Raw genomic sequence first — 57,671 nt, forward strand, 5'->3', positions numbered from 1 at the left:
ACTCTATACTCTATACTCTATACTCTATACTCTATACTCTATACTCTATACTCTATACTCTATACTCTATACTCTATACTCTATTATTTACTTTTCTCTTCTTTTTTTCTCAAAAACAAACTCTCTTTTATACTTTTTAACCTGGTAAATGCCTTGCCGTTCATTTCTTTGGATTCTTCAACTTTCTTCTTAGAGGTACCATCATAAAGCATACCTGTACATAAGCACATTTTTTGCTCTGTTCTTGTAAGAATATCGAAATTTTTGCAAGTTTGGCAACCTTTCCAGAATTCTGGGTCATCTGTAAGTTCAGAGAATGTAACAGGTTTGTAACCAAGGTCATTATTAATTTTCATGACAGCCAAACCGGTAGTAATTCCAAATATTTTAGCATCTGGAAATTTCTCTCTACTCAAATCAAAAATCTTAGCTTTAATTCGCTTCGCCAGTCCCTGACCTCTGTAGTCTGGGTGTACTATGAGTCCAGAATTGGCTACAAATTTCTCATGTCCCCAAACTTCAATATAGCAGAAGCCCGCAAATTTATCTCCGTCCAAAGCTAGAACAGCATTGCCATTAGCTAGTTTTTTCTGTATGTATTCTGGAGTGCGTTTTGCAATTCCGGTACCACGAACCTTAGCAGAATCAGCGATAGTATCGCAAATGTCATGGGCGTATTTAAAATGTGACTCGTTAGCAACAATTAAGTTCATTGCCAGTTAAATTTAAAAGTGTAAAAAAAAATGTTTTGATGTTCTGTGCGGAAATGGACTCACCTAATTCCATAAATATATATAACCCTTACGGGCGGCGGCGGCGAGCTATGAACGGACGCGTAAGAGCAGGAATGCTCTTATTGCTAAGTAATATGTAGTTGTTTTCGTTCATTACGGGGTAAATGTACAAATAATATTTATTTGACATCACTCAAGGCGAAATTTTTACAAAAACTTCACTTTTTGTTATTATGTGATACAATTTCATAAAACAAATAGCCATACACTGAAATATATTCAATGCTCAAGAGCCAAAGATTCTCTTTGAAATCGGCTTGAGAATAAGCAAAGTAGCTTAATACAATAGCTGCAGACCAAATAATTGCATATCTGTAGGTGGTGAAAATAGAAAGTAACACCAAGAATATTGGATACCACGGGTGTACCGTTGTAGATATGAAGTAATATATGGTCAAAACCCACATCATAGACCAAAGCACTCTGTTCAGGTCATATTTTTTAGGTAAAAATGTAAAGAGACCTACTGTTGCAATAGTGAGTATAGGCGTAATTTTTCCGTATTCTATAATAAACTCCCATGGCTTTGCATCAAAATTTAGCGCTATTTTTTTAGCGATGTTGTAGATGCTAGAATTAAACTCAAAATTCGAGAACCAAAGTTTTATGGTTTTTGAATAATTGTCAATGAATTCGGGTGTGTTAAAAGGTAGAAAAAGCAGAACGGATGCTATACCCACCAAGGCATAAAAAGCAACGCTTTTTTTCCAGCCAAAATATTTGAAGAATAATGGTAGAAATAGTAGTGGTACCAGTTTTATTGATATGGAACATGCAAGAGCAATTGCCGCAATTTTCCATTTGTTTATAGATAATAAAAACATGGCTAAAATGAAGAAAAATAGCATAACACCTTCAAAATGGAGGTTACCTGTGAGTTCTACAATTACCAAGGGATTTAAGAAATACCAGAATATTAAATGCGGCGATCTGTTTAAATTTTTAAGCAATTTTCTGCCAAAATAGAATATACCGATATCTGCAAGAATTATGATGCCACGCATGGCAAATAAAGATCCGAAAATACTCTTACCGCCCAGTAACGCCGCCAAAGCAAAAATCAGCTGGTTCAACGGTGGGTAGTTACTATAATGCCTTGCACTTAGACTACCCATGCCCTGGTATAGTTCACTAGCATTTGGTATAATAGATACCATGTTTTGCATTAATTCATCTGGGGTATGCAAATAGGGGTTTACACCGCTTGAAACCAAATTACCATCCCAAATGAACCGATAAAAATCTTGAGACAGATTGGGTTCTGTAAATAGAAAAATTAGCCTAAAAATAATTCCGACACCTAATAAGAACCTGAAATTCAGTTTTTCAAACTGTATCAGTTTAAAACAGAAAAAGAAAAGTGCTACAAAAAGGGAGAGCAATTTTATAAAATCTGTACGGTCTAAATGATATGCGAAAGTGTAGTAAAATACAAAACTTAATACTGCCAATATCAAGGAAACTTTGTGGAGTTTCACGTAATTTTTAAAGGTAATCGGCATTAGGGGTTTGGTTTTAGTAACAGGTCAATTTAATGGTTTTTATTGAAATATGATTTCAATTGCCCATCAATTTTCCTAGAAGCTCTTTCATCATTTTTGCAGCTAGGTAAGCGGTCATATCATGAAAGTCTCGGTCAGGGTTGTATTCTACAATGTCTGCGCCCACTACTTCGGTATCTATACTTTGAATTAAGTCTAAAACTTGTCGTGATGAGAGTCCGCCAGGCTCGTGATGAGAAACACCTGGTGCAAAGGCGGGATCAAAGCCATCCATATCTAGAGAAATGTAAAGCGGGTTCTCAAATTTTGGGATAGCTTTTAAATCAAGATTTCGCATTTCATGAACATCCACATTATATTTTTTTGCCTGATCAGCTTGGTGCGGATTTAATGTTCTAATTCCAACTTGAACAAGTTTTACCGCAAATTCGTTTTCCATAATACGGGCGAAGGGGCATGCATGAGAATAAGGGTCTCCTTCATAATCGTGGTATAGATCTGCGTGAGCATCAATATGTAAAATATCTAGTTTTGGGTAGTGTTCATGAAAAGCTTTTATAATAGGAAATGTTACGGAATGGTCACCACCTAAAGAAAGTAATTTTGAACCAGTTTCAATATTCTTTTTGGTAATGGTTTCAATATCAAAATATTCATTGATGATAAAATCACCCTTGTCTGTAACAGCATCATTTTCTATAGATGTGCCTAATTCGGTATATAGGTTCATAGAGTCGCTGTACAATGCCTTTCTAATTAGGTCTGGAGCTTTTGCCGGACCTTGTTGAAAAGACGATTTAGAATCCCAATTTATTCCTTGAATTACAATATCCTTCATAATAACGCTTTCGGTTTTAATGTAAAATTAATACATCGTATTTGGGTTTTCAGACTTCTCAGGAATTTGCTGAATGGAATCCCAATGTTCGCATATTTTTCCTTCTTCATCAAACCTAAAAAAATCCATCGTAACATATTGGTCATTTCCAGGCCAGATTTGGTGCGTATGCAGTGAAACTAAATCGCCCTCTGCAATACAGCGTACAAATTCAATAGATTTTTCTGGGTATTCTGCCTGCATACGTTCAAAATAATCGATAAAACCTTGTGTACCATTTGCAACTGCCGGGTTGTGCTGAATATATTCTTTGCCAACATATTTCTCTATAGCAAGTTTGGGTTTCCCTAAATATGCTGTTCTATAAAATGCTATGGCATTTTCTTTGTTTTGCTTCAGGTTCATGGTTGTTTGGCTAAGGATTTAATGAGCATATAATTTTCTGAATTCAGTTGGTGTTTTACCTGTATGCGATTTAAAAAACTTTGAAAAATAAGCATAAGCAGAAAACTCAAGGGTATGGGCAATACCGGCCAAATTGTCATCTGAATGGACGATTAATCTTTTAGCCTCTAATGTTATGCGTTCAGAGATGAGGTCGCTAGTGGTTTTATTGATGGTTTTACGTACCACTCGGTTTAAGTGTTTGGTTGTTATATTGAGTTCGTTGGCATAGAATTTAGGTAATTTTTCTGTGTAAAAATACTCGTTTATCAATTTTTCTAAGTGTTCAAGTATTTTTGAATAATTACTTGAGCTCAATTTTTCAATAGTACTGTCTGCTGTATACGTACGAGTGAGTTCAATATAGATGTAATTTATGAGCCCGGTTATTTTGGCTTCACGTAATACATTGTTCTCGCAATATTCGGTAAATAATTCTTTAAAAACACCAGTTAGCTTATTTGTTTTTTCTGAAGGTAATTGTAAAAGCGGCGGGTTTTGGTTTGAGTAATAAAATGGAAAAGAACTTAGTTGGTGATCTAAATATTTTAGCTCGTAGAACTCTTGTGAATGAAAAAAGATATACCCCTCTGGTTGCGAGCTGAATTTCCAGAAATGTGTTTGTCCTGGTTTTAAGAAAAAGACTTTTCCCGGTTCAATGGAGTAGGTGTCGAAATCAATTTCATGCGTACCAGTACCTTTTGTGAAAATTACACACAAGTAAAAATTATGGCTGTGAGGTTTACTTATTAGATGCTTATTAATTTGAATATGGTGAGCAAAAGAGTTTACATAAAGACTATCTAGAGGCTTGTTTTTTAAAAACTGATTAATATGTAAAACAGGAAATTTCATGAAAATGTCCTAAAATTACAAATTTTGGGGCTAATAATACCACTTTATCATTACTTACATGTCTTAATTTTGCAGTAATTAAATTATGGTCATGAATAAAGTGTTAGATGTTATAAAATGCAAATGTCCTAATTGTAAAGAAGGCAAGGTGTTTAGTGATCAGGGTAATATTCTATTATTAAGAATGCCTAAAATGAATGAGAGGTGCACCGAATGTAACTTTAAGTTTGAGCGCGAAACAGGGTTCTTTTTTGGGGCAATGTTTGTCAGTTATGCGCTAGCTGTGGCACAAATGATAGTATGTTTAGTTTTGTTTTGGCATTTTGTAGACTTGTCTCCTATTCGTGTTTATGCCATTATAGCTACTACTACAGTATTGTTGAGCACAGTAAATTTTAGACTTTCTAGAGCTATTTGGATTTATATTTTTTATAAAAATTAATTGTTTTGCTAATTAAGGAAAGTCAATTCTTTTGCGATTTTGAGATTCCTTTTGGTGATTTTTATCCGTTATTTTTTAAAACCATACGAAGGGCTATGCCCAAACAAGTAGACTATTCACAAACTTGAAGAAATAGTATATATCTATAGGTTTTAAAATAGCTGCCACTAAATAGCAGAAAATATATAGGGTTTTATTACCGCCGATGTTCTAGGTGTAACAGTCTAGGTAATCATGAATAGGGATGCTTGTATGCAAACTGTTTTTTTGTTCGGTGTTTTGATGGTGATATTTAATTTATATTAACTTATTTTGAACTTCTAAGTATGATTGAAATTATATGCAGGAGGATAAGAAAAGGATTGCAAGAAAAAAAACACCATGGCCAACAAAAGATGCTATGCAACAAGTCTATGAAAAGAAACTTTGGGGTAGTGGTGGTGAGGATTTTTATTCTGGTGAAGGTTCTCATAAATTAGAAATTGTAAAACCTTATATCAACACATTAATTGCGTTTTTAACCTCATTTGAAAATCCCATTTCTGTATGTGATTTGGGTTGCGGAGATTTTAATGTGGGCAAAGAATTAGTGTCGTACACCAAGAACTATATAGCTGTAGATATTGTTCCAGAACTGATGGAGCGCAACAAGGAAATGTATAATATATCTAATTTAGAATTTCAATGTTTAGATATCGCTAAAGATGCATTGCCTATTGCAGATTGTGCCATTCTTCGTCAAGTGCTGCAACATATTTCTAATGACGAGGTAAAGCAAGTTGTGGCTAAGCTTGTTAATTATAAGTATGTAATAGTTACAGAGCATTTGCCAACTACAGATTTTACACCCAATTTAGATATTATCTCTGGTCAAGGTACTCGTTTAAAAAAGCAGAGTGGGATTAAACTTTTGTTAGCGCCATTTAATTTGAAAGTTGTGGAAGAACGTGAACTATTGACGGTAGTAGATGCGCACGGTATTATTGTAACTACATTGTATAGGATGAATTGATTTATTAATCCTGATAAATATCATATTATAAATTCATGCTGTTATCTAGCTTTGATGGTATCATAAAAACAAAAATAGATGAGCAAAATAGAAATAAACCAGGGAGAGATAAAAGTAAAATTCAATGAGCCAACTTCAGGTAAATTATCTTTTGAACAATTAGGGATTTCTAATGATGGTGCAAAATTAGAAGGCGGATTGCTTCGTTTAGTTTTTGATTTAGAAGGGATAGGTGAGCATGATTATTATCAAGTACCTACTATAGAGTTGTTTTACGAAGAGAATATGTCCGAGACGCATTGGGTATGTGAATTTAACGGAAAAACAATACTTGATAAATTAGATCATTATGGTCATTCTACCATATTGTTGTTAAATAGAAAGGTGTTGAGTGAACTAGAGCAGCATCATGAAAATGTATTAATAGTTCATGCCGAATTTCCTCAACCGGCGAAATTAAATTTAAAAGAATCTTCTATTCGTTTATTTAAATAAGCGAGAATAAATTTTTGAAAAAGGGTAGCGAAAGGTTTGTTGGTTTTATAGTGGTAGTTCAACGCAAGCAGACCTGTTAGATTGTTGTTTAGTTCACAGGTCGTTTTCGCTATCCTTTCTTTACTTACTTCGAGATGCGATTTATTATTTTTTGATAAGAAAAAATAATAAACCTCCAATGATAAACGTAAGCACAAAAGGTAGATAGGTAAGCGATTTCTTAGTGCTTTTAGAGTTGTTGTCAATCCATTTTCCGTCTTCTAACGACACATTTATTGTATTTAGGTTTTCCTTGTTTAAAGTGTATTTTGTTTTTGGAAATTCATTAAGAGAAAAAATAACTGCGGATTGGCTATTATAGAGGTCGTAAAAGATTTCATTCCGTAGCTCTATACTTTTAGTTTTTAAAGGAAGACCAATTAACTCTGTAACAATTTTGGTTTGGTGACCTAAAATGACTTTTGGGTTTTTAAATTGAGGAGTGTCTTTATTATTAAGTATAATTGAAAATCTTGATTTAAAAAGCTGAAGCACTAAATCTTGAAATTCTTCTGGAGATTTATAAGCACCTTCTCCATGAATAAAATTCACCTCTTGTTGAAAAGCTGTTAATGAGCTATTTAACTGTAGAACAATTTGTCCATTTTCGGTTTTTGAAATTATGATACTCGAAAATTCTGGATTATGTGCCCACAGTAAATTGCTAAAGACAAGAGAAGCAGTAACTAATAGTAGTAAAATCGATTTTTTACTTAACATATACCCCGCGTAGTCCGTCAATAAAATTGTTGCTTCCAGCTTTATCTACATGGTAATGATAACCTCTTATCTCGTCATATTGACCTCTAAATTCATCTAAATCTGTTGCTTCGTTACCATCGGCATCCGTATTTGCGAAAATTGGATATCCGTCCATGGCATAGCCTATCATTGGTGCATGATTATCATCTTGTTCTATTTTTTTGGAAACACCTGTAGCTGCATGGTAATGATACCCTTCGTGTAAATTTATATGTCCGCCGGCATCATCAAAAGGAGCAATGGTGTAAGCTGCCAGGATATTATCTACAGGAGCAGGTGCATTAAAAACAACACCGTTAAAAGCTAAACCTCTGTTTGAAGGTCCAATTCCTTCACCACCTGGTGGTGGTCCCTTAGGTCTTTCACCATCTTTTGGACGTTCTGGTCTTTCATGAACATCTTCGCCGCCGTTTGGAGGTCCAGATCTAAAAGCATATCCCTCAGGTGCTTTTTTAGGAGTAACCGGTATATAATAGGTGTGGGTCATTCCAGTTATATAGGAAGGTAAGCATTCAACACAAAAATTTTTGTACTCTTCACCAACATTTGGATCTGCGGCATCATTACATTCTGCTTTTGTTTTTGTTTTGGTGATTTCACCTGTTGTTTTGTCATAAAGCATCCAAGTGTCATCATTGAACAACGTGCCTAAATTTTTGATGAATTCGCCATCAATGTCATATATCTCACCCTCTACGGCCCATACACCGCCTTTGCTAGCGTCATCTGAAATATTATCTGGACACCATGGTCCCATATCGTGCTCTGAAGGTATACCAGAGGTTATAATTTTATAACAATCTGCAGTAGTGCCATCAGACATTTCTTTACTAACAATAGTGATTGGTTCAACTAAACTTCCTGTAAGGAAATTTTCTTTTTTAACAGAAATGGTTACTTCATTTGAAGCTGTTGAATTGCTAGACTTGGCATTTTTGCAACCTGTGAAGCTTACAAGAAATATAGCTATAAGAAAGCCTGTGTATAGATTTTTGCACATAATGTTAATGTAATAATTACTACTTAAAGTTAAGCACTTCTAGGCTTATAGCGTCATATTACGACTGTTTTAATTTTTTTGAACAGCCGTTTATTAATAGTCTCGGTATAATTCAATTCTGATAAAGTTGCTTTTATAAATTATAATTTTAGAAAAGTTAGGCGCGAAATTATATAGTATAGCATTAATTTTAATAGTATCAGTTAGTGTTATTTATAACTGGTAGGTGAATTATAAATGTAGTCCCTTGTTCTAAAACACTTTCAATTTGTATAGTTCCATTTAACTTTTCAACCAATGTTTTAATAATTGCTAAACCTAAACCATTAGAAGTTTCGCCGTCGGTTGGTTTTGCAGAGAGTTTTTGAAACATTTTAAATGCCTTTTTCTTATCATCGTTAGACATACCAGGACCATAATCTTTAAAAAAAATAAGAACTGATTCTTTGTTTAATGCCACGTTTAAATCAATAGTACTTCCTCTATCGGAAAACTTCATGGCATTGGTCATTAAATTATCAAAAATACGGGTCAATAATTTTTGATCGGAATATATAAGTATCGGTTTGTTTTCTATTTTTTTTCTTAATTTTTGGTTCTTATCTTCTAACCTGCTTAGATAACTTTTTTCCCATTCTTCTATGAAGATTGAAAGGTTAAATTTATTTAGTTCAATAGTTTTTTCAGGATGATTGATATTGCTCATTAGAAGCAAGTCTGTAATTAAGCTATTTCCACTTTTAATAGATTTATTGATGTAATCTATATAAGTACGCTGTTTTTCATCTAAATTCTCGTCGTCTTTTAATAGATGAATAAGACCGTCAATACTATTTAGCGGACTTCGTAGGTCATGCGCTATTACACCTATAATTCCATCTTTTTCTCTATGTAAATCTTTTAATTTTTTATTGTTCTCTACTAATTCTTTTGTTTGCACAGCTACTTCCTTTTGAAGTATTTTTTTGGTTTTCTTCAATGTATTTAATCGTATATAATAAATAGAAAAAAGTATACCAATAATCAACAATAAACTTAGCATTCTAAACCACCAAGTTTTCCACCAAGGAGAACTTATTTGAATGGTCAAAGAAGTTTCATTCTCGTTCCAAACATTTTCGTTATTGGATCCTTTAATTTTCAGCTTGTATGTATTTGGATCTAAATTGGTAAAGGTCAAATCATGTTTGGTACCGTAATCTATCCAATCTGTATTAAAACCTTCCAATTTATATTTATACTTGTTTATTTTGGAATTGGTAAATTCTAAAGCTGAAAATTTAAAAGTTAAATTGTTTTGATCGTAGGGTAAATCAATAGTCTTTATTTGATCTATGTTTTCATAGAACTGCATAGATTTGTTATTGACTTTAATGTCGGTTAAAACAACGTTTGGAACGTGTAGGTTGTCTTTAATGTCATTAGGGTTAAATATGGTAAAGCCAGATGTACCCCCTACTAATAAATTTTCATCAGTACCTTGAGAATGACCACCCATATCCAATATACTATTGCCAGGTATAGAGATATTACAAAAGTGGATTTTACCTTGTTCTGTTTTAGATAAACCGTTAGGGGTAGTCAGCCAAATATTATCATCTGCCCCGGATAGGATACCAAATATGATATCACTAGGCAAGCCATCTTCCACTTTGTACTGTTCAAATTCTTCGGTTTTAGGATTAAAGATAGCTAGTCCGCTTCTTGTTCCGATCCATAATTGTTTTGAGTCATCTAAAAATAATGATCTAATCTTATTACCTACAATACAGTTTTTACAATTTTCCTTGTAGTTCCATAGTGAGAATTCAAAAGTATTGGTGTTCAATAAAACTAATCCTCTATCGCTGCCGATCCACACTTCAGAATCAGATGCGCGCAGCATACAGTTAGCTGAAAGATCGCTTAATATATTATTTGGGTCATTAGTAGTTCGTACAGCGGTAATTTCACTGGTAGTAGTATTATAGATTAGTAAACCGGACCCTGTTGTACCAATAAGCAGACTGTCATTGCCCAGTTCATAAATACTTTTGATATGACGTATTTTAGTTGTTAAAGGGTTTGAGACGAAATCTAATGCTAAATTAAATCTATCAGTTTTTGCATTATAAGAATACAGGCCTCCGCCTTGCGTACCTACCCAAAGTACATTGTTTTTGCTACGGTAAATGGTTCTGATTTTTGGGGTATTGGTATCTCCGCGATAATTAAAATCTTTAGTATAATTTTTAAATAGACGTCTTTTAGAATTGAATCTACTTAATCCGTTATTGGTTCCTATCCATATAGTTCCATCTAGATCTTGGAACATGGCGCGCACATTATTATTGACCAATGAATTGTTATAGTTGTCGTCTTTTTCCCAATGGTTGAAAATTAGATTTTTAAGGTTGAACTTGTTTAGTCCATTTCCCGTGGTCGCCATCCAAATATTTTCAGATTTGTCAACCAGCACATCTTCTATAGAATTATTGTCAATATTATAAGCGGTGTTACCGTCTGATCTGTATACTTTAAGTTCTTCTGTTGCTAAATCATAATTTACCAAACCACTACCATTGGTACATAGCCAAAAACTACCTTGGTGTTCATTATAAATTTTCCATATATAAACATCGCTAATAGAATTACCATGGGTAGTAATAAGCTTCGTTTTTTTATAGGTGTTCGTTAAGGTGTTTAAAGTGGCCAAACCATTGTCTGTAGCTACCCAAAGCTTATGGTTTGTAAGATATAGGTCATTTATGAATTCTGAAGGATGTTCCTCTTCTGAAACATAATTAGGTTTCACTTTTTTAAAGGTGCCATCGGAAGGTAAAAAATAGTAAAGACCTTGAAATTCATCACCTATAAACAGATTTCCTTTTTGGTCCTCTATGATAGTTTTTATGGAATGTTTGCAATTTTGGCATTCATTTGGTTGCATATAACGCTGAAAAGAAAGACTATTTTCATTAAATAAATTCAAACCGCTTTTTGTCCCTACCCAAAGCCTCTGCTGACTGTCTTCGTATATTTTTAATACATCATTACTGCTTATGGAAGTAGGTTCGTTATAATTATATTCAAATCTCGTTATATTACCCGTTTTTGTATTGTAAAGATTTAGACCGCCGCCCTCTGTGCCGATCCATATGTTGCCATTGGAATCTTCTAGCAAACAGGTGATCCAATTATCTGAAATGGAGTTTTTATCATTGGGGTCGTAATTGAATACTTTAGACTCATAACCATCATATCTGTTAAGTCCGTTGTTGGTACCTATCCAAATGTAACCTGTTGAATCTTGAAGAATACTTGTGGGATAATTGGATGAAAGCCCATTTTCAATACCTATTCTCTCTAAAAACTGATTGTTAGACTGGGCATTTAATTTCAGTATTGTTAAGATAAAAAGTACTGATAGTAGAGATTTTCTTATTAAAGGGGATTTGATTAACAATTGATTTATTTTCAAATAATTATAGTGTACTGTCAAAAATAAACAGGAATAGTCTTGTTATTAAATGTAGGTCAATTCTTTATAAAAATCTATTTTTTTGTCTTTTAAAACTGAATATTCTTAAAAAAGGAGTGTCGATAGTCGGTTTAGGTTAATAAAGAAATAAGAATTACTAAATTGTTTTTAAATAATTAATTGCTGTTGTTGGGACAATTACTCTGACCAGTATGCTTGATTGTTAGTTTGAAGATATTATAATTGTATTAATGTAGAAAGGGAATCAAATCATTGAAGCAGATATAAGTTGATTTCGTCTCATAGATTTACATATTGATAAACATATTGAATTGCTTACAGGACAGTAGGTGATATTAAAAAGGGATAACCAACGGTTATCCCTTTTTAATATCTTACTTAAAGCTGTTTAAGCCCTTGAGGTCAATGATTTAAAGAATACAAAGCCAAAGCCCAAGAACAGCATAAAGTGAAACGGAAACAACCCAAAATCATTTAATGGTATAGCGCTGTACATACCAAACATGAAATAAATCATTAAGGCAAATTCCAAAATCATATTCGGCGATAATTTTTTAGCTAAGTATTTATTGCCTTTCCAACTTTGCTTTAAGGTGCTAATGTTGAATTTTGGTGTACGTACAAATTCACTTCGTTTACCCATATGCCCTTCTATAACGGCAATGGTATTATGTAAAGAGAAACCTAGTGCTACAGAGAAAAAGGTAAAGAATATACGTATGTAGTCTACAAAGTTGTTAAAACCGCTGCCTTGTATACTCTTATAGGTAAACCAATAGCACACGAATAAGATAATTGTACTAACGGTGAACAAGCTTAATAGTGAGAATACCCAGTCTAAATGACCGTATGTGTTTTTTATATAAAGCGAGGGAATACTAAGTAATGCCACTAAGAATACACATAAGAACATAGAACTGTTCAATAAGTGCATTACTCCGTGAAACTTCGTTTTAAAAGGTATATTCTTTGCTGCAACAACACTCCAAACTGTTTTTCTAAAGTTCTCTGCACCACCCTTGTTCCAACGAAATTGTTGAGAACGTGCAGCACTAATAACTACAGGAAGCTCTGCAGGAGTCTCTACATTTTCTAAATACTTGAATTTCCAGTTTTTCAGCTGTGCACGGTAACTTAAATCTAGATCTTCGGTAAGCGTGTCACCTTCCCAGTTGCCAGCGTCAATAATGCACTCTTTACGCCAAATACCTGCGGTACCGTTGAAATTTATGAAATGCCCTTTACTGTTTCTTCCAACCTGTTCTAGGGTAAAATGTGCATCAAGAGCAAATGCCTGTATTTTTGTTAAGGTTGAGTAATCGCGGTTTAGGTGTCCCCAACGGGTCTGTACCACACCAATTTCTTCATCTTTAAAATAAATTACGGTTTTTTTCAACCAATCTGAAGCCGGTAAAAAATCTGCATCAAAAATGGCAATGAATTCACCCTTTGCTACTTCAAGTCCTTCTTTTAAGGCACCTGCCTTAAAACCGGAACGGTCAGTTCTGGTAATATGTTTAATATCTAAACCGGTCTCTTGTAATTTTGCAATACTGGCTGCCGTAGTAATTACGGTGTCGTCAGTAGAGTCATCTAAAACCTGTATCTCTAATTTACTTTTTGGGTATTCTATTTTTGCAATGTTTTCCAATAAACGGTCCATTACATATTCTTCATTAAATACAGGAAGCTGAATGGTTACGAACGGAATTTCCTTTGGGTCTAATAAGTTAAACTTAGGTGCCGTTTGGTTTTGTCTTTTTTGAGATAAGTAGTTGATCAACAGATTAAGCTGCGCCAAGCTATAAAAGAAAATTAATAGTAATGAGATACTATAAATTATGATAATAAAATAAGCTAGAGCTAGTGCCATATTATTTAATACTGTATTTGAAGATCCACCCCAAAATTTTTATGCCTGCAAATATACTACCTTTTACGGTTCCTGAAACTTTAGAGATGCCAATTCTTCGTTTGTAACGTACTGGTACTTCGGTATATGTCATTTTTTTCTTAAGAATTTTCAGTTGCATTTCAACCGTCCACCCATAAGTCTTGTCTTCCATGTTCAATTCTTTGAGCTTTTCGTATTTAATTGCCCTAAAAGGACCTAAATCCGTAAATTTTGCACCAAAAAACAAACGCATTAAAAATGTTGCCAGCCAGTTGCCAAAAACCTGTTGTGGGGTCATAGAACCTTCTTCTCGTAAAGCTTTAGTTCTTGCGCCAACCACAAAATCAATGTCATTTTCTAAAATAGGAGCAACTACCTTATCCAGTTCCTCAGGATAATCAGAATAGTCTCCATCAATAAATACGATAATATCCGGTTGTTTAGATGTAGTTGCAACATAATCTAAACCTTTAAGGCAGGCAAAGCCATATCCTTTTTTGGTCTCTGTAAGTACTGTGGCACCTGCAGCTTCGGCATTTTTTACGGTATCATCTGTAGAATTATTGTTCACAACGATTACCTCAGATACCGTTTTTGGTAATTCTTTGATGACATGGGCAATAGAGTTTGCTTCGTTAAAAGCTGGTATAATTACTTTAATGTCTGTCATTATTTTAAATCTGATAAACTATTTTCACTGGTAAAGGCACGAAAAGATGTCCATTCTTTAATCTTTTCACCTTTACTGTATTTCTCTGCAGATATCAACTTTGTATCCTTATACTTTAAGCAATACCCGTCTTTTATTCCTTTTGTTAGCTGACATTTATGGTTAATACGACCTTTTTTATCGTAAAAAAGCCACCAGCCAATTTCTTTGTTATCGGCAAATTTGCCTTCTTTGATTCTAATCCGGTCTTCATTGTAAAAAAACCAATACTTTTCTCTTTTTCCATAAGCGTAAAAACCTTGCTCAGATTTATGTCCGTTTGGATGGTAAAAGGTCCAATGATCCGTTCTTGTGCTGTAACGCATCCATCCTTCACTTTCTAAGGTGCCATCTTCATAATAGGTACGTTCATAGCGTTTGTCTTCAGGATTAATAAAAGCTAACAATCCTAAACAAATAAGAGCGGGCAAAAAGAGTTTAAATAGCTTCATTTTTTTAAAATTTTAGATTAACATTTAAGTTTTTACTATACCAAAGACTACACCGTTATTTTCTACTTCTTATGGTATAGGTATGTTTTCCTTTTTTAAGAGGAATTTCAGTTCCTTGCCAATTTAAGTTGCCTTTCATTGTTTGGGGAATTGTTATTTCTGCGGATAATTTATTCTTGTTTTTCTTTAGTTCAAATTCAATATTTCCTTTTGATGTAGGAAGCAAACCTGCCATCTCATTTAGTTTGCCAAAGGCCGGGCTAATCTGCACTTCCTCAAAATCATTCCGTACCGATTGGATGCCTGCCAGATAATTAAAATAAAAATATGCCGGCGATGCACTCCAAGGGTGAACTTCTGATCTGGTTGGTTTCTCAACACTTTCAAATCGTTCTAATGTTGTGGTCATATGGTCGTTGATCATTTGTTCCCAAGGTTTTTGGGCAACATCGAACAACTCAGGAGCATCTACCTTTTTAATCGCTTCAAAAAGATAAAAACGATAATAATAGGTAGCTTGTAGTAAGTCTTTTTCGTTTAGAATTTTATCTAAAAGTGCTCTTTGCTCATTTTGTGGGATTGCATCTGTCAATATGGCCATGATATTGGTATGCTGATCATAAATGGTTTTATCAGGCCGCTCAGCAAATAAATTTCTTTCATCGTCATAACAAAGTTCGTAAACAGATGTAATAATTTCTTGAGCTCTGGTCTTATATTTTATTGCCGTTTGTTTATCACCTATAACGTCAAAAAGATATGATGCATTTTGTAAAGCATGAACATAATGTAAACTTACAACAGCAGAATTAAGTCCGTCATTTTTGGTAGCGGTTCCACTACCATTATTAGGTCCTGTATACCAGTCTACAAAATAGCGATAAGGCGTTTTGTTGACTAAATTAAGGTCGTTCATGTTTTTTTCGAATCCGGCAAGAGTATTAATGATGCCGTCTTTGTAGGTTTCAACAAATTCTTTGTCGTTAGAAGTGTTGTAATAATCTGCAATCATATCAACCCAAACCAAAGAGTAGGTAGGGTAAATAAAGGAAGAGCGAAGCGGGTAGGCTCCTAATATGTTGCCGTCAGAGTCTCTACTATGATCAAATTGACGAATGGCGTTTTTGGTATGCTCTGCATTACCACTTAACGCTTCCCAAATTAAACCTTGTATTTTAGTATCGCCCACATACTGCATAGTTTCGTAATAGGCATCACTTAAAAAATAATCTTGTGTACAGATGTCAATGGTGCGCTTACAAATATCAAAAATGTCATTGTACATTTTGTCATCAGTAGAGAACTTTGCAATAGATGGTATGGTAGTTCTAGACCTATGGTTTACAAATTTTTCTAGAACAAGTTCCTGATCTTTGGTTTCAATTTCAAATTCAATGAAACGAAAGGTGCGCATCCAATTTGCGATAAATTTTTGGTTCGCTTCTCCGTTAGATATTACTTCGTCGTAATAACCCAAAAGCTTTTTATTTTCTAAGTCGTTACGGTCTCCTTTTTCGTTGTTTGCACCAAAAAGATTCTCGGCATATTTAATGGCAATAATTGCAGATTTCCCTTTGCTGAATAGCAGTTCTGGAAATCCGTTGGTGACATACTGCTGGTCTAAAAGAAAAGTAGTTTTTGTATTGGGGGCAAGTGTCAACGTACCCAATACAGGAAACTCTGTGTTTAGGTCAGAAGAGGAACGAACAATGCTTGCAACTCTTTCCTCATCCCAAGAAAGTAAAGGTAAATTACGGGGCTCTAATAAGTAGGCAATAGATCCGCCCATACTACTGGCATTTTCAAAGAACTCTACTTTTACCCAATCGCTATCATCAAAATCTAACGTTTCCCAATGGCTAGGATAAAGGTTCATATCAACAATGTCTGTAGGGTTATTGGCATAGAATCCGCCGACAATGGCTTTTTTGCCATTACCTCTCCAAACTACTTCATTTGCTTTGTACGACTCGTCAATGGTGGTTAGCCAAGTATCATTAAAGCCGCTAGTATTAATAATTTTAGCATTTTCGGTAACACCGTTTACCATGACGCTGGTAAATATGGATTGCATGCCCAAAAATCTCCTTTTTCCAAAATTAATGACCTTAACTGCAATAACGTTTTTACCCTTGTTTAGGTAATCTTTTAAGTTTAAGGTTTCAAATTTATAGTGCTGAATGTCGCTCAATTGCGGACCATGGGTAATAAATTCACCATTTACATATAGAAAGTAATGGTTGTCTGCAGAAATATTAATTATAAAATCTGCCTTTGCATCAGTAACGTTAAATGTATTACGAAACAAAACCGCTGTGTCTTCACCTCCTTTTAGTTTTGGGTGACTAACCCAACTGGCACTGATATTTTCTTTACCAAAAATAACCTCAGGGTAATTAAGCTCTGTCTGAGATTGCGTAGATAGTGACAGTAAAAAAAGTAAGTATAAAAAGCGATTCATGTACCGTTTAAGTTGTGGTTAATAGGTTGTAAAGATCATGAAAGATTAGTGAAAACCTATCTTTCACGATCTTTTTCCTGTTATAAAATATAAGTGAACAAGATTAAAAGTATCACTGAGCTTAAAAGCACAGCTTTATTTTATGGATAAAATCTATTTGTTATTCACTAGGTCCATCAAATCAACATCGTTGCCTAATAAGACATCTTTAGAGTTGATACGCCCTTCTTCTGGTCCGTTTTCTAATTTTAAAACACCTCTTGGGCATACTGCGGAACAAATACCACAACCTACACAACTAGAGCGCACAATGTTTTCTCCTTTTTGTGCGTAGGCACGTACATCAATACCCATTTCACAATAAGTGGAACAATTACCACAAGAAATACATTGTCCGCCATTGGTTGTAATTCTAAATTTAGAGAACAAACGTTGTTGAAAGCCTAACATAGCAGCCATTGGGCAGCCAAATCTACACCAAACACGGTTTCCTAAAATTGGGTAAAACCCTGTACCTATAACTCCGGAGAAAATACTACCTATTAAAAAGCTGTAAGTGGTACGTAACGTTTCTGCTTTGAATATGAATATATTTCCAGAACCGCTAAAAAAGTGCATTCCTATTAACACGGCAATAATAGTAAAGTATCCAATTGCACCATATTTTGCATCTTTGGCTAGTTCTTCTCTTTTATAAATCATTACCCAAGAAAAAATAGCGGTTAAAATAACAGCAACCCCAGATATAAACATGGTTTTTGTTAGCCAATATTTGCTAGTGTCATTACCTAAATAAGAATATATAACGGCTATAGTCATAACGGTTACAAATACTACCACACTGTGTACAACCCAACGCTCTACCTTCCAGGCAAATTTAGATTTATCACTTAATTGACGAAAAGAATCACCTGCAGTTTCAGCTAAACCGCCACAACCACAAACCCAAGAGCAATACCATCTTTTGCCGTATTTATAGGTTAAAAAAGGAGAGATTACGAAGATAGATATGATACCAAAAAATAACATGGTCATACCTACACTACCAGAATCTATAAAGCCATTAATACGATAGCGCTCAAAGTTGTAATAGTTTAAGGGCCACATATTTTTTAAATCGTAATACGGTAAATCGCCATTTAGGCGCGCCATGATTTCTGGAATGAAAAAAGCGAAAGCAGTTTGAAAGAACATAACACTTACAGTTCTCAATTGCTCATATTTGTTATGGCGATATTTCCAAATAAATTTGGCGCCAAAAGCTAAAATAGCAACAGTGTACATGGTTCCGTAAACAAACCATTGGCTGGCAGGGTTGCCGCTTAGACCTTTGCTTAAAGGATCAAATAGGGCAATTAATCCAGTATTGTCGCCATCTTTTACAAGACCCAGGTATTGTGGATAAAAATAAAGCACAATGTAAAAACCTGTTAAGGCTATACCGGCCATCCAGCCAAGAACACCTCTACTAGAAATAGATTTAAACCAAACGCCGTCATTCTTAATGCCTTTGTGCTTGTGAGCATATGCAGCTTGTGAAAACCAAATGATACCCGCAAAAATGGCAACAATAGAGATTGTTAGCCATAGAGCCGTATTACCAAGGTTTAAATTGAATAATTGTAGAATGAGAATTCCCAGACCGATCATTCCTGTGACTACTGCCAGTTTTTGGCCTGTATTTAATGCTTTAGGCGGTTCTCCCGCAAGAGACATACTTCTGTCAAAATTACCCATAGTAGGTGTTGTTTGTTTTGTTATTTAGTTAGGCGATACTGAAAATACGTTTCCAGCTTTTTTTCTTAGGGCTAATATTCTTATTGAAATTAGCATTGTATTTGGCGATAATTTCATCCTCATAGAGTTTAAAGAACTCAGGATCGAAATTGGCATCTTTTAAATAGGTCATTACATGGTCAATATCTTTGTTTTCTGTTAACCATTGATCAAAAATTTCATGTCGCATACGAATACCAAAGGTGTTGATGCCTAAGAACTGATGACTGTCTTTATCAAATGCAACTGTTATACATATCTTTTCAGAAGCGTGGCGCCAGTGAAAATGGTGTTCATTATCTTTTTTGCTACGTTCGCTAAAAACCCAACCATAGGTTTGGTATTCTACATCTAAAAATTTAGCGGAGTTGAACCAATGACCAGGGTTGTATTCTCTTGGTTTGCCGCAAATAGTTTGTGCTAGAGCTTCGCCCATCATTCTACCGGTATACCAAACAGCCTCAATTGGTCTTCTGCTACCAATACCTTCATGTTGCTCTGCACAGTCGCCAATTGCGTATACATCTTTTACGTTGGTCTCTAAAAAACGGTTAACCTTAACACCTCGACCTAATTCAATGCCAGAATCTTTAAGGAAATCTATATTAGGAGCAACACCTGCAGTTAAGCCAACTACATTACATTCAATGGTTTCGCCTTTATCTGTAACTACAGCTTTTGCACGCCCATTTTCATCAGAAATTATTTTTTCAAGGTTGGTGTCAAGTTGTAGGTCAATATGGTGTTCTAGAATATGCTCGTTGATCATGGCAGATTCTCCGGCGGGTAAAACACCGTTCCAAAAGCTTTTTTCACGTACTAAGAAAGTAACCGGTATTTCACGAGAACGCAACATCTCTGCCATTTCTATACCAATAAGTCCGCCGCCAACAATAACAGCACGGTTACATACCTTATTATTAGGTGCATTTTTCTCAAGCATTTCTAAATCTTGTTTAGAATACAGACCTTGTACACCTTTTAAATCTTGACCGGGCCAACCAAATTTGTTGGGTTTAGACCCAGTTGCAATGATCAGTTTATCATATGATATGGTAGAGCCGCCTTTTAAAAGAAGTTTCTTAGAGTCGGTTTCCACTTTTTCTACAAATCCGTTGACGAGTTCTATTCTGTTTTTCTTCCAAAACCAATTCTCGTAAGGTTGTGTGTGTTCAAATTTCATGTGCCCCATGTATATATACATTAATGCGGTACGGGAAAAGAAGTAGTCACTTTCTGCAGAAATAATGGTGATCTTTTTGTCTGATAACTTACGAATATGTCGAGCTAAAGTGACCCCAGAAATGCCATTACCAATAATTACTATATGATCCATAAAATGCTTTTGTTGATGGTTGTGTCGGTAATAAAGGTAAGAACTTAACAGCCTACTTTTAATTTAGAAAGATTATAAACTTGTTATAACTCTGTGATACTTTTAACCGTAGTTTGCGTTTTAATCTTATTAAAACGGATTTGTAACACGCAGTAAATCAGTATTTAATTGGCTTGAAAATTTTAAATAAAATAAATTATTTTTTTTGAGAAGTGTATGTTTTTGTAAAACGCCACGACCTATACAATCTCAAAAGTGATACTAAAATTAAAATAAGATGAATAGAATTTTTATACAGACGTTGTTTTTCCTTTTTATAGTTACTAGTGTTTCTGCACAAGATGTAGCTACCTTTTTCAGTAAGAGCGATAGTTTTTTTAAGGAGAACGTTGTTAATGGTAAAGTAAAGTACGCAGCTATTAAAAGTAATCCCGATGCTTTAAATGAGATATTGAATTCTGCTAAGGGCATATCGGTTTCAAAATCTAACGCTGCAACATATCAAGCTTTTTGGATCAATGCTTATAATCTACTTGTTATAGACGGTATCGTTAAGAATTATCCTTTAAAATCCCCTCTAGATGTATCGGGATTTTTTGATAAAACAAAACATGAAATTGCAGGGAAGACCATTACCTTAAACGGAATAGAGAATGATTTGTTGAGAGCGCAGTTTCCAGCTGAACCAAGATTCCATTTCGTATTAGTATGCGCAGGTTTAGGATGTCCGCCAATTATTAACGCCGCTTACAAGCCAAACCTGTTAGATGGTCAGTTGCAGAAGCAAACCGTTTTGGCAATAAACAATCCTAACTTTATAAAAGTAAATAAAAATAAAGTTCAGATTTCACAATTGTTTGAGTGGTACAAAGGAGACTTTGAACAAAAAGGAAGTACTGTAGATTTTATAAATACCTATAGAAAAGAACAATTACCAGATAATGCAAAAGTATCTTACTACACTTATGACTGGTCTTTGAACGAAGCTAAATAATCAACTAAGAATTTTAAAAACCTAAAAATGAATATTTTAATTAGAAATTTATTTCTTGCAGTGGCTTTTTGTGCCTTATTTAAAGGGTATGGCCAAGATAGTCTGCAACAGAAAAGTAATATACGGCAGTACACACCATCTAAACTGGTAGGTCAAGGTCAGTACGATGTAAAGTGGTTTAATAATTTATACACACAAACCGAAAGCACATTTACAGAAGGAGAAGAGCCAAGACAAACTTTTTTCACCTCTACATTAGAAGGGTATACCGGTGTCGGTACCAATAAAAGGTGGAATGTTGGTGCAATTCTAGAATTCAGGTCAAATGTAATTGGTGATAGAAGTGCATTAGATGTGTTTAAGTTTGATGGGGAAAACAACACTGCTAGATCAGGACTTACATCCATTGCGCCATCTGTAAAATTTGTACCTATCGCATCGGTAAGTAATTTTTCTATCCAAAGTTCATTTTTTATCCCATTGGTAGATAATGAAACCGAAAACGGAGTGTTTTTAGACCAAAAAGGATATATCTGGCAGAATAGATTCTTTTATGATTATACTTTTCCAGGTGATAAATGGCAACTTTTTAGTGAAATCAACTCAGAATTAAGTTTCGGTGATAAGGAAGAAAGCTTTGCTAACAACAGTTTAAACCTTAGTCCAGGTTTATTTCTTAGTTATTTTCCCTCAAATGAGTTTACGATTTTGGCATTAGCACAGCATTCTCAACGTTTAGATTTGGGAAATAATTTTACACAAGATTTTACTGCCTTGGGCGGCGGGGCAAAATATCAATTAACAAGTGCTTTGAACCTAGAAATACTGTATACCAACTTTGTACGTGGTAATAATACAGGGCTAGGGCAAACCTTTAATTTAGGATTAAGAGGAATATTTTAAAAAATAGTTTGAGTGTTCTTAAAAGAGCCTTTTGTTGTAAAACAAATAGGCTCTTTTTTGGTATTTATAGGTATGCTTTTGAACTATAATTGATTACACCCATAATTTGTTCTATATTGAAAACCTTAGCGCTAAATTTATATAGGTTAAGATATGAGTGTTTGAAAAAATGAATACAAAAACGTTACCATTTCTATTGTTAATGCTTGTCAGTTTCATAATGAAAGGGCAAGAATTGACGGTGGCAGAATTGCACTTTTCTGGAGCAAAGCAAACCAAAACATCTTTCATTGAAAACCTTGTAGATGTACAGAAAGGTATGATGTTAGATTCTGTACTTATAAATAGAGATATACTTCGTTTAAAAAGGTTGCCCTCTATATCTCATGCTTATTTTAACGTCACTGTTTTACCGAATGAAACCTGTAGCTTAGAGTATGTAATTGAAGAAAATTTTACATTAATTCCGTTCGCAAATCTCTTTAGTTCATCAAATGACAATTTTGCTTTTAGGGTAGGGCTGCAAGAGTTCAATTCTTTTGGGCGTAATATCACCTTGGGCGCCTTCTATCAATATGATAATTATAGCTCGTTTGGGTTAAGTGTTAGAGCGCCATACCTGTTTTCTAGTAAATTAGGTTTAGCAGTAAATTATAATGATTTTACGACTCTAGAGCCTGTGTTTTTTCAAGATGATACTGCGGACTATAAATATAGCAATACCGGTTTTGAACTGTTAGGACTGTATGAGTTCAATTTTAAAAATAGAATGGAATTGGGCTTTAGTTTTTTTACAGAAGACTACCAGTATGTTGAAGGCGCAACCGGTGCAGGTGTTCCTTTGAATTTAAACGTTGATAAGCACTTATTCAAGTTCATTTATGATTATAACAGTTTGGATTATTTCTATCACTATTTAGAAGGATTTAGAAGTCAGTTAAATTTGCAATATGTAGGTAGTACCAATGCAAATTTGCCGGAGTTTTTGATAGGGTTTAATGATTTTACGTATTTCAAAAGAATAGGCGATAGGGGTAATTGGGCAAACCGGCTTCGTTTAGGTCTTGCAAGTAATGTTGATAGCCCGTTTGCACCATTTACGGTAGATAATAATTTAAATATTAGAGGCGTTGGTAATACAATAGATAGAGGTACTGGTATGATTGTTTTAAATACGGAATATCGTCAAACCTTTATAGATAGAAATAAATTTGTATTGCAAGGCAACATATTTGTTGATGGAGGTACATGGCGAAACCCCGCTGGTGGTTTTGATGACTTATGGAATAGTGAAAATATAAGAATCTACCCAGGGGTTGGATTACGATTTATGCACAAGCGAATTTTCAATGCTATTTTTAGAATAGATTACGGCTACGGAATCACTAAAGATGGGGACAACGGAATTGTCTTTGGTATTGGACAATATTTTTAGCAATCTTTGTGCTGAATTAGAGGTCATAAATGTATTATGGCATAGACCTTGTGCTTGGTAATAAGATGAAAAACAAGAACTTTTTAGGTGTAATATGTTTGTTTTTAGGTGTTTTTTGCTTTGGGCAAGATTCGCTTAAGACCATTACGGCAGAACCTGGCGACGGAATTTTATCACTTTTGAGAAAACAAGGAGTAGATCCGTATGAAGTGTTTGATGAATTTGTGGCATTGAATACAGATAATTTAAGAGACAGTGTTCACTTAATTGCAGGCAGAACTTATGTGATGCCGCTAATAAAGTTAGATACTGTTACTATTGTTGATTCATTGCAGATTCAGGCGAAAGAAGTAAAGGAGATAGAGCGCACTTCTTATGATATATTCGGAGAGAAATATAAAACCGTACTTACAAAAAGTAAACGCTTAGAAGGTAATGTGTATTATTTGGTAAGTGGTCATGGAGGTCCTGATCCAGGGGCTATGGGTATGTATGCTGGTAAGGCCATAGCGGAAGATGAGTATGCTTATGATATAACATTGCGTTTGGCAAAAGAATTAATGTCGCATGGTGCAGAGGTGTATATCATTATTCAAGATGAGAACGATGGTATTAGAGATGAGCGCGTGTTAGAAATTGACCATGATGAAGTGGCATATCCAGATAAAACAATTCCTTTAAATCAGTTAGCGCGATTAAAACAACGTGTAGATATTATTAATGACCTATATAAAAATAACAGAGGTAAATACCAGCGTTTGATCGTAACTCATGTAGATAGTAGAAGTGAAAATCAAAATATAGATGTTTTCTTTTACCATCACGAGAAAAGCAAGAATGGGGAGAAACTGGCAGAAAGCATTCACAAAACTTTCGGAGCCAAATACAAAAAATATCAGCCTAACAGAACGTATTCGGGTACTTTTGAAGATAGAACATCGCTTTATTTAGTAAAGAAGACCCACCCTGCTATGGCATATATTGAGATAGGGAATATTAGAAATAAAAAAGATCAGGTCAGAATTCTTGATCCAGATAATCGTCAGGCGCTTGCTAAATGGATCAGTGAAGGGGTATTGTTAGATTTTGAAGGGGAATAGGTTAGGCAGCTATATGTTTTAAATAATATTGATAAAGCTCTTTTGGTTTAGCACCCAAATGGTGTTTTAAGTGAATCATGCCAAAATGATACTGTAATCTAACCGTGCCTCGTTCTTCGTACCTTCGTGCAGAGGTAGTGATAGCGGAAGAAATAATTTTAAAAGGTTTTAGCTTGTAAACTCTTCTAATAAATTCATTGTCTTCATAAATAACATAATTTTCATTGAAGCCATTGAGTTCGTGAAATAGTTTGCTGGTTATAAATAATGATTGATCTCCGCCACGACAAATTTGATGGTTAATTTTTGTGCACCAGCTAAAGAATTGTAAAAAAAGACTATTGCTGTTAAAGCGCATTTGAAAACAACCTACCTCAAAACCTCGGTCAATTTCATTTAAAATATCGCTATCAAAATCTTTTGGAGGTAAAGAATCTACATGTAAAAAATAAAGAACATCTCCAGTAGCTTGTGCCGCACCAAGATTCATTTGTTTTGCACGCCCCTTATTGCTGTTAATAACCGTTGCTCCATGTTTTTGAGCATTAGCAACGGTGCGGTCGGTACTACCACCATCAACCACAAGTATTTCTTTTATACGGTTGCTACCCGCATTGGTAGAGATGGCAAAAAGTACATCTTTAATGTACTTTTCTTCATTCAATACCGGAATGATAATACTTATGGTTGGCTGGTGAGTACTCATAAACTATGTTTGTTTTTATGTAGTAGAATACCAGAAATCCTTACAATTGCTTAATTAATTCTTGAAATAACTTCACCATTTTAGGTTCTGTCTTTTCGGCAATAGAAATAATTTCGCTGATATCAACGGGTTTTAGATTGTCTGGGTCGCACTCGTCCGTCAAAACGGAAACCGCAACAATGGGTAGAGATAAATGATTTGCAACAATAACTTCAGGTACGGTACTCATACCAACGGCATCTGCCCCAATTAATTTGATCATTCTGTACTCTGCCCTAGTTTCTAGTTGGGGACCTACAACAGAAGCGTACACACCGCTTTTTAATGATATATTATGTTCTTTGGCAATAGCGGTCAATTTGTTACGCATATCTACATCATAAGGTTCTGACATGTCTGCAAAACGTTCGCCGAATTCACTAACTCCTTTAAATGCTAGGGGAGAACCACCTTGCAGGTTAATATGATCCTCAATCAACATCATATCACCTTTTTTGTAATCAAGATTTACTGCACCAGCTGCATTAGAGATAAACAGTTTTGAAATACCTAACATGTGCATTACACGAATAGGGTAGGTAATGTCTAAAAAGTCATAACCTTCATAAAGGTGAAAACGACCTTGCATAACAACTACTTTTTTTCCGGATATGGTTCCGTAAACTAATTTGCCGGTATGAAATTCTACGGTTGCCAAAGGAAAAAATGGAATGTGGTTGTAGTGTGCGTCAATAGGGTCTTCTACACTGTCTACTAGTTTACCTAATCCTGTACCTAGAACAATACCTATTTCTGGATTGTCAAAACCTTTGTTTTTAAGGTAGTTTACAGATTCTAAAAGTTCATCTTTCATCATAAGTTTATATGTTTTAAAAAGGGTTTAAAGGCGTCAACATCCTTTATGTCCTCGTAATAATCTACATCGTTTTTTGTTTCTAAAAGAGCGGTAGTCTCATTTTTAAGGTCAGCTAAAGTATCTTTTAAAACGGTTTCTGTACCCCAGGTTTTATTTTTAAAAAGCTCGGGCATAAATTTTTTCATACCAAGTAAATAGTATCCGCCATCTTCAGCAGGTCCTACGACAAAATCATTTTTCTCTAAAGATTTAAAAGCATTTTCTAAATCTTCTTGAGATAGGTCTAGCATATCGCTACCAATGATAATGATCTTTTGGTATTCGTTTTGAAAGCCTTCTTGAAAGGCATTTGCCATACGAATACCTAAGTCCTCACCTACTTGTATTTTTTTATCAAATTTGTGGTTGTCCCAAATATCGTTTTCCCAAATTTCTTCAGAATAATACACTTGTTTTTCAGCATATAGATTTTTGGTGATAGACACGGTGTGGTCTAATAAAAATTTATAAATATCATAAGCCGCTTGATCACCAACGGTAGCCGCTAAGCGTCTTTTACCTTTGCCCAATTCTGGGTTTCTAGTAAAAATCAGCAAAAGGTTATTTGAATTTGCGAGGGTGAAATCAATAATTTTCTCGTCTTTTTCAGTCTTATTGTTCAGTAATATTCCCAATGTAATTTCTTGATTTTTCTAACTCCTAGTTAGTATACTTTAATTCCTTCCTGTAAAAGTTTACCCCAATGTTTGCTAAAAGCGTGAACGCTGTCAGTAACAACTTCTTTGTCGTTAAAAACTTGACCTCCTTTATTTTTCCAATCAAAAATACCGCCGTACAAGTTTAATACTTTGGTGTATCCTAATTCTTTTAACTGTTCGCCAATATCTTCTGATCGTACCCCAATAGAGCAATAAACGATTATAGGTTGCGATTTATTAGGTATAGTTTCTAATACCTTTTTCTCGTTGAATTTTTTATAACCTACCCAAACAGCATTTTTAAGATGACTGACTTCGAATTCTTCTTTTTCTCTAGTATCTAAAAAGGCAATAGAATCTGTTTCTGGTAAATTTCCAAAATACGCATAAGGTATAGTGCCTTGGTTCCAAGTGCTCAAAGCCTTGGTGATTTTGTCTTGTCCAAAGCTGTCTTTAGGAAAAGATAATAAGACTAAAGAACACAAAATTAATTTAGAAATTAGTATTTTCATTGCTACAAAGGTACTATAATTACTAATGAAGAAGTATCTGTATAAAAGTGAATTTATGGTTAAAACTTTACAAAATAAAGGCTTAAAAGTATTAGTTTTATTAACTGTTGTTTCAATTTTTAATTGTAAACAAGAAGTAAAACAAGATGTTGTTCAAGAAGATTTAGAACCAACAGGATATTATGTTGAGCCTTACAGATCCCAATATCATTTCACACCGGAAGAAAAATGGATGAACGATCCAAACGGACTTGTTTATAATGATGGTGTATATCATTTATTTTATCAATACTATCCAGATAGTACTGTTTGGGGACCTATGCATTGGGGGCATGCGGTAAGTGAAGATATGATGGAATGGAAACATAAGCCAATTGCACTTTTTCCTGATGAGCATGGTCTAATATTTTCAGGTAGTGCCGTAATGGACCACAATAACACTTCAGGATTTGGTACGGAAGACAAAACTGCAATGGTGGCAATTTTTACCTACCATGATATGGCGGGTGAGCAAGCTGGTACAAAAGACTTTCAAACACAGGGTATTGCCTATAGCTTAGATAATGGTGATAGTTGGACCAAATATGAAGGAAACCCAGTTATTGACAATACGGGAATTAAAGATTTTCGAGATCCAAAAGTTTTTTGGAATGACAAAGCTGAGGTTTGGACTATGCTTTTGGTAGCAGGAGACCATTTACAAATATGGAATTCGCCTAATTTAAAGGAATGGAAAAAGGTTAGTGAGTTTGGTAAGGACCAAGGAGCACATGGTGGCGTGTGGGAATGTCCAGACCTGTTTCCGCTACAAATTGAGGGTACAGATGAGATAAAATGGGTGCTTTTGATAAGTATAAACCCAGGTGCGCCAAATGGAGGTAGTGGTACACAATATTTTATAGGAGATTTTGACGGTACAACATTCACTACCAATCAGGTAGAACACAAATGGGTAGATTTAGGAAGAGATAATTATGCAGGTGTAACCTATAACGATGCTCCAAATGACGAGCGTGTATTCATAGGCTGGATGAGTAATTGGGACTATGCAAGAGATACGCCGACAGAAAAATGGCGTAGTGCCATGACGGTGCCAAGATTGTTGACCTTGCGTAAACTAGGTGATGAAGTAACGTTGTTTAATTATCCTTTAGAAAGTTTTGAGAAACATGTTGCTCTTGCCTACCCAGAAAGTGTAATAGAGATTCTGCCTACTAGAAAGAGAATTTTGCCATTGAAATATGGTAATCAAAGTAAAACAAAATTCACTTTGTCCGTACCAAACGCTCAAATGTATTTTAGAAACAAAAATGGCGATAGCTTAAGCATAGATATTGATAGAGATAAAAAGATAGTGACCTTGGACCGAAGAAAATCAGGTAAGGTAGATTTTAGCGAGAAATTTACTCCGGGTGTTCAGCAAATGAAAATTCCGAATATTCCTGAGGGTCCTATTGAGATAGTTATGCTTTTGGATCACTCGTCTTTAGAGCTATTTATAAACGGCGGGCAGTATGTAATGACAAATCAGATTTTTCCTAATGAGTTTTTTAGGGCATTGACCATAGTAAATAATTCAGAAGAGAAATTAAAGATAGAAGATTTTACCGAGCATAAAGTAGAGCGTGTTTGGGATTAAGATCATTTTTTCAATAGGTTCTTTTTAATGTGGGCTCTCAGTCTTATGGATATAACCATATGTAACTTGTACAATGCTGTAATATTAGTTGTTTTGTAAAAAAAAAGAGCTTTTTTAAACATGCCCTCGTGTTATTAGAAGAGTAAAAAATTTCGTCAATATTTCGATAACTATATTGATTCAAGTGGCGTCCTAGGCTGTTTTTGACTTTAGTGGGTCAAAATTCAATTTAAATTTATTGTAGAATTAGTGAGTTGTAGATATGCTTCTTAGCAGGTCCTATGTATTTTTGTAATGCATTAGGTAGGTATGTAAAACAAAAAAATCCTTACCGTTAAGTAAGGATTTATTGTGGTGCCTCCAGGAATCGAACCAGGGACACATGGATTTTCAGTCCATTGCTCTACCAACTGAGCTAAGGCACCATGCTTGCTGTAAGCGGGTGCAAATATAATTTCAATTTTATGATTTCCAAACTAAATCGTAAAAAAAGAAAAATGTTTTTTTAATTTTTAATCTTTGCAACATGAATTTAATAATTGATGCGGGTAATACAAACGTTAAGTTAGCGATCTTTAAAAAGTCGGAAATAATTCATTTAGAGACTGTTGTTGTCGATTTGTTTGTAGAGGCAGTAAAAAAAATCTTCAAAGAATTTCCGAAAATAGAATTTTCAATAGTTTCTAGTGTTGGGTCACTTTCAAAGGAACAAATGAAGGTTGTAGCTGTTTTTTGTGACTTGCATGAGCTTTCAAACACCTCAAAAGTGCCATTTAAGAACTCATATGCATCACCACAGACCTTAGGTGTTGATCGTTTAGCTTTGACAACGGCGGCATATTATTTTAATCCGCATCAAAATAATTTAATAATTGATGCAGGTAGTTGTGTTACTTATGATATGTTGAATGATTTTGACGAATACTTGGGCGGAGCTATATCACCGGGAGTGCAAATGCGCTATAAGGCCATGCATGAACAGACGGCAAAGTTGCCGTTGCTCGAGAAAAAAGAGTTGTTAGACTATATTGGTAATACAACTGAGAACTGTCTTCACAGTGGGGTTGTAAATGGAATAACGCTTGAAATAGACGGTGTCATTGATCTTTACAAAGCTAGATTTGAAAATTTAACAGTTATTTTAACCGGTGGAGACACACTATTTTTGTCTAAACGATTAAAAAATACCATATTTGCGGATTCCAAATTTCTCCTGAAAGGGCTTAATTATTTGCTGGAATACAACAAGCACTAAATGATCAGAAAAATTGTAATTGCAATTGTATACATTACCACTGTTGGTATGTACGCTCAAGATGGTACTGTTTCTCCTTATTCTTTTTTTGGAATAGGTGATTTAAGGAATGAAAGTACGGTAGAAAATCAAATGATGGGAGGTATTGGCGTCTATGCCGATAGTGTTCATATCAATCTAAAAAACCCGGCCGCTTTTGGTAAGTTAGGTCTAGAGGTAATGGACCGTGAAGGTTTGGTTACATATACTGCGGGTGTCTCCAACAAACAATACACACTTAAAAGTTTTACTGAAGAAGAGCAAAGCTCAATAACCAGTTTAGATTACTTGGCATTAGGTTTTAGTGTTGGTAAAGGTTTGGGTATGGGTTTTGGTATTATGCCCTATTCATCTGTTGGTTATAATTTGGTCGATGAAAGAACCGTTTCCGGTAATTCTTTGGTTAATGTATATTCTGGTGAAGGCGGATTGACGAAAGTTTTTTATTCCGTAGGATATGAAGTAGTAAAGGATTTAAGCATAGGTGCTACTGTAAATTTCAATTTTGGTACATTAGAAAGTGAACGATTACAACAAATAGACGATGTGCAGTTTGGTACTTTTGATAGAAGAAGTTCAAGGGTAAATGGGTTCGATTTTAATTATGCCTTAAATTATTCTCCTATAATTAAGGGTAGAAATAGACTTCATACTTCCATACGTGTAAATACCCAAGGTAATTTAGTGTCTAAAAATGACAGGCAGTTAGGTTCTTTTTCTGTGTCAACTGGAGGTACAATAGAAGAGCTTGAGGTAAACTTAGATGCACAGAATTTAAAAAACACAGAATTAAAAATACCTACAGCTACGACATTGGGTATTGGTTACGGTGAAGATTATAAATGGTTTATAGGTGCAGAATATAGTTTTCAAGAGATGAGTTCTTTTGAGAATGCATTCTTAGGTGCTGATAGTATAGCATATGAAGATGCAAGTTCATTTGCTTTTGGTGGTTTTATTACACCTGAACATGGTTCATTTTCAAGTTATTTTAAACGAGTAACTTACCGCGCTGGATTGCGTTTAGATAAGACCGGTATGTTAGTGAACGATGTTGATATAAATAACTTTGGCATAACTTTTGGATTAGGCTTACCACTGGGACGAAGTTTCTCGAATCTTAACTTAGGTTTTGAATTTGGTAGAAGAGGAACAACAAGAGCTAATTTGATAGAAGAGAGCTATTTTAAATTTAATGTAGGTTTATCATTGAACGATCGTTGGTTCCAGAAAAGAAAAATCAATTAATAAAAATTTAGTACATTAACCATTTTAAAAAGAGAAAACATGAAATCGAAACTTTACTTCACGGCAATAATGTTCCTAGGGATGATGGGAGTGAGCAATGCGCAGGCGCAAAACCCTGAATGTATGACTAACTTGTCCATTTTTTCTGAGCATTCAAAAGTTAAAAATTATGACGCGGCCTATGAGCCATGGAAAATGGTTTATGAAACTTGTCCACAATTAAATAATGCTATCTATGTATATGGTGAACGTATACTTAAAGATAAGATGAAAAAGGCAACAGGTGCTGATAAAGAACAATTTGCTAATGACCTTATGGGTCTTTATGATAATAAGTTAAAGCATTTTTCATCTAAGACTAGCCCAGGTGAAACTGAAGTTGATAAGGCTTTGGTTATGTATGATAATAAAATGGCGGACGATGCTAAAATGTACAGCATGTTAAGTGATGCTTTTGCAAAAGATAAAGAGAACTTTACAAACCCTAAAGCTTTATATATCTATTTCTCTAGTTTGGTTGATGAGCATAAAGCAGGTAGAAAAGATTTGCAAGAAGTTTTTGATGTATATGATGCGGTTACTGAAAAAATAGAAGTTGAAAACGAAAAAATTACTGGTAAAATAGCAAAGTTATTACCTAAGGAAGAAGCAGGTACTTTGACTTCAAAAGAAAAGTCTCGTTTAAAAGCTTACAACTCTTATTCTGGTGCTTATGGTAAGATTGCCGGTAGTATAGATTCTAAATTAGGTCCTTTAGCAGATTGTAGTAACCTTATTCCTCTTTACCAAAAGAGTTTTGAGGAGAAAAAAGGTGATGTTGTTTGGGTAAAAAGAGCGGTAGGTCTTATGTTCAACAAAGAATGTACAGATGATCCGTTGTTCCAAAAATTATTTGAAGCACAATTAGCTTTAGATCCATCTGCTGATGCTTATGTATATGGTGGAACTTTGAAAATGAAGAATGGAGATAGCTCAGGTGCACTTGCTGATTTTGATAAGGCATTGTCTTTAGAAACTGATAATGATAAGAAATCTAAGATTGCTTACAAAGTAGCTGTAATTAATAAGAGAAAAGGTAGCAAGTCTACGGCACGTAAATACGCTCAGAAAGCAATTGATGCAAACCCAAGTAACGGTCGTGCTTATTTATTGATCGCTAACTTATATGCAACAAGTGCAAACAGTTGTGGTACATCTGCTTTCGAAAAGAGAGCTATCTACTGGAAAGCTGCAGATATGGCAAGAAAAGCGGGTAGAGTTGATCCATCTTTAAGTGGTTCTTCAAGTCAAGCTGCAAACAGCTATAGCTCAAAAGCACCTTCTAAAGAAATGATCTTTAGTTCAGGTATGGCTGGTAAAACTGTTACTTTCAACTGTTGGGTTGGTGGTAGCGTGAAAGTACCTTCTTTATAGAAAAAATGATACAGATTAAAAATTTTAAAGGCATTGCCGTGGTATGTACCATGGCAATGCTTTTTTTATCTTGTAAAGATGATTACAAGAGGGTAGGTGAAGAAGCGCCAAAAAAGGTTTATCCTAGAAGTGTGGCAGAAAACTTCGTAGCTACTTATACCGAATCTCCTGAAAAATTAGGGTCTGAAGATGAGGGTTCATCAAAGGTTCTGGCGATACTTTCTGGACCAATTAGAAATGATTTTGAACAATTGTCTTTTCCGTATCAAACCTTCCCTGATGGTCTGTTAGTGGAGATTTTCAACGAGAAAAATGAAAAAACAATTATAGAGGCAGATTACGGCGTGCTGTATTCTAAGACTTCTATCGTAGATTTGCGTGGTAATGTGTTGATAAAAAGTGATGATGGTAAGAAATTGTCAACATCTCAACTGTATTACGATCGTGGTAACGAGTGGGCGTTTACACAAGAAAAATTTACATTTACCAATCCGGATGATGGAACGGTAATGGATGGTGAAGGAATGGATATTCAAAAAGACCTTAAGTTTTTAAATGCTCATAAAACTTACGGACTTATGTTGATTAAAGAAGATAAAGAACAAGAGAATGATTAATATTTTAAGGTATACAGAATACTTATATGTAATAGTAGCTGGATTTTCAATTTTCAGAATTTTTACAGATTGGAATACGGATAGAACTACGGCTTACTTTTTTATATTTTTTGCCATAGTTTCTATTGGTATGTTCTTGTTTAGAAGAAACTACAGAAAAAAATTCGAACAACGTAAACGGGATAATCAAAACAAATAGTGGGTACAGCCGGTATTATCATTATACTTTCCTTGATTTTTTCAGCATTTTTCTCAGGAATGGAAATTGCCTTTATCTCTGCGAACAAAATCCACATTGAAATAGAGAAAAAACAAGAAGGATTTTTGGCTATGGTATTGACCAGGCTAACCAAAAAACCATCTAAATTTATTGCCACCATGCTTATTGGTAACAATATAGCCTTGGTTATCTACGGTCTTTTCATGGGCGATGTGCTTATGAATTGGTTTACGGGTATTGCACCAGATAACGCGTTCCTAAAGTTATTGATTACAGATTTTAGTCTGTTGACCCAGACGTTGATTTCTACTTTTGTTATTTTGATAACGGCAGAGTTTTTGCCCAAAGTGCTGTTTCAAATTTACGCCAATAACCTATTAAAGTTATTGGCCATTCCGGCATTTTTATTCTACATTTTATTCTCGTTTATATCAGACTTTATAATTTGGATTTCTGATTTTATATTGAAATATGTTTTTGGAACATCTGGAGATGAAGTTCAATTGGCGTTCAGTAAATTAGAATTGGGAGATTATATTACAGAACAGATGGAAACGGTGGAAGAGGAAGATGAAGTAGATACCGAGATTCAAATTTTTCAGAATGCATTGGAATTTGCCGCTGTAAAAGCGCGTGAGGTTATGGTGCCTAGAACGGAGATTGTAGCCGTAGAAATGCATGAAACGCCTAAGAACTTGGCAAAACTATTTACAGAGACCGGTTATTCTAAAATATTGATTTATAATGATACGGTAGATAATGTAATAGGGTACGTGCATTCTTACGAGCTGTTTAAAAAGCCAAAGACAATTAAAAGTATTTTATTGCCTGTTGAGTTTGTGCCAGAAACAATGCTTATTCAAGATATATTGAACGTTTTAATTAAAAAGCGAAAAAGTATTGCGGTGGTATTAGATGAATATGGCGGTACATCAGGTCTTGTAACTGTTGAAGATATTGTAGAAGAGCTTTTTGGGGAGATAGAAGATGAGCATGACACTACAGATTTAAGGGAAGAGGTTGTTGATGAGCGCCACTTTCTGTTCTCTGCAAGGTTAGAGGTTGATGATATCAATGAAAATCACAAATTAAATTTACCGGTATCAGATGAATACGAGACCTTAGGCGGTCTTTTGGTACATACCTTAGGGGAAATTCCAGATAAAGAAGTAGAGCTTACCATAGCATCTTATAAGTTTACCGTGCTAGAAGTTTCTAACACTAAAATAGATTTAATTTCTATTGAAGTTTTAGAAGAGGAATAACAGCGCATTAATCAATAAATTAGGTGGCTTTTTAGTTTTTATTATTTCAATTAAAAATGGTAGTTTTGCCTCCCAATAACCACAAACGATTATTTTAAACGTTAATTAGAATGGCAGTATTAGAAAATATTAGGAAACGTACAACAGTGTTGATCTTGATTATAGGTTTGGCGCTTTTTGCATTTGTTATTTCTGGGGTTTTTACCAGTAGCAATTTTGGAGGAGAAAAAGTAGGCTCGTCAGTAGCCGAAATTAATGGAGAAGATATTTCTATTGATGAATTCAGACAAGAGGTTGAAGTAGCTTCTAACAGAGTTGGTCCAACTACATCTTCAATGCAAGTTGTAAACCAAGTTTGGGAGAACAAGGTTAGAAAGACAATCTTAGGTGAGCAGTTTGAGGATTTAGGTATTGGTATAGAGCAAGATCAGATTGTAGATTTTCTAAGAACTACCGGTTATGCACAGAATCCTCAGTTTCAAGATCAAAATGGTCAGTTTGATGCAAACATGTTCAAACAAACTGTTGCAGATTGGAAAGTGAACAACCCTGCACAATATGATGCTTGGTTGCAGACGGAAGAGGAAATCATTCAATTGGCAAAAGAGCAAACATATTTCAATATGGTGAAAGCGGGAGTTGGTGCTACATTGAAAGAAGGTGAGCTAGATTATAAATTAGCTAATGAAAAAATGGATATTAAGTATGTAAGAGTACCTTATACTTCTATTCCGGATAGTACCATTAACGTTACTAAGAGTGAAATTGCTGATTATGTAAATAAGCATAAAGAAGAATATAAGCAAGATCCTGCTAGAGATTTACAGTACGTTTACTTTCAAGAGAAGCCATCTGAGGCGGATCAAAAAGCAATTAAAGATGAAATCACTAAACTTTTAGATGATACTATCGAGTACAATTCTCAAACAGATCGTAATGATACTATTAGAGGGTTTAGAAATACAACAGATGTTGCTGCATTTTTAGATAGATATTCTGATACTAAATTCGATACTATCTACAAGGCTAAGAAAAATTTACCTTCTAGTGTTGCAGATACGCTTATGAGTTTAAATGTTGGTCAGATTTACGGTCCTTACAAAGATGGTGATTCGTACAAGCTTTCTAAAATGATCGCTAGAAAACCAAATGGTTCTGTTAAAGCTAGTCATATTTTGTTGGCTTACACTGGTGCAACAAGAGCAAACCCTGCTGTAACTAGAACAAAAGAAGAGGCGGAAGCTAAGGCAAAAGAGTTATTGAGAGAAGCAAGAAAATCTGGTGTTGTATTTGCTGAGTTGGCAAGAGATAACTCAGACGGACCATCTGCACCAAACGGTGGAGATTTAGGATATTTCCAAAGAGGAGTTATGGTGCCTAAATTCAATGATTTTGCATTTAATAACAATGAAGGTGCAATCGGTTTGGTTGAAACTGATTTCGGTTTTCACGTAATAAAAATTGATGATAAAGAAGATGTAGTTCAAATAGCAACTGTATCTAGAGAAATTGTTCCTTCAGAAGAAACAATCAATACATTGTTTACAAGTGCTACCAAGTTTGAAATGGAAACTACAGAAGATGAAAGTGCATTTTCAACATTGGCTAAGAAAGAAGAATACGTTGTTCGTCCTGTAAATAAGATAAAGGCTTTAGACGAAAACCTTCCAGGATTAACAAATCAGAGAAATATAGTTCAGTGGGCATTCAATGCTGATACTGAAGTTGGTGATGTAAAAAGATTTAACATCAACAATGGTTACGCTGTTGTTCAGTTAACGGGTAGCTATGCTGAAGGTGTAATGAGTGCTGAAGATGCTTCTATACTTGTATTGCCTATAATAAGAAAAGAGCGTAAAGCTGCACAGATTATCGCCGCTAACAAGGGTAAAGATATGAGTGCTATTGCTGCTGATAACAGTGTAAGTATTTCTAATGCTTCTGCACTTACTGTAAAATCACCGACAATACCTGGTGCAGGTAGCGAGCCTGTAGTAGTAGGTACTGCTTACGGTATGTCTGCTGGTGCAACTTCAGGGTTGATTCAAGGAAACACTGGTGTTTTTAAAATTGAAATCGTGAAGAAAACAGAAGCTCCTAAATTAGATAACTACAGTGTATATGCTAATGCTTTGAAAACTGGAGCAGCTAGTCGTGTTAATACTGAAGTTTATAATGCGTTGAAAGACGGTTCTGAAATTGAAGATAAAAGAGCTACATTTTACTAGTAGTTTCTTTAATATTTATATAAAAAAGAGCATCCATTTTGGATGCTCTTTTTTTATAATATCATTTTTGAATAAGGGAGTATTGTTTCGTATCCTTTATTCTTGAAGTATAACATGTTTTCTTCCGTTCCTGTAGCTAGTATAAAATCTCCGCCCCAAGCTCCCAAGCTTTTAATAGTTCTAGGATAGTCAGGAAAAAGAGATTCTTTGATGGTAGAAATTTGAAGTGTTTCCGATAAAATAGCCTCGTGTTCGTTCAATAAGTTTTCGAATTCAGCTATGGTAGTACACTTCTGTATATTTTCAGTGATAACGTCAATCTTGGTTATCAGTTCCTCTTTATTTACATATAAACTTCTGTAGTTGCTAATGGCATCTCTACTATTCTTCTTTTGGTTCAGATAAACAAAGAACAGCTCATCTTTAAAAGACGGATTAAAATTAACTTCATCAACTATTGGCTCATAGTTGTTTCTTTGATAGGTAATTGTAGAGTTGTGCGTAGCGCATGCAATGTCATATCCGCTACCACCAAATGTAGCTTCTAATAATAGATATGGGTTTACGCCTGCCCACTTTGCCATATTGGCTATTAATGTAGAAGAAGTGCCCAATCCCCAATTCATAGGGAAAGTAACTTTAGTCTCTATAATACTGTTCTCTGATATTGTAGATAAGAAGTCTGGGTTTAGTCGTTTGGTTTCGGTCAAAATTTGCTTTAACCGATCAGATGTAGCTTCATCGGTGGTTGTTACAGTTTTAAAATCGACCTTAGAAAATTCGGCATAAAACCAAGTATCATCATTTTCGTCAATGCCAAACCAATGTATAGTTTCGGTATTCTTATTTCTAAGTTTTAATGACTGCCCAAATTTTGTTGGTAAAGCTAATCCCTTAGCTCCGTCAAGAATGGCATATTCTCCAGTGAGTAATAATTTTCCGTTACTGTAAAAATCCTTCGTCATCATATAAAAATTACTTTCTAATAGTACTTAATTGAATTTCCACACCGTGATGAGTAACCGGGTTGGTTTTAAAATGTTCCACCAAAATTGCTTTTTCATTTTCATTGGCTCCAAGTTGGTTCAAGATATTTAAAAGGTGCATTTTCATATGTCCTTTTTGAATTCCTGTAGTAACTAATGAGCTTACTGCGGCAAAGTTTTGTGCTAATCCGGCAACGGCAACAATTTGCATTAGCTCTTTAGCAGATGGGCGCTGTAGCATTTCTAAATTCAGCTTCACAAGAGGGTGTAAATTTGTAAGTCCGCCAACGGTACCTAAAGCCAAAGGGAGTTCTATCCAAAATTTAAAAATGCCATTTTCAATTTCGGCATGGGTGAGGCTGCTATATCTTCCGTTTCTACATGCATAGGCATGTACACCGGCTTCAATGGCCCTAAAATCATTCCCTGTAGCCAATACGACCGCATCAATGCCGTTCATGATACCTTTGTTATGTGTAACGGCGCGGTAAGGTTCAATTTGAGCAATTTTAATTGCCTGTATTATTTTTTCTGCAGTGTGTTGTGGAGTTAATTCTGCCGATAGATTTAAGTCGTCTACGGGGCAGCTAATTTCTGCGCGAACAGTACAGTTAGGAACATAGTTAGACAGTATGCTCATTACAATTTCTACATCTTTCTCTTGTGCGGAAAAATCAGCATACTTGGTGGCTTCTTTTTTCAACGTTGCAGCAAATTGCTCTAGACAACTGTTGATGAAGTTGGCGCCCATGGCATCTTTGGTTTCAAAAGTGGCGTGCAATTGAAAATAATTAGCCAGCTCATCCGTCTTATCTTTTAAAACTATATCTGTAATACCACCACCTCTTTTTTCCATGCTAGTGGTTAAAGAAGCACTTTCTGCAATTAAGATAGGTTTTAGGTATGTGAAGAAAGGATTTAGTTTTTTGGCGTCACCTTTAAACATGAAATGTACTTGACCTACTTTTTCCGTACCAAGTATCTCTGCTTTAAATCCGCCTCTATTTAACCAGAACTTAGCAGCTTTGCTTGCCGCGGCAATTACAGAACTTTCTTCAATTGCCATTGGTATGGCATATAGTGTGTCATTGATCAAAAAATTGGGAGCAATGCCCTGTGGTACGTATAGATTGGTAATGGTGTTTTCTATAAACTCGTCATGTAGTTGTTGAACACTTTTATCTTGGTTCCAATACGTCTGTAAGATTTTCTTTGATTGAGCTGTGTTTTGTGTAAAATTCTCTGTAACCCAGTCTATTTTTTCTTCTTTCGTAAGCTTCGAGAAACCACTTATCGGTTTGGTCATTTAGGTATAACTTTCTACTAATATTCAATGTTGTGTACAAGTGGCGATTCAGAAAAATACCGCACTTTGTTACGGTAGTAAAGATACGCATATTGGCAAGAATCTTTTTTAGATGGTTAAAGCGTTAAAACCACTTTCTTTTTCATGTTAAAGCGTGTTTTTTTGAGGAAATAGTGGTAAACTTGAGAGATTTAACAAAATTCACTTATAAATGAGAAAAACACACTTAATTGCGTTGATTTTACTTTCATTCAGCGTATTTACTTGGGCACAGGAAAAACAGATACAAGTTTCTGATATTTATCAAGGAGCTTTTAGAACAGAAGGTATGGATGCTCTCAGATCCATGAAGAACGGCACTCAATATACCGTTCTAAATACCAACAGATTCAGCCAAACCTCCACGGTTGACAAATACGATTACAAAACATTAGAAAAAGTAGGTACCGTAGTTTCATCTGCAGATTTAGCTGATATTCCTTCGTTTTCATCTTATGTCTTTAGTTCGGATGAGAAAAAGGTATTGCTTTCAACTGAAATAGAGCCAATATTTAGGAGGTCAAAACTTGGTGTTTATTATGTGTATGACATAGCTTCTAAAAAAGTAGTTCAGGTAAGTAATGAAAAGATTCAAGAACCATTATTGTCGCCAGATGGTAGCAAAGTAGCATATGTAAAAAATAATAATATTTTCATTTTTAACATTGCTTCCGGAGAAACTAAACAAGTTACCGAAGACGGTGTAAAGAATAGTATTATCAATGGTGTTACTGACTGGGTGTATGAAGAAGAGTTTGCTTTTGTTCGTGCTTTTGAGTGGAACGCAGATGGTTCTAAAATTGCCTTTTTGCGTTTTGACGAAACAAATGTACCAGAGTTTTCTATGGATGTTTACGGTACAGGACTATATCAACAACCACACGTATTTAAATATCCAAAGGCAGGTGAGAACAACTCTATAGTTACGTTACATCTTTTAGATGTTGCCAGTGGTGAAATTACTGCTGTAGATACAAATAAGGCATACTACATTCCACGCATTAAATGGATGAACCATAAAGATATGCTGAGTGTTCAGACTTTGAACAGGCACCAAGATCATTTGACCATGTATGCAGTAAATGCCAAAAACGGGAAGGTTGCTGTTTTATTGGAAGAGAAAGATGATGCCTATGTTGACATTACCGACAACCTCACTTTTTTAGAAGACGATAGCTTTATCTGGACAAGTGAAAAAGATGGTTATAACCATATTTACCTATATGGTGAAGATGGCAGTTTAATGAACCAGATTACAAAAGGAGACTGGGAAGTAACCAAGTACTATGGTTACGATCAAAACGAAGACAAAATATATTACCAATCTACTGAGAATGGTTCTATAAATCGTGGTGTATATAACATTAGTAGTGGTGGTGATGATAAAGAAGCTTTGGCTGCGAAAGAAGGAACGAATAATGCTAAATTTAGTACTGATTTCACTTATTTCATAAATACATTTTCAAGTGCTGAAACTCCGCCAATTTATACATTACATCAAGCAATAAATGGAAAGAAAGTAAAAGATATTAAGGATAATAATCAGCTTTTAGAAAGCTTAAAAAGCTATGCTGTAAGTTCTAAAGAATTCTCTACAATATCAATTAATGGTAATGATCTTAATATGTACATGATCAAGCCAAAAGATTTTGACCCATCAAAAAAGTATCCGTTATTTATGTATCAATATAGTGGTCCTGGATCTCAAAATGTAAGCAATAGCTGGATGGGAGCTAATGACTACTGGCATCAAGGTTTAGTGGCAGAGGGCTATATTGTTGCATGTGTAGATGGTCGTGGAACCGGATTTAAAGGAAGAGATTTTAAGAAAGTTACTCAGAAAGAACTAGGGAAATATGAGGTGGAAGATCAAATAGCTGCTGCTAAAAAGTTGAGTGAGCTACTTTATATAGATGCAGATAGAACAGGTATTTGGGGTTGGAGCTATGGTGGCTTTATGTCTACCAATTGTATTTTAAAGGGTAATGATACTTTTGAAATGGCCATTGCGGTTGCTCCGGTAACATCATGGGCTTTTTATGATACGATCTATACGGAACGTTATATGCAAACTCCACAAGAAAATCCAAGCGGTTATGATGACAACTCGCCATTCAATTATCCGCAATTATTAGAAGGTGATTATTTGTTGATACATGGTACGGGAGATGATAACGTACATGTGCAGAATTCAATGCGTATGATCGAAGCTTTAATACAGGCGGATAAACAATTTGATTGGGGGATCTATCCAGATAAAAATCATGGAATTTACGGTGGAAATACAAGAATTCACCTATTCAATAAGATGACCAATTTTATAAAAGAAAAACTTTAATCAAACTAACAACAATATGACTGAAAGTACTGAATTTTCAGACCAAAAACAGATTTTTGGACACCCGCAGGGTTTATTCTATTTATTCTTTGCAGAGCTATGGGAGCGTTTTAGCTTTTATGGTATGCGTGCACTGCTAACGCTTTATATGATTGATGTAATCTTCAAGGCATTAGCTGAAAGGGATTACGCAACAGCAGCTGTATACTCATCTTACGGATCTTTAGTTTATGCATCGACCGTTATCGGCGGTAAGTTGTCCGATAAGATTTTAGGGATGCGTAATTCCATCTTTTTAGGTGGTATTTTAATGTCCATTGGTCACTTCGTTTTGGCAATAGAAGACAATATGGCCTTCTTTCTCGCATTATCGTTGATCATTGTAGGTAACGGTTTTTTTAAGCCGAATATTTCCACTTTCGTAGGTACATTGTATGAGAAAGGTGACCCTAAAAAAGATTCTGGATTTACCATTTTCTACATGGGTATTAATATTGGAGGTTGGGTAGCTCCGTTATTATGCGGGTGGCTAGCGGTAACCTATGGATGGCACTATGGTTTTGGTTTGGCTGGTATTGGTATGTTGACCGGTTTGATTGTGTTCTGGAGAGGTATTCAAAACAATGTTTTTGGAGATAGAGGTTTACCGCCTAACGAGCATGTGTTAGAGAAAAAAGTGCTTGGTGTAAAGCAAGGTATTTTAGTTCCTGTTCTAGCTGTATTGGCTGCGCCTTTGATTGCTCTTCTTTTATCATCTTATAAAGCGGTTGCTACAGATGGTATGTTTGCTGATCAGAATATCGTCAATATAATATTTACTGGTATTGGTATTGCAGTTCTTGCATACTTGGCCTATGAAATGTTCAAGGCAAATGTAAAAGAGAGAAAAGAGCTTTTTGTTGCAGTGTTACTTACATTTTTTATGACTATTTTCTGGGGTTTCCATGAATTGTCCGGTAGTGTAATTACGTTGTTCGCGGCTAGAAATATTGATTTGGATGGTATTATGTCTGCGGCACAAACCAATTCATTGAATTCTATGTTCATCATAATACTGGCAATTCCTATTTCTATGATGTGGACATGGTTAAGCAAGAAAAACTGGAACCCTAGAACTCCGTATAAATTTGGATTAGGATTACTTTTTGCAGGTATCAGTTTTTATGTTTTAGCATTAAGTGGTGGTAGCGCCAATGAAAGTGGATTTGTTCCATTCACATATCTTTTATTAATGTATTTCTTATTGTCAGTGGGAGAGTTGTTTATGTCACCTGTAGGGCTGTCCAAAATGACCGATTTAGCACCAATGAGATTAATTGCCTTTATAATGGGTGTTTGGTTTTTATCATCGGCATTTGCATTTCAGATAGTAGGCTTTATCGGTAAACAGTTGGCGATAGAAAGTACGGATGGCGATGTAAGTGGTTTTGCTACTTTGACCGTATATACAGACGGTTTTATGTTGATTGCAAAATATGCCTTAGGTGCAGGTGCTATTGTTCTTTTAGCATCACCGATTATTAAAAAGTTGATGGGTAAAGTGCATTAGTCACTGATTACTCAAAATAATAAGCTCCCTTTTCACCAGTATAGTGAAAAGGGATTTTATTTTTTATACAAGTAGTTTTCCAACGGTCAATATAACTTTTGTAGTTGCTGCCATCGGCAATTATTTCATTGGGTTGAATACTATCGATAAGCCTATCTAAATTAATTTTTGGTGATTGTGTCAATAAGATTTTATGATATGTTGACTTTGGATATATTACCGTGCTATCAATAATTAGTAACGATTCATTTTTAAAAGAATAACTGTTTTTTAAAGAATCATAACGAACAGAATCTATGCGTTCAGCAGTTCTATAATCTGAAATTAGATAATCGGGTCTGTTCTTGGAATTTGATAAGATGGATAATTGATGCCCGTTTCTATTCAAAATCAGAGTTTGTTTAGTTTGATGCAGTACCAAGGCTTCTGATATGTTTTTAGTCTGTTGCTCTTGATATATAGTATATCCTTGAAAACTAAGAATACTGATTGAAAAGAACATTATACGTTTATAATTGAACCTGGTATATAGTTCAATACCCATGACAAGCACTGTAAACGAAAGTAATAGCTGAATAAAATCAAAAGATATAGAACTGAAAATAAAACTTTCTTGATGAGCCACCCAAGCTATAATGTTGTTCATGAGCCCAATTATTTTATTATATAGCCAGACAAGTTGAGTGGGGAGCCAGTTTAATATTGAAAGGAGAATAACAAAAATACCCATAGCTAAAATTACACCTAAGGCGGGTACAATGACTAAATTGGATATAAAGAAAAGTCCTGGAAACTGATGAAAATAGAACAAGCTAATGGGTAAAACTCCTAATTGTGCCGCTATACTAACACAAAGCAATTGCCAAAAATAGCGTACTATCTTGTGCTTTGGAAACCATAGGTCTCTAAGAATTGGAAAAATCCAGAGAATGGAGAAAACAGCCGCATAACTCATTTGAAATCCCACTTGAAATAACAAATTAGGATCAATGAACAATAAGATAAATAGAATAGAAAGAGCTAAGATGTTGAATGTATTGTGAGGTCTATTTAAATACAGTGCGTAAGCCACGAAAGTGAACATGGTGGTTGCGCGAATTATGCTGGCAGATAAACCGGCAATGAAGGCGAAAATCCATAAAAAGAGTACGGATAGAATAAGAATTATGGTACTACCCTTAGGGATATTTTTCAGCGGACTCAGTAAAAATTGAATGACTAAGAGTAAAATACCTATATGTAGACCAGATACTGCGAGAATATGTACAGCGCCGGCTTTCTGATAATTTGTGTATGTTTCTTCAGAAATATCAGAGCGTTCACCTAGCAATAAAGCTTGTATCACTCCCAATTCATCAGGTCCAAAATTCTCTTGCTTCAATTTTGAGATAATATGGTTACGGGTTTTAGCGGCAAAGCCTCTCAAGCTGGTATTTGAATTTTCAATTTGTATGAACTGCTTTGTGGTAATCCTCATTTGGTGATATATGCCCAAATTTGCCAAATACTTTTTATAGTTAAATTGATGAGGGTTTAAAGGTTCGCTTACAGGTAAAACTTGTGAATAAGTTATAAGCTCATCATCAATAGCTAAGCGAAGTTTAGATGTGTCTTTGGGGATTGTAAGGAGTATTGTTCCGTTAACCGTATTGTCATTTACGCTTTTTACCGAAGCATAATAACGTGTTGTGTACGGGTTAGGCTTTAAAACCTCCTTAATTTTAAGTATCCATTGTTCGTTTTGGGTAGTAGTAAAGTTGCTGTAGTGGTTACTGGAATTGATTGGTTGTGCAGCGGTGTAGCTATAGGTGCCTAATGACACGAAGGTCAGTGCAGCTATAATGCCAAATAAAACAGATTTTGTGTTTTTTTCAAATATAAAAATGGCAGCAAGTAGTAGAAATAGAAAAACAGTAAATAGGAGTAGGTATTGAAGATTAAATGGAAAAAAGTAACCTATTAAGATTCCAATGATGAGTAAAAGCGTTAATCTGATAGGAATAAACGCTAAGAGCTTCATCTTATAATATTCTTGTAGCTTTTACGAATGCTTGGTTCCAGAATCCATCTCTTAAGGATGAAACGGTAACACCACGTGATGATGATGCGTGAATAAACGTAATCTCGTTATTATCTGTACCAACCACCATACCAACATGATTAATACGTTTAGAACCTCTAGAGGTCTTAAAAAATAGCAAGTCGCCCTTTTCTACATTTTTAACGGCTATTCTACGGCCTTCTTCTGCCATATTGTAAGAAACTCTTGGAATTTGTACGTCGTGTTCACCAAAAGAAACATATAGTAATCCAGAGCAATCCATTCCTTTTTTCGTGGTGCCGCCAAACTTGTATCGTGTACCGGAAAATGAAAGTGCGGTATTGATAATTTCATCTGCCTTTGTGTTGGTATTAGAAGTTATTGTTCTGCGCTCTTCTGTTCTCGTAGGTGTAGTTACATTTCCTGTTCTAGCATTGTTTGCGGCTGCAACAGAAATTTTACGCTCTTTGTCAGATGTGGTTGTCTTTTTAGCTCCGCAACTGGTTAAAAAACAAATAACAAGAAAGAATGGTAGTATGCGCATAAAATAGAATGTACCGTGTAGTACGTGTAACTCCAAAATTATAGAATTATTTTTTAAAATGGATAAACCTATGAAATTTTGGCATTTGCAATGATTAATGAAGCAGCTTGGGCACTAGCGCCAGATCCGCCTAGCTTTGCAATGAGTTCATCATAAGATGCTAATTGTTTTGTTCTAGCTTCTCCATCTAAAATTAAGTTTAATTCTTTTTTTAGATTCTGTTTAGTAAAATCATCTTGAATTAATTCTTTTACAACCTCTTTTTGCATTATCAAGTTGACCAAAGAAATGTATTCTAAGGTGATGATACGCTTGGCAATTTGGTACGAAATCCAATTTGCTTTATAACAAACTACTTGCGGTACTTTAAATAATGCGGTTTCTAAAGTAGCTGTACCACTGGTAACTAAGGCAGCAGTAGATATGGATAGCAAGTCGTAAGTTTTATTTTGAATGAATTTTACATTCGCATTGGTAAGGAATTCAGCGTAAAATTCTTTGTCTAAACTTGGTGCGCCTGCAATGACAAATTCATAGTTAGAAAAGTCATTGGTCAATGATAACATAAGAGACAACATTTTTTGAACCTCTTGTTTACGACTACCTGGTAATAAAGCTATAATTGGTTTGTTAGGGTCTATGCCGTTATTGGACCTGAATAAGCTCTCGTTTAATTCTGGTCTGTTGGCAATGGCATCTAATAAAGGGTGTCCTACAAAGTTGACTGGGTAATTGTGTTTCTTTTCGTAAAATTCTTTCTCAAAAGGCAGTATCACATACATGTGATCAACGGTCGCTTTTATCTTTTCGATTCTACCTTCTCTAGATGCCCAGATTTGAGGAGAAATGTAGTAATTGGTCAAAAAGTTGTTTTCTTTTGCCCACTTGGCAATTCGCAAATTAAAGCCAGAATAGTCAATGAAAATAATAGCATCGGGGTTGAACGCTGCAATATCTTGCTTACAATATTTTATGTTTTTGAAAATGGCATTCAGGTTTAGAATCACTTCAATGAACCCCATGAACGCTAATTCTTTGTAATGTTTGGCCAAAGTTCCGCCGGCCTGTTGCATTAAGTCACCGCCCCAACATCTAATTTGGGAATCTTGATCTTGCTGTATTAAGGCTTTGATTAAGTTAGAGCCATGAAGATCGCCAGAGGCTTCACCTGCAATGATATAGTACTTCATTTTAAAAAACTTTGTAATACAGAATTACGAATGCGGTTATAATAGTTGCAATTAGAACTCCTTTTGCTCTATTGTCCCTTTTTATTCTTAGAAAACCAAAGAACGCAACTAAGTTAAGTATGGCACCTAATGCCAATAGACTACCAACATGTTCTTGTCTTACGGCGGCCTCAAAAGTTTCTACAATACTCAAATCTGAGAATATTAAAATGTACAATAAAGTACCAATTGCATTAGCTATAATGCCTACTATAAAACCTATTAGAACTTCTTTTTTGGTATTCATCTGAAAATAATTGTACTATATAATTTAATCTAAGTTTTGGAAATTATTTAAAATCCCAGGTGTTCAATTCTTGTATAACGTGGTGGGCAGTTAAATCGAATTGGGTAGGGACAACTGAAATATAACCGTTGGCTAGTGCCCATTCGTCAGTATCTTCGCCTTTATCCAATAATTCGAACTCACCTGTTAACCAATAATAATCTTTACCCATTGGGTTGGTACGCTTGTCAAATTTCTCTTTCCAATTAGCTTTTGCCTGTCTACAAATTTTAATGCCTTTTAGCTCGTTTTTTGTGAGCTTGGGTATGTTGACATTTAAGACGGTGCCTTTCGGTATTCCGTTTTCTAAAGCTTGGGTGACTATGTCGTGAATAAAATCTTGAGCTTGAGAAAAATCAGCATTCCAGCTATAATCGCATAAAGAAAAACCTATGGCAGGTATTCCTTCTATACCAGCTTCAACAGCCGCGCTCATTGTACCAGAGTAAATTACGTTGATAGATGAGTTAGAGCCATGGTTGATACCGCTTACACAGATATCAGGTCTTTTGGGTAGTATTTCTTGAAGCGCTAATTTTACACAGTCAGCAGGGGTGCCGCTACAACTGTATTCGTCAATACCGTCTTGGTCAAGATCAATTTTCATTTTTTTTGAAAAAAGAGCGGTATCCAACGTTATGGCATGACCCATACCAGATTGCGGACTATCTGGCGCAACCACCACTACATCGCCTATTTTCTTCATTACGGAGATAAGCATACGCAATCCTGGTGCGGTAATTCCGTCATCATTTGTAACTAAAATCAAAGGTTTTTTCATAGCGCATACTTTCTGTAGTAAAAATACGTTTTTAAATATGATATGTTCGAAATGCCGTTTAACAAAAAATTAGTTCTCAACTGATTTAAATGGCATGGTTTTTTCTTTACCTTAGAGGTTTAGGTAGCATTTACAGTTGCTTACAAACCTCAAATTCGAAGATATTGAAAAGGAAAGTAAAAGATAATTTTATGAAAAGAAATTTAGCCTACGTACTGTTATTGATGCTTGCAGCAGTAGCATCGTGCAGTTTTACAAATAAAAGTTTTGAAAATGACGACAAGGATAAGTTGTTGTTAGATTTAATAACCTACGTATTGGAAAAAGGGCATTATGAGCCAAAAGCGCTTAACGATGATTTTTCTGTACATGTGTTTGAAGATTTTATTGACGTAATAGATCCTACTAAAAGATATTTTATAGCATCTGATATTGCTGAGTTTGAAAAGTACAAGTATCAGATAGATGATGAAATAAAAAATACGGATATCACTTTCTTTAATATAGTTTATGAAAGATTGATGGAACGTATGGACGATGCGAAAGGCATTTATAAAGAAGTATTAGAAGCTCCTTTTGATTATTCAGAGAATGAAAGCATCAGTATTAAATATGATGAAGAACCTTTTGCTGCAAATAGAGAAGAATTAAAAGAGCGTTGGAGAAAGCAGTTGAAATATGCAACTTTAGGTACGTATGATTCTAAGGTTTCTAAAATAGGGAAGGAAGAAGTTGAAAATGAAAAGGATGAAATAAAAACACCAAAAGAAGCTGAAGAAGCTTCTAGAAAATCAACAGAAACTACTTTGGATGAGTTTTTTGATTTTGTTGGTGATTTAGAGCGTAAAGATTGGTTTGTACAATACATAAATACTATTGTTGATGAATTTGATCCACACACATTCTATTTTGCTCCAGAGGAAAAGGAGAAGTTTGATACAAGTATGTCGGGTAAATTTGAAGGAATTGGTGCAAGACTTCAGAAAAAATCTGAAGGCGCAAAAATTGTAGAGATTATTTCTGGTGGACCGGTTTGGAGAGATCAACGATTAGAAGTTGGTGATGAAATTATTAAAGTTGGTCAGAATGGAGAAGAGCCTATTAATATTGTAGGTATGCGTTTAGACGATGCCATTAAGCTGATAAAAGGCGCTCAAGGTACTATTGTAGATTTGACCGTTAGAAAAGTAGATGGTTCTTTAGATGTTGTTTCTTTAACGAGAGACGTTGTAGAATTAGAAGAGTCATATGCTAAATCTGCCAACATTATTAAAGGCGATGAAAAATTCGGAATTATTAATCTTCCAAAATTCTATGTTGATTTCAATGATTATAGCGAAAGAAACGCAGCAACTGATGTTGCTAAAGAAGTAGAGCGCTTAAAGGAAGAAGGCATGGAAGGTCTTATTCTTGATTTGCGTGATAATGGTGGTGGATCTTTAAAAACTGTTGTTGAAATGGCAGGTTTATTTATAGAAGATGGTCCTATCGTTCAAGTACAATCTAAAGATAAAGGCAAAGATGTATATGATGATAAAGATGAAAGAATTCAATGGGATGGTCCTTTGGTGATTCTTGTAAACGAATTATCTGCTTCTGCTTCTGAGATTTTAGCTGCTGCAATGCAAGATTATAAAAGAGCAATTGTAATAGGTAGCAAGCAAACATTTGGTAAGGGAACGGTGCAAAACGTTATTCCTTTAAATAATATGTTGCGTAGTAACGAGCACGGAGATTTAGGCGCAATTAAAATTACTACCCAGAAATTCTATAGAATTAATGGTGGTTCTACGCAGTTAGAAGGTGTTAAGAGTGATATTGTAGTTCCAGACAGGTATAGTTATATTGATTTAGGGGAAAGAGATCAATCTAACCCATTAGGGTGGGATAAGATTACTCCTGCAGACTATGAGCCATGGGAAGGTTATATCAATTATGAGAAGACAGTTGCCGATAGTAAAAAGAGAATGGCGACCAGTCAACAAATAAAATTAATTGAGGAGAATGCAAAGTGGTTAAAAGCCGAGCAGGATGAAACTGAAATTTCTTTAAACTTTGAAACATATAAAGAAGAAAAGAATAAGGATAAAGAGCAGTCTAACTACTTTAAAACCTTAACAGATTATGATTCTAAGCTAACATTTAAATCGTTAGGTTATGAAGAGCAATTGTTTACTAAAGATTCTGTATTGCGTGAAAAGCGTAATAGATGGCATAAGAATTTAGCCAAAGATGTTTATGTTGAAGAAGCCGTAAATGTTTTAGAAGACTTAAAGATGAATAATATTAAGAACGGTAAACTTGCTAGTGTAAAGAATTAAGCAAAGACTTATAAAAATATAAAGCCGCTACATTGAAAAATGTAGCGGCTTTTTTTATGTTCTTAGTTTTTAGACAAACTTAGCATGTTTAGGCTTTCCAAATTCTGCTAATTCATTATTGGCATTGCGTATTTTTCTACTTTGTATATATGTTACAATTAATAATACGATACACACTACAGCAGAAGCACCGTTACCATCTTTTACGGCTAAATGAGCAATGGCTCCTAAGCTATAATTTAAAAAGAAACCGGCGTAGGTCCATTCTAATGCCCAATGAGATTTGTTGAAAATAATCATTACGAGTCCGATGAATTGAAATACGCCAAGAATATGAATCAAATATACTGGGTAACCAAGTTTTGTAAATGTTTCGGCAACTACATCATAGTTAATAACTGAATTAATAATTGATCCAATAACGGCAGTAGCAAAAAGCCCTAAAGCGATATAATAAAAAGATTTTTGAGAATTCATAATAAGTAGGTTTTAATGTTATTATGCCTCAAAAGTAAAATCACCTATGGAAATTTTTAAGTTTTCATAGGTGAACAGTAAATTGCTGTAGTTTAGTAGAATACCTCTTTGGGTAAGCTGTAAATGCTTTTATCTTGAAAGTTTGTCGGCATGTAACTTTCTAAGTTTTGCCAACTTCGGGTTAATAACTACCTGACAATACCCTTGTTCAGAATTATTCTTATAGTAGTCTTGGTGATATTCTTCGGCATCGTAAAAAATACCTAAAGGACTTAACTCGGTAACAATTGGGTCTTCGTAGACCGTTTGCATTTCGTTCAGAACTAATTTAGCTTTTTTCTCTTGCTCTCCATTGTGAAAATAGATGACAGAACGATATTGAGTTCCGGCATCTGCACCCTGTCTGTTTAAAGTAGTAGGGTCATGTGTTGTCATGAAAATAATTAGAATATCTTCATAAGAAATGACTGTAGGGTCAAAAGTAACCTGAACTACCTCTGCATGTCCTGTTAATCCAGAACATATTTCTCTATATGTTGGTCTGCCAGGAGCTTTACCTCCTGTATATCCAGAAACTACTTTGTGTATTCCTTTTACTTCTTGAAATACCGCCTCGGTACACCAAAAGCAACCGCCACCTACTGTAGCAACTTCTAATTTAACGTTAGCCATTAGCTGCCTCCTTTTCTAATTGCATAGATTCGGAATTAATACAATAACGCAATCCGCTTGGTTCTGGTCCATCAGGAAATATATGACCCAAATGCGCATCACACGTATTGCATAGTACTTCAACCCGCACCATACCAAAAGAAGTGTCTTTATGGTATTTAATGGCATTTTCTTTAATAGGTTGAGTAAAGCTTGGCCAGCCGGTACCAGATTCGAATTTTATGGTAGAATCAAATAATGGTGTGCCACAGCAAACACATTCGTACTTGCCAGCTTCATGAGCGGTACATAATGCTCCAGAATGTGGGGCTTCAGTACCTTTTTTTCTAGTAACTCTAAACTGTTCAGGAGTAAGGATCTCTTTCCATTCCTGTTCTGTTCTTTCAACTCTACGATCAGGTTCAGGGTTACCATTCACTGAAAAATGAATTACATCTTTCCAAGTTAACATCATAATTTTCCTTTTGTTTAGACTTTGAATACTAGGTTTATTGGTCGGTAAATTGCCTTATATCTTACAAAATTAGGTAATTTTGGCGTATGGCATACCGCAAAAAAAATGGATCTCTTTATAGTATTTTAATTCTTGTATGTATAGTAGGTTTTTGGTTGTTTGAAAATTTCTATACTCCCGCAACATATTCTAATAGTAATGATGAAATTACCACTAATGATTTTCCAAAAGAGCTATTGCCGTCCTCAACTACTGGCGAAATTGTAAAGCACGAGCATTTTACGTTATCATACAACGAACCTTATGAGCAAGCTGAATGGGTGGCCTATACGTTGAGCAAAAGTCATTTGACCTATGATGATAGAAAACGACCCTATTTTATTGAAGACCCTTTTGTTTCCTCTAAATCTGCAGATTGGCGCAACTATAAAGGCTCTGGTTATGATAGAGGGCATTTAGTGCCCGCAGGTGACCGCAGATTTTCGTTACAAGCATACAATGAAACATTTTATACCAGTAATATAAGTCCGCAAGATAGAGAGTTCAACGCAGGTATTTGGAATGATCTAGAACAGCAAACGAGACGCTGGGCAAAGCAATATGGAACTTTATTTGTATTTACCGGCGGAGTGTTAGAAAGTGGATTAGAAGAGATAGGACAGGAAGATGTGGATGTGCCAGATGCTTTCTACAAAATAATTTCACGTAAAAAAGGTGATAAGATATATTCATTGTCTTTTCTAATACCTAACAAGCCTCAATTTACGTCTCTACGAAATTTTGTGGTTTCTATTGATGATATAGAAAAGGAAACGGGAATTGATTTTTTTGCGGAATTACCAGAAAAGCAACAAAGCACGTTTGAGTCAAGTAAAAATACTACAGGTTGGAAGTTTTAGAAACTTTCTTTCAATCTGTTCGTATCTAACCTTAAGAAGATAAAAAGTAGAATAGTAAAGAACAGAAGACCTGATCCGCCATAACTAAAGAAAGGTAATGGAATTCCTATAGTAGGTAGTATACCAATCACCATACCTATATTAATAAAATAATGGATAAGTAATATAGAAATTACACCATAACCATACATTCTAGCAAAGGCATTTTTTTGTCTTTCTGCCAATGATATTAATCGTAAGAACAATACGGAGAATAGGATGATAACCGTAGCTGTTCCTAAAAATCCCCATTCTTCACCAACGGTACTAAAAATATAATCTGTATCCTGTTCAGGTACAAAATCACCTTTTGTACGTGTACCTTCTAAAAATCCTTTACCAAAGAATCCTCCGGATTCAATTGCCTTTTCAGATTGATAAGTATTGTAGCCTATAGATTTTCTTATCTGCTCTAGTTTTTTTGGATCTTTTTCTAAACGTAGCCATAAGCCAAAGCGATCTCTATGTCTTTGTTCGAAAACATTGTTAAATACAAAGTTTACCGATAAAGAAAACAGAATAATAGCAATGCTGATAAGACTTAGTGGTATTACCGGAATTTTTAAAGTTTTACGTTTTAATGCGTATAGCAGAATAATGAGTAAGGCCAAACCAATAATTAGCCACACGGTACCAAACTTTAAAGTCATAATAAAAACTAGTATGACACTCAAGATAATTGCTAAATAATAGAGTGGTAGACCTTCTCTAAAAATTACGAATATCAGCGCAAAAAAAACCAGTGCACTACCAGGATCGGGTTGTGGTATAATTAAAATTGCGGGCACAAGAATTATGAGAAGGGCATATAATTGATCTTTTCTTCTTTTTATATCTGTTTGTATGTCACTGAGATATTTAGCTAAGGCCAGTGCGGTGGCAACTTTGGCCAGCTCCGATGGTTGTAGATTAAAAAATCCTAAATCGTACCATGATGTAGCTCCGGCAATAGTTTTTCCAAAAACAAACAACCCAAGTAAGGATACCATGGAAATGAGGTAGAAAAGGCTAGAGAACCTTTCGTAAAAATTAACCTCAAGAGCCATAATAATAACAATACTTACTAGGCTTACTCCAATAAAGAATAGCTGTTTGCCATAACGCGTACCAATATCAAAAATGGAGCTTTGGTCGTCTGTAAAAGTACTGGAGTATATATTGATCCAGCCAATTAATACCAGTGCGAAATAGATAAATACACTGAGCCAATCAATTCTTTTTAAGATGCTTCTACCAGACACGCTCGTTAATTTTGAACTCCTCCCCACTGTAGGGTTTCGCGTATTCTGCTTCTAAAGTTTTTTCAAGCATTCTTTTTTCAAGGGTCTTTAAAGTAATTTCACCTTTTAGGTATTTTTCAATCATAAGTGTAGCAATATGACCGGCATACCTAGATCCAAAATATCCATTTTCAATATATACGGCAATGGCAATTTTAGGGTCGTCTACAGGTGCAAACGCTACGAAAACCGAGTGGTCTGTTAACTGAGTACGTACACCATCTATTTTAGTAAAATTTTCAGCAGTACCTGTTTTACCTGCTACTTCAATACCTGGTATCTGTAACCATCTTGCCGTACCACTTACATAAACATCTGCCATACCTTGAACCACAGGTTCAAAATGTTTGGGGTCTATAGTGGTATGCTTAGCTTCGGTAAATTTTGGTTCGGTAATATCTTTTCCTTCGATCTTCTTTAGAATATGAGGGGTGAAATAATGGCCTCTATTCGCAATTGCTGCGGTCATATTCGCTAGCTGTACAGGTGTAGCCAATATTTCTCCTTGACCAATAGAATTAGAGATGATATAAGAAGAGCTCCATCTATTGTCGCCGTACCATTTGTCATAATATTCTTTACTAGGTATACGTCCTTTTTGCCCGAATGGTAAATCGTAGCCTAAATAGTCACCTAGACCAAAACTACGCATGTGTTTTTCCCAAACATCCATGCCTTCATCGGTAGTTTCAAATTTCTCATATATTTTTCTGAACGCTCCAGCAAAGTAGGCGTTACATGACTGTGATATTCCTTTGTTCAGATTTCGTAAACCGCCACCACAGTGACAACCCCTTTTCTTCTTACCTACGTAAAATCCGTGGTAGCATTGAATAGTTGTGTTTACATCAAGTACACCTTCCTGTAGTGCAATTAAGGCATTTAGCGTTTTAAAAGGCGATCCAGGTGGTTGTTGTGCATGAATAGAACGATCCCAAGTTGGGTTCGCTATAGTATCGTTATAAAGTTTTGTGTAATTTTTAGAACGTTCACGACCTACCAATAGTGCCGGGTCATATGTTGGTCCTGAGATCATAGAAAGAATTTCACCGGTTGCCGGTTCAATAGCTACTATCCCACCTCTTTTTCCGTTCATCAATAACTCGCCATATTCTTGTAACGTTTTGTCTATAGTGATGCTAATTTGTTTTCCCTGTTCTGGTAGGGTATCTAATTCCCCATTTTTATAAGGACCAATATCTCTATTAAATCTATCTTTTTGAATATATTGAACCCCTTTTCTTCCTCTTAATAAATCTTCGTAATAGCGTTCAACACCTGTTCTTCCTTTCAGTTCTCCTTGAACATAATATTTGTTGACTGCTAAATCGCCTTCGTTTACTTCACTAATGTAACCTAGAACATTTGCTGCGCTAGGGGTGTCGTAATAACGTAAAGATCTCTTTTGAATATAGAAGCCTTTGTATTTACGCATTTTCTCTTGAAGCTTGGCGTAATCTTGTTTTGATAGTTGAGGTACAAGTACAGAGGGTAGTCTTGGAGAATATACCCTTGCTTTTTTAAGTTTTTTAACGAATTTTTCTTTGTCAATTCCAAGTAAACCGCAAAATTCTAAAGTATCTAATGGTTTTACTTCTCTTGGTATAACCATGACATCATATGCAGGATCGTTACCTACTAAAAGATGCCCATTACGATCGTAGATGTAACCTCTTTCAGGATAATCGTAGATAGCTTTAATAGCTGGATCCTCTAGAACTTGTTCTGCAGAAAAACTAAAAATTTGCAAATAGGATAGCCTTCCCAAAAAGGTAATTGCGATGACAACTATAATTAATGATAAAAGAATTTTTCTCATTCTTTTTTACTGCTGAATAACGTACTGAACAACATTCCTAAAATCAATGTAGAAATACCTACTATAATCGTTTTTTGTAAAATTAACAGGCTATTTGAAAAACTGAAAATTTCTAACGTAAAGTATACCAAATGATGTATTATAATCAATAACGCTAAAAACGTGAATTGTTGTGCCTTTGTACTGTTGTTTAACTTAAAACTTTGAAATTCATAATTAACACCAAAGACAAAACGCATAATGGTTGGTCGAAGATAAGCTATGGTAACGGTAGCTGCTGCGTTTATGGCAAGAGTGTCTGAAAAAATATCTACGCAAAGACCTAAGAAAAAGCATAGAATAATAAAGGTAGTTCTATTTTGTTTGATAGGATACCAATACAGGAAAAGAATATAAATCAACGGATTTATATAGCCAAAGAAATTCAGTTTATTGAATACTAACACTTGCAGTAGTACCAACAAAATAAATCTGAGCACAATTAAAAATGAAGTGTTGTTAATCATTGGCTTCTGTTTCTGCTTCTAATTCTAAAACCTCTGTCCGATTTAGATTTTTAATGATATAAATAGAGCCAATATTGGTCATGTCATTAAAGAGTTCTACATCTATAAAATAGAAACTTTTAGAATTGTCTAAATCAAATCTTTTAATGGTACCAATAGGAATGTTCTCCGGGAATATACTACTCATGGCTCCAGTGACAATGGTATCACCAATGGTTAATGGTACTAATCTTGGGATGTCAATTAATTGAACAACATTGTAATCTGTAGTATTTTCCCAAACCAAAGAACCAAAGTGATTTGAGTTCTTGATTTTTGCGTTGATGTTAGATTTATCACTTAAAATACTTTGTACGGTAGAAAAATTATCTGAAGTATTTTCTACGATACCAAGAATACCTTTATCTGTAATAACACCCATATCTTGGACAATACTATCGTTTTTACCTTTATTGATAGTGATGTAGTTACGCTGATCAGCGTAGCTGTTATTGATAACGCGACCCCTTATGACTTCATAGTTTACAGAAGTTGAATCTATAAGTGACGGTGAAAGTACCAAGTTGTTAAATAACTTGTCTCTAAGTCTTTTGTTTTCTTCAACAAGTTTGTTGTTTTCTTCTCTTAATCCAAAATACGAAGTAATGTTATCAGAGAATGTATAGATACTTCCGGTGATGTAGTT

General features: G+C 34.9%; 51 protein-coding genes and 1 tRNA gene (1 of these 52 cut by a window edge). 19 read left to right on the forward strand and 33 right to left on the reverse strand.

Annotated elements, in window-relative coordinates:
• Positions 1-83 precede the first annotated feature (83 nt).
• The 5 genes from PXD56_RS12095 to PXD56_RS12115 form a co-directional block, all read right to left on the reverse strand.
• A complete protein-coding gene (locus tag PXD56_RS12095) occupies positions 84-713 on the reverse strand; it encodes a GNAT family N-acetyltransferase (RefSeq protein ID WP_276493606.1) in 630 nt (209 codons plus the stop codon).
• 239 nt (positions 714-952) lie between these two features.
• Positions 953-2,272, reverse strand: coding sequence for a polyprenol phosphomannose-dependent alpha 1,6 mannosyltransferase MptB (mptB, locus tag PXD56_RS12100; protein WP_338088456.1), 1,320 nt, complete (start codon positions 2,270-2,272; stop codon positions 953-955).
• A gap of 79 nt (positions 2,273-2,351) precedes the next feature.
• Positions 2,352-3,134 (reverse strand): agmatinase, encoded by a 783-nt coding sequence (speB, locus tag PXD56_RS12105; RefSeq protein WP_276493608.1) that lies wholly within the window; start codon positions 3,132-3,134, stop codon positions 2,352-2,354.
• 27 nt (positions 3,135-3,161) lie between these two features.
• A complete protein-coding gene (locus tag PXD56_RS12110) occupies positions 3,162-3,539 on the reverse strand; it encodes a nuclear transport factor 2 family protein (RefSeq protein WP_276493609.1) in 378 nt (125 codons plus the stop codon).
• 18 nt (positions 3,540-3,557) lie between these two features.
• A complete protein-coding gene (locus PXD56_RS12115) occupies positions 3,558-4,433 on the reverse strand; it encodes an AraC family transcriptional regulator (protein WP_276493610.1) in 876 nt (291 codons plus the stop codon).
• Positions 4,434-4,524: 91 nt separating this feature from the next.
• On the opposite strand from PXD56_RS12115, the gene PXD56_RS12120 reads away from it, so the two are divergent.
• The 3 genes from PXD56_RS12120 (at position 4,525) to PXD56_RS12130 (ending at position 6,382) form a co-directional block, all read left to right on the forward strand.
• Positions 4,525-4,875, forward strand: a complete 351-nt coding sequence (locus tag PXD56_RS12120; protein ID WP_276493611.1) for a DUF983 domain-containing protein — start codon at positions 4,525-4,527, stop codon at positions 4,873-4,875.
• A gap of 340 nt (positions 4,876-5,215) precedes the next feature.
• On the forward strand, positions 5,216-5,887 hold the full coding sequence (locus PXD56_RS12125) for a class I SAM-dependent methyltransferase (protein ID WP_276493612.1): 672 nt from the start codon (positions 5,216-5,218) through the stop codon (positions 5,885-5,887).
• Positions 5,888-5,965: 78 nt separating this feature from the next.
• The gene (locus PXD56_RS12130; protein WP_276493613.1) at positions 5,966-6,382 is read left to right on the forward strand and encodes a hypothetical protein; all 417 of its coding nucleotides are present in this window, start codon (positions 5,966-5,968) and stop codon (positions 6,380-6,382) included.
• A gap of 144 nt (positions 6,383-6,526) precedes the next feature.
• Here the strand turns inward: PXD56_RS12130 and PXD56_RS12135 are convergent, their stop codons facing one another.
• From PXD56_RS12135 to PXD56_RS12175, 9 genes are all read right to left on the reverse strand, one after another.
• Positions 6,527-7,141, reverse strand: a complete 615-nt coding sequence (locus PXD56_RS12135; RefSeq protein ID WP_276493614.1) for a hypothetical protein — start codon at positions 7,139-7,141, stop codon at positions 6,527-6,529.
• Positions 7,131-8,183: a YHYH protein gene (locus PXD56_RS12140; RefSeq protein ID WP_276493615.1), complete on the reverse strand. Its 1,053-nt coding sequence runs from the start codon at positions 8,181-8,183 to the stop codon at positions 7,131-7,133. Before PXD56_RS12140 ends, PXD56_RS12135 begins: the two co-directional genes overlap by 11 nt.
• A gap of 199 nt (positions 8,184-8,382) precedes the next feature.
• The gene (locus PXD56_RS12145; RefSeq protein ID WP_276493616.1) at positions 8,383-11,628 is read right to left on the reverse strand and encodes a ligand-binding sensor domain-containing protein; all 3,246 of its coding nucleotides are present in this window, start codon (positions 11,626-11,628) and stop codon (positions 8,383-8,385) included.
• 424 nt (positions 11,629-12,052) lie between these two features.
• On the reverse strand, positions 12,053-13,537 hold the full coding sequence (locus PXD56_RS12150) for a cellulose synthase family protein (protein ID WP_276493617.1): 1,485 nt from the start codon (positions 13,535-13,537) through the stop codon (positions 12,053-12,055).
• A 1-nt stretch (position 13,538) separates the two neighbouring features.
• Positions 13,539-14,228, reverse strand: coding sequence for a glycosyltransferase family 2 protein (locus PXD56_RS12155; RefSeq protein ID WP_276493618.1), 690 nt, complete (start codon positions 14,226-14,228; stop codon positions 13,539-13,541).
• On the reverse strand, positions 14,228-14,719 hold the full coding sequence (locus PXD56_RS12160; RefSeq protein ID WP_276493619.1) for a toxin-antitoxin system YwqK family antitoxin: 492 nt from the start codon (positions 14,717-14,719) through the stop codon (positions 14,228-14,230). The genes PXD56_RS12155 and PXD56_RS12160 overlap by 1 nt, the downstream gene beginning before the upstream one ends.
• A gap of 55 nt (positions 14,720-14,774) precedes the next feature.
• Positions 14,775-17,180, reverse strand: a complete 2,406-nt coding sequence (locus PXD56_RS12165; RefSeq protein ID WP_276493620.1) for an alpha-L-rhamnosidase-related protein — start codon at positions 17,178-17,180, stop codon at positions 14,775-14,777.
• A gap of 153 nt (positions 17,181-17,333) precedes the next feature.
• A complete protein-coding gene (locus PXD56_RS12170; protein ID WP_276493621.1) occupies positions 17,334-18,917 on the reverse strand; it encodes a 4Fe-4S binding protein in 1,584 nt (527 codons plus the stop codon).
• A 28-nt stretch (positions 18,918-18,945) separates the two neighbouring features.
• Positions 18,946-20,292, reverse strand: a complete 1,347-nt coding sequence (locus tag PXD56_RS12175; RefSeq protein WP_276493622.1) for an NAD(P)/FAD-dependent oxidoreductase — start codon at positions 20,290-20,292, stop codon at positions 18,946-18,948.
• Between the two features lie 277 nt (positions 20,293-20,569).
• Here PXD56_RS12175 and PXD56_RS12180 point away from each other — a divergent pair, with 277 nt between their 5' ends.
• The 4 genes from PXD56_RS12180 to PXD56_RS12195 all read left to right on the forward strand — a co-directional run bounded on the left by PXD56_RS12180 (position 20,570) and on the right by PXD56_RS12195 (position 24,724).
• On the forward strand, positions 20,570-21,286 hold the full coding sequence (locus tag PXD56_RS12180; protein WP_276493623.1) for a DUF547 domain-containing protein: 717 nt from the start codon (positions 20,570-20,572) through the stop codon (positions 21,284-21,286).
• Between the two features lie 27 nt (positions 21,287-21,313).
• Positions 21,314-22,189 carry a hypothetical protein gene (locus PXD56_RS12185; RefSeq protein ID WP_276493624.1) on the forward strand — a complete coding sequence of 292 codons (876 nt, stop codon included), beginning with the start codon at positions 21,314-21,316 and terminating at the stop codon, positions 22,187-22,189.
• Between the two features lie 169 nt (positions 22,190-22,358).
• Positions 22,359-23,624: a BamA/TamA family outer membrane protein gene (locus PXD56_RS12190; RefSeq protein ID WP_276493625.1), complete on the forward strand. Its 1,266-nt coding sequence runs from the start codon at positions 22,359-22,361 to the stop codon at positions 23,622-23,624.
• Positions 23,625-23,689: 65 nt separating this feature from the next.
• On the forward strand, positions 23,690-24,724 hold the full coding sequence (locus PXD56_RS12195) for an N-acetylmuramoyl-L-alanine amidase family protein (protein WP_276493626.1): 1,035 nt from the start codon (positions 23,690-23,692) through the stop codon (positions 24,722-24,724).
• 1 nt (position 24,725) lies between these two features.
• Here the strand turns inward: PXD56_RS12195 and PXD56_RS12200 are convergent, their stop codons facing one another.
• From PXD56_RS12200 to PXD56_RS12215, 4 genes are read right to left on the reverse strand one after another with little or no spacing between them, the layout of a single operon-like run.
• Positions 24,726-25,430, reverse strand: coding sequence for a TIGR04283 family arsenosugar biosynthesis glycosyltransferase (locus tag PXD56_RS12200; protein WP_276493627.1), 705 nt, complete (start codon positions 25,428-25,430; stop codon positions 24,726-24,728).
• A gap of 40 nt (positions 25,431-25,470) precedes the next feature.
• Positions 25,471-26,286: a purine-nucleoside phosphorylase gene (locus PXD56_RS12205; protein ID WP_276493628.1), complete on the reverse strand. Its 816-nt coding sequence runs from the start codon at positions 26,284-26,286 to the stop codon at positions 25,471-25,473.
• Entirely contained in the window at positions 26,283-26,960 is a 678-nt protein-coding gene (locus PXD56_RS12210; RefSeq protein WP_420828448.1) for a TIGR04282 family arsenosugar biosynthesis glycosyltransferase, read from the reverse strand. Before PXD56_RS12210 ends, PXD56_RS12205 begins: the two co-directional genes overlap by 4 nt.
• 29 nt (positions 26,961-26,989) lie before the next feature.
• Entirely contained in the window at positions 26,990-27,496 is a 507-nt protein-coding gene (locus PXD56_RS12215) for a rhodanese-like domain-containing protein (protein WP_276493629.1), read from the reverse strand.
• A gap of 55 nt (positions 27,497-27,551) precedes the next feature.
• Between PXD56_RS12215 and PXD56_RS12220 the strand changes: the two genes are divergently transcribed.
• Positions 27,552-29,135, forward strand: coding sequence for a glycoside hydrolase family 32 protein (locus PXD56_RS12220; RefSeq protein WP_276493630.1), 1,584 nt, complete (start codon positions 27,552-27,554; stop codon positions 29,133-29,135).
• Positions 29,136-29,487: 352 nt separating this feature from the next.
• On the opposite strand, the gene PXD56_RS12225 is transcribed toward PXD56_RS12220, so the two are convergent.
• Positions 29,488-29,560, reverse strand: a tRNA-Phe gene (locus tag PXD56_RS12225).
• 101 nt (positions 29,561-29,661) lie between these two features.
• Here PXD56_RS12225 and PXD56_RS12230 point away from each other — a divergent pair.
• From PXD56_RS12230 to PXD56_RS12260, 7 genes are all read left to right on the forward strand, one after another.
• Positions 29,662-30,390: a type III pantothenate kinase gene (locus tag PXD56_RS12230; RefSeq protein WP_276493631.1), complete on the forward strand. Its 729-nt coding sequence runs from the start codon at positions 29,662-29,664 to the stop codon at positions 30,388-30,390.
• Positions 30,391-31,677 (forward strand): BamG family beta-barrel-assembly machinery protein, encoded by a 1,287-nt coding sequence (gene bamG / locus PXD56_RS12235; RefSeq protein WP_276493632.1) that lies wholly within the window; start codon positions 30,391-30,393, stop codon positions 31,675-31,677.
• A 39-nt stretch (positions 31,678-31,716) separates the two neighbouring features.
• A complete protein-coding gene (locus PXD56_RS12240) occupies positions 31,717-33,090 on the forward strand; it encodes a tetratricopeptide repeat protein (RefSeq protein WP_276493633.1) in 1,374 nt (457 codons plus the stop codon).
• Positions 33,091-33,095: 5 nt separating this feature from the next.
• A complete protein-coding gene (gene lptC / locus PXD56_RS12245) occupies positions 33,096-33,707 on the forward strand; it encodes an LPS export ABC transporter periplasmic protein LptC (RefSeq protein WP_276493634.1) in 612 nt (203 codons plus the stop codon).
• Complete coding sequence (locus PXD56_RS12250; protein ID WP_276493635.1) at positions 33,700-33,906, forward strand: hypothetical protein; 207 nt, start codon at positions 33,700-33,702, stop codon at positions 33,904-33,906. The genes lptC and PXD56_RS12250 overlap by 8 nt, the downstream gene beginning before the upstream one ends.
• Positions 33,907-33,965: 59 nt before the next feature.
• Positions 33,966-35,192 (forward strand): hemolysin family protein, encoded by a 1,227-nt coding sequence (locus PXD56_RS12255; RefSeq protein WP_420828450.1) that lies wholly within the window; start codon positions 33,966-33,968, stop codon positions 35,190-35,192.
• Between the two features lie 110 nt (positions 35,193-35,302).
• The gene (locus tag PXD56_RS12260; protein ID WP_276493637.1) at positions 35,303-37,420 is read left to right on the forward strand and encodes a peptidylprolyl isomerase; all 2,118 of its coding nucleotides are present in this window, start codon (positions 35,303-35,305) and stop codon (positions 37,418-37,420) included.
• A gap of 53 nt (positions 37,421-37,473) precedes the next feature.
• Here the strand turns inward: PXD56_RS12260 and PXD56_RS12265 are convergent, their stop codons facing one another.
• Together PXD56_RS12265 and PXD56_RS12270 are read right to left on the reverse strand one after the other, a co-directional pair.
• Positions 37,474-38,388, reverse strand: a complete 915-nt coding sequence (locus tag PXD56_RS12265) for a GYDIA family GHMP kinase (RefSeq protein WP_338088458.1) — start codon at positions 38,386-38,388, stop codon at positions 37,474-37,476.
• Positions 38,389-38,395: 7 nt separating this feature from the next.
• On the reverse strand, positions 38,396-39,712 hold the full coding sequence (locus PXD56_RS12270) for a hydroxymethylglutaryl-CoA reductase, degradative (protein WP_276493638.1): 1,317 nt from the start codon (positions 39,710-39,712) through the stop codon (positions 38,396-38,398).
• A gap of 211 nt (positions 39,713-39,923) precedes the next feature.
• Between PXD56_RS12270 and PXD56_RS12275 the strand changes: the two genes are divergently transcribed.
• Together PXD56_RS12275 and PXD56_RS12280 are read left to right on the forward strand one after the other, a co-directional pair.
• Entirely contained in the window at positions 39,924-42,089 is a 2,166-nt protein-coding gene (locus PXD56_RS12275; protein WP_276493639.1) for a S9 family peptidase, read from the forward strand.
• Between the two features lie 16 nt (positions 42,090-42,105).
• The gene (locus PXD56_RS12280) at positions 42,106-43,638 is read left to right on the forward strand and encodes a peptide MFS transporter (protein ID WP_276493640.1); all 1,533 of its coding nucleotides are present in this window, start codon (positions 42,106-42,108) and stop codon (positions 43,636-43,638) included.
• 7 nt (positions 43,639-43,645) lie between these two features.
• Here the strand turns inward: PXD56_RS12280 and PXD56_RS12285 are convergent, their stop codons facing one another.
• The 5 genes from PXD56_RS12285 to surE form a co-directional block, all read right to left on the reverse strand.
• Positions 43,646-45,658 (reverse strand): ComEC/Rec2 family competence protein, encoded by a 2,013-nt coding sequence (locus PXD56_RS12285; protein WP_276493641.1) that lies wholly within the window; start codon positions 45,656-45,658, stop codon positions 43,646-43,648.
• 1 nt (position 45,659) lies between these two features.
• On the reverse strand, positions 45,660-46,223 hold the full coding sequence (locus tag PXD56_RS12290) for a C40 family peptidase (protein WP_276493642.1): 564 nt from the start codon (positions 46,221-46,223) through the stop codon (positions 45,660-45,662).
• A 68-nt stretch (positions 46,224-46,291) separates the two neighbouring features.
• Positions 46,292-47,413 (reverse strand): lipid-A-disaccharide synthase, encoded by a 1,122-nt coding sequence (gene lpxB / locus PXD56_RS12295; RefSeq protein WP_276493643.1) that lies wholly within the window; start codon positions 47,411-47,413, stop codon positions 46,292-46,294.
• Between the two features lies 1 nt (position 47,414).
• Positions 47,415-47,699, reverse strand: coding sequence for a hypothetical protein (locus PXD56_RS12300; protein WP_276493644.1), 285 nt, complete (start codon positions 47,697-47,699; stop codon positions 47,415-47,417).
• 43 nt (positions 47,700-47,742) lie between these two features.
• Positions 47,743-48,519, reverse strand: coding sequence for a 5'/3'-nucleotidase SurE (surE, locus tag PXD56_RS12305; protein WP_276493645.1), 777 nt, complete (start codon positions 48,517-48,519; stop codon positions 47,743-47,745).
• Positions 48,520-48,710: 191 nt separating this feature from the next.
• On the opposite strand from surE, the gene PXD56_RS12310 reads away from it, so the two are divergent.
• Positions 48,711-50,840, forward strand: a complete 2,130-nt coding sequence (locus PXD56_RS12310; protein WP_276493646.1) for a carboxy terminal-processing peptidase — start codon at positions 48,711-48,713, stop codon at positions 50,838-50,840.
• A 69-nt stretch (positions 50,841-50,909) separates the two neighbouring features.
• Here the strand turns inward: PXD56_RS12310 and PXD56_RS12315 are convergent, their stop codons facing one another.
• The 3 genes from PXD56_RS12315 to msrB form a co-directional block, all read right to left on the reverse strand.
• On the reverse strand, positions 50,910-51,317 hold the full coding sequence (locus tag PXD56_RS12315; protein ID WP_276493647.1) for a DoxX family protein: 408 nt from the start codon (positions 51,315-51,317) through the stop codon (positions 50,910-50,912).
• Between the two features lie 129 nt (positions 51,318-51,446).
• The gene (msrA, locus tag PXD56_RS12320) at positions 51,447-51,989 is read right to left on the reverse strand and encodes a peptide-methionine (S)-S-oxide reductase MsrA (RefSeq protein WP_276493648.1); all 543 of its coding nucleotides are present in this window, start codon (positions 51,987-51,989) and stop codon (positions 51,447-51,449) included.
• Positions 51,982-52,440, reverse strand: coding sequence for a peptide-methionine (R)-S-oxide reductase MsrB (gene msrB, locus PXD56_RS12325; RefSeq protein WP_276493872.1), 459 nt, complete (start codon positions 52,438-52,440; stop codon positions 51,982-51,984). Before msrB ends, msrA begins: the two co-directional genes overlap by 8 nt.
• An 89-nt stretch (positions 52,441-52,529) precedes the next feature.
• Between msrB and PXD56_RS12330 the strand changes: the two genes are divergently transcribed.
• Entirely contained in the window at positions 52,530-53,342 is an 813-nt protein-coding gene (locus PXD56_RS12330) for a DNA/RNA non-specific endonuclease (protein WP_276493649.1), read from the forward strand.
• Here PXD56_RS12330 and rodA read toward each other — a convergent pair.
• The 4 genes in view from rodA to mreC are tightly spaced (each overlapping or abutting the next) and all read right to left on the reverse strand, a layout consistent with a single transcriptional unit that may run on beyond the window.
• A complete protein-coding gene (gene rodA / locus PXD56_RS12335) occupies positions 53,339-54,622 on the reverse strand; it encodes a rod shape-determining protein RodA (RefSeq protein WP_276493650.1) in 1,284 nt (427 codons plus the stop codon). The genes PXD56_RS12330 and rodA overlap by 4 nt on opposite strands.
• On the reverse strand, positions 54,612-56,480 hold the full coding sequence (mrdA, locus tag PXD56_RS12340) for a penicillin-binding protein 2 (protein WP_276493651.1): 1,869 nt from the start codon (positions 56,478-56,480) through the stop codon (positions 54,612-54,614). Before mrdA ends, rodA begins: the two co-directional genes overlap by 11 nt.
• Complete coding sequence (gene mreD, locus PXD56_RS12345; RefSeq protein WP_276493652.1) at positions 56,477-56,986, reverse strand: rod shape-determining protein MreD; 510 nt, start codon at positions 56,984-56,986, stop codon at positions 56,477-56,479. The genes mrdA and mreD overlap by 4 nt, the downstream gene beginning before the upstream one ends.
• A protein-coding gene (gene mreC / locus PXD56_RS12350; protein WP_276493653.1) for a rod shape-determining protein MreC crosses the window boundary here: on the reverse strand, positions 56,979-57,671 show its 3' portion. Its footprint extends 129 nt past the window's final position; only the last 693 of its 822 coding nucleotides appear in the window; the start codon falls outside the window, past its right edge; the stop codon is at positions 56,979-56,981. The genes mreD and mreC overlap by 8 nt, the downstream gene beginning before the upstream one ends.

The organism is Maribacter zhoushanensis, assembly GCF_029350975.1.
Taxonomy (GTDB): Bacteria; Bacteroidota; Bacteroidia; order Flavobacteriales; family Flavobacteriaceae; genus Maribacter; species Maribacter zhoushanensis.

Bases quoted from the DNA above. Each gene is read 5' to 3' on its own strand.
- PXD56_RS12095 (WP_276493606.1), bottom strand. From the start codon at position 713: ATGAACTTAATTGTTGCTAACGAGTCACATTTTAAATACGCCCATGAC.
- speB (WP_276493608.1), bottom strand. From the start codon at position 3,134: ATGAAGGATATTGTAATTCAAGGAATAAATTGGGATTCTAAATCGTCT.
- PXD56_RS12110 (WP_276493609.1), bottom strand. From the start codon at position 3,539: ATGAACCTGAAGCAAAACAAAGAAAATGCCATAGCATTTTATAGAACA.
- PXD56_RS12115 (WP_276493610.1), bottom strand. From the start codon at position 4,433: ATGAAATTTCCTGTTTTACATATTAATCAGTTTTTAAAAAACAAGCCT.
- PXD56_RS12120 (WP_276493611.1), top strand. From the start codon at position 4,525: ATGAATAAAGTGTTAGATGTTATAAAATGCAAATGTCCTAATTGTAAA.
- PXD56_RS12125 (WP_276493612.1), top strand. From the start codon at position 5,216: ATGCAGGAGGATAAGAAAAGGATTGCAAGAAAAAAAACACCATGGCCA.
- PXD56_RS12130 (WP_276493613.1), top strand. From the start codon at position 5,966: ATGAGCAAAATAGAAATAAACCAGGGAGAGATAAAAGTAAAATTCAAT.
- PXD56_RS12135 (WP_276493614.1), bottom strand. From the start codon at position 7,141: ATGTTAAGTAAAAAATCGATTTTACTACTATTAGTTACTGCTTCTCTT.
- PXD56_RS12140 (WP_276493615.1), bottom strand. From the start codon at position 8,183: ATGTGCAAAAATCTATACACAGGCTTTCTTATAGCTATATTTCTTGTA.
- PXD56_RS12150 (WP_276493617.1), bottom strand. From the start codon at position 13,537: ATGGCACTAGCTCTAGCTTATTTTATTATCATAATTTATAGTATCTCA.
- PXD56_RS12155 (WP_276493618.1), bottom strand. From the start codon at position 14,228: ATGACAGACATTAAAGTAATTATACCAGCTTTTAACGAAGCAAACTCT.
- PXD56_RS12160 (WP_276493619.1), bottom strand. From the start codon at position 14,719: ATGAAGCTATTTAAACTCTTTTTGCCCGCTCTTATTTGTTTAGGATTG.
- PXD56_RS12165 (WP_276493620.1), bottom strand. From the start codon at position 17,180: ATGAATCGCTTTTTATACTTACTTTTTTTACTGTCACTATCTACGCAA.
- PXD56_RS12170 (WP_276493621.1), bottom strand. From the start codon at position 18,917: ATGGGTAATTTTGACAGAAGTATGTCTCTTGCGGGAGAACCGCCTAAA.
- PXD56_RS12175 (WP_276493622.1), bottom strand. From the start codon at position 20,292: ATGGATCATATAGTAATTATTGGTAATGGCATTTCTGGGGTCACTTTA.
- PXD56_RS12180 (WP_276493623.1), top strand. From the start codon at position 20,570: ATGAATAGAATTTTTATACAGACGTTGTTTTTCCTTTTTATAGTTACT.
- PXD56_RS12185 (WP_276493624.1), top strand. From the start codon at position 21,314: ATGAATATTTTAATTAGAAATTTATTTCTTGCAGTGGCTTTTTGTGCC.
- PXD56_RS12190 (WP_276493625.1), top strand. From the start codon at position 22,359: ATGAATACAAAAACGTTACCATTTCTATTGTTAATGCTTGTCAGTTTC.
- PXD56_RS12195 (WP_276493626.1), top strand. From the start codon at position 23,690: ATGAAAAACAAGAACTTTTTAGGTGTAATATGTTTGTTTTTAGGTGTT.
- PXD56_RS12200 (WP_276493627.1), bottom strand. From the start codon at position 25,430: ATGAGTACTCACCAGCCAACCATAAGTATTATCATTCCGGTATTGAAT.
- PXD56_RS12205 (WP_276493628.1), bottom strand. From the start codon at position 26,286: ATGATGAAAGATGAACTTTTAGAATCTGTAAACTACCTTAAAAACAAA.
- PXD56_RS12215 (WP_276493629.1), bottom strand. From the start codon at position 27,496: ATGAAAATACTAATTTCTAAATTAATTTTGTGTTCTTTAGTCTTATTA.
- PXD56_RS12220 (WP_276493630.1), top strand. From the start codon at position 27,552: ATGGTTAAAACTTTACAAAATAAAGGCTTAAAAGTATTAGTTTTATTA.
- PXD56_RS12230 (WP_276493631.1), top strand. From the start codon at position 29,662: ATGAATTTAATAATTGATGCGGGTAATACAAACGTTAAGTTAGCGATC.
- bamG (WP_276493632.1), top strand. From the start codon at position 30,391: ATGATCAGAAAAATTGTAATTGCAATTGTATACATTACCACTGTTGGT.
- PXD56_RS12240 (WP_276493633.1), top strand. From the start codon at position 31,717: ATGAAATCGAAACTTTACTTCACGGCAATAATGTTCCTAGGGATGATG.
- lptC (WP_276493634.1), top strand. From the start codon at position 33,096: ATGATACAGATTAAAAATTTTAAAGGCATTGCCGTGGTATGTACCATG.
- PXD56_RS12250 (WP_276493635.1), top strand. From the start codon at position 33,700: ATGATTAATATTTTAAGGTATACAGAATACTTATATGTAATAGTAGCT.
- PXD56_RS12255 (WP_420828450.1), top strand. From the start codon at position 33,966: ATGGAAATTGCCTTTATCTCTGCGAACAAAATCCACATTGAAATAGAG.
- PXD56_RS12260 (WP_276493637.1), top strand. From the start codon at position 35,303: ATGGCAGTATTAGAAAATATTAGGAAACGTACAACAGTGTTGATCTTG.
- PXD56_RS12265 (WP_338088458.1), bottom strand. From the start codon at position 38,388: ATGATGACGAAGGATTTTTACAGTAACGGAAAATTATTACTCACTGGA.
- PXD56_RS12270 (WP_276493638.1), bottom strand. From the start codon at position 39,712: ATGACCAAACCGATAAGTGGTTTCTCGAAGCTTACGAAAGAAGAAAAA.
- PXD56_RS12275 (WP_276493639.1), top strand. From the start codon at position 39,924: ATGAGAAAAACACACTTAATTGCGTTGATTTTACTTTCATTCAGCGTA.
- PXD56_RS12280 (WP_276493640.1), top strand. From the start codon at position 42,106: ATGACTGAAAGTACTGAATTTTCAGACCAAAAACAGATTTTTGGACAC.
- PXD56_RS12285 (WP_276493641.1), bottom strand. From the start codon at position 45,658: ATGAAGCTCTTAGCGTTTATTCCTATCAGATTAACGCTTTTACTCATC.
- PXD56_RS12290 (WP_276493642.1), bottom strand. From the start codon at position 46,223: ATGCGCATACTACCATTCTTTCTTGTTATTTGTTTTTTAACCAGTTGC.
- lpxB (WP_276493643.1), bottom strand. From the start codon at position 47,413: ATGAAGTACTATATCATTGCAGGTGAAGCCTCTGGCGATCTTCATGGC.
- PXD56_RS12300 (WP_276493644.1), bottom strand. From the start codon at position 47,699: ATGAATACCAAAAAAGAAGTTCTAATAGGTTTTATAGTAGGCATTATA.
- surE (WP_276493645.1), bottom strand. From the start codon at position 48,519: ATGAAAAAACCTTTGATTTTAGTTACAAATGATGACGGAATTACCGCA.
- PXD56_RS12310 (WP_276493646.1), top strand. From the start codon at position 48,711: ATGAAAAGAAATTTAGCCTACGTACTGTTATTGATGCTTGCAGCAGTA.
- PXD56_RS12315 (WP_276493647.1), bottom strand. From the start codon at position 51,317: ATGAATTCTCAAAAATCTTTTTATTATATCGCTTTAGGGCTTTTTGCT.
- msrA (WP_276493648.1), bottom strand. From the start codon at position 51,989: ATGGCTAACGTTAAATTAGAAGTTGCTACAGTAGGTGGCGGTTGCTTT.
- msrB (WP_276493872.1), bottom strand. From the start codon at position 52,440: ATGTTAACTTGGAAAGATGTAATTCATTTTTCAGTGAATGGTAACCCT.
- PXD56_RS12330 (WP_276493649.1), top strand. From the start codon at position 52,530: ATGGCATACCGCAAAAAAAATGGATCTCTTTATAGTATTTTAATTCTT.
- mrdA (WP_276493651.1), bottom strand. From the start codon at position 56,480: ATGAGAAAAATTCTTTTATCATTAATTATAGTTGTCATCGCAATTACC.
- mreD (WP_276493652.1), bottom strand. From the start codon at position 56,986: ATGATTAACAACACTTCATTTTTAATTGTGCTCAGATTTATTTTGTTG.